Genomic DNA, 57,671 nt, shown 5'->3' with positions numbered 1-57,671 from the left:
CTATATGGGCACCGAGCTCTATCCGCTCTTTAAAAGACTCGGTTAAAGGCGCTATATACTCGCGGGAACCCCCTGGGATCACGTACCACTGCGGTCGGTTGGTGATATCCAACAAGCCATGGTGGTAGAAAAAGCGCACGAAGAAGTCGATGGCAAAATCATTCATCTGCTTCAGTGAAGTGGACCAAATTGCCGCCCCCATGGGCAAAATATAGTGCTGGCGGAAGAAGTCATTGAAACGGTGGCGGTCCAAAAACTGCCCTAGAGTATCCCCCTGCTGAAAATTGCCCGACTTATACATGTCCTTACAAATGCGATTAAAGCGCACTATTTGCCATAACAAATGCCAGAACTTGGGGCGCAACAGATTGCGGCGCTGGGCAAACAAGGTACTTAGGGTATGACCATTGTATTCAAAGCCACTCTCGCAATGATGCACGCTAAAGCTCATTTGTGTCGGCTGCCGGCCGATGCCTATCTCTTCCAGCAGCTTTTCAAATTTTGGGTAGGTGCGGTCGTTAAAGACAATAAACCCGGTATCCACGGCCAGGGTTTGGCCGTCAATAGTTACATCCACCGTAGCCGTATGTCCCCCTATGTAGTTATTTTTTTCGAACACCTTTACCTGGTGTTTTTTGGCCAACAAGTGGGCACTGGTTAATCCGGCAATACCACTGCCGATGATGGCGATATTTTTCACCGTACCATTCCTTTTGCTATTCGTAACCAAAGCGATGTGGGCAAGGCCCGTAGCGCTTTCAAAATTAGGGTAAAACGTTTGGGGAAATGAATTTCCGCCTGGCGCTTGTGCAGGCCGCGAACAATGCGCTTAGCCGCATCCTCGGAGCTGATGGCCATGGGCATGGCGAAGTCGTTTTTAGCCGTCAAGGGCGTATGCACAAACCCTGGGTGGACCACACTTACATCAATATCTGGTAAATCAACGGCCAAAGTGCGAGCCAGATAAGTGGCCCCGGCCTTGGCGGCGCCGTAGGCCTCGGAGCGGGTAATGGGTAAGTAGGTCACACTGGAAGAAACGATGGCCAGCTGACCACCGGATTTAATCTTGCTCAGCAGCGCCTCCAAACAATAACCCAGGCTCAGCAAGTTGCCGCGGATCACCCGCTCAAATAGGGCGCTGTCAAAATGTCGGGCGTCGTCTATGTATTCGCATACCCCGGCATTGAGCACCACTAAATCCAGGTCATCTATCTCTGCCGTGGCCGCGGTGATTTGCGCCAAATCCGTAACGTCGAAGCACAGCGGCGTAATCGATTCATGCTCGCCCAAACGTTGCAGTGCCTCTGCGTTGCGACCACAGGCATAAACCTGATGCTCCTTGGCATATAACAGCGCTAGGCTTTCGCCAATTCCCGAGGTAGCGCCGGTGATCAATATCTTCATACGCCGCTCGCTCGCTTTTCAATAAACTTAATCAAACCGCCTATCACCGGCAGGTTGCGATAAAGCAACTGGCCGACATCAAAGTAGTCGCGATGCATAATCACTTGCTCACCTTCAAAACGCAGCAGGCTATGACCATTTACCAACACCTCGCGCCCACCGTTGATACGGGGATGGCTAAAGGCCATGGTCCAATACAAAAAAGCCTGCTCTTCGCATTCAAAACTGTCGCTGATGGTAAAGCTACAGTCCTTGATATTGGCGTACAGATTGGCGAAGTATTGATGTAATTGGTTGCGGCCATGCAGCTCATGGAGCGGGTCGATAAAATGAATATCCTGGTGATAAATCGTATCGAGTAACGCCAGGTTATCTTTATCTAGACGCTGGTACATGGCGATAAAATCGGCAATGCGCTTACTCATGCTCAACCTTAAACCTTGCTAGCGCACGCGCACGTGCACTTTGGTGATCGACGATTGCCGGCCAGTAATCAATCCCTCCCACTTTTGCCATATACTGGTGCGGGAAATGGATCTCTTTAGTCGGCACCTTTTCTAGCTCTGGTAGATAGTTACGAATAAACTCGCCGTCCGGATCAAAACGTTTGCTCTGGGTTATGGGGTTAAAAATACGAAAGTAAGGCTGCGCATCGCATCCTGTGCTTGCCGCCCATTGCCAGCCGCCGTTGTTGGACGCCAGATCGCCATCGATCAGATGTCGCATAAAAAATGCCTCACCACGACGCCAGTCGACTAACAAATGCTTGGTTAAAAAGCTTGCCACCACCATGCGCAAGCGATTGTGCATCCAGCCGGTACGCAGTAACTGGCGCATCGCCGCATCGACCAGGGGATAACCTGTTCGGCCCTCACACCAGGCCTTAAATCCGGCGTCATCATCCTGCCACTGCAGTGCGTCATACTTGGTATTGAAATTGTTATGTTTACAGAGCTGTGGGAAGGCGACCAGTAAATGGCGGTAAAACTCACGCCAAATCAGCTCGTTCACCCAGCTAAACAAATTACTTTTAGCGCTTTGCAGAATATCCGGATGTCGTGATTGCAATTGCACCAACAATTGCTTCATTCCCACTATGCCCAGGGCTAAATAGGGGCTAAGTCCGGAGGTGCCTTTGATGGCGGGGAAATCCCTGTCCTCGCTATAGTGCGGTAACTTCTCAGCGATAAAACGTTCGACGACTCCGGCAAGCGCCTCATCGTCCACCGGCCACTTGTGCGAGCTGCCATCCCCGGTTAAGCACTCGGGTCGCTGCCATTGGCCTTGAGTCTTAGTGCGAGGCCAAGCGAGTAAGCTAAACTGAGTGCATTCGTACTGCCGTAACCACTGGCGTTTAAAGGGCGTGAACACCTTAAACATCTCATTATTTTGCGTCGTGACCGTGCCCGGCGGGGCAATCACATCACCATCAAACAAGTGAAATGCCACATCCATCTGCGCCGCGACTTCAACGCAAGCCTGATCTCTTGCGCGCTCATTCACTTCATACTCGCGATTGGCATATACACTGCTACAAGACAAGGTTTGGCATAGGTCCATTAACGCCGATGGCACCTCGGCAAACGCGGGGACGGCCAATACATGCAGTTGCACGCCATAGTCACTCAGTTGCTGACCCAGGTAATCAACCCGACGCAACAATAAGTCACGCTGTATGGGTGCCATATCATGTGCTTGCCATTGCTGTTCGGTGACAAAAAAAACCGCATGCTCGGCACCTTGTTCGAGAGCGGCTATCAGTGCTTCATTACTAAATAGGCGCAGATCGCGCCGAAACCAAAAAAGAGGTGTCATTAGATCCCGTATCTTAGTTTTAAATCATTGGGGTGAGGATTGAAGTACACCTGCTGTGCCAAATAGGGGTTGGGATGCACGTTAAGCTGGTGTTTCAATAACGTCAGTGGCACATACAAGGGAACCAAGCCTTGGCGATAATCCTCGATGGCAGCACGCAACTCTTCTTTTTCGCCCTTACTGAGGTGACGCTTAAAGTAACCCTGCAAATGCATCAGGGTGTTGGTGTGCGCCTTGCGACTGGCCGGCTTTTTCAACGCCGCCATCAGACCACTGATGTATTGATCGGCGATGGACTCCAGCCCTTCACCTTGATGATGCCCAAGCAGTCGACCCAAATCCCGATAGGCCTGGTAATTGTGACTCATCAACAAATACTTGTGCATGCCGTGAAAGCGCGTCAGCCGGTGCACGCTCAAGGGCTCGCGGCACAATTGACGCCAGCTGTGATACACATAAACGCGCATAACGAAATTTTCACGCAGGTGCATATCATTGAGGCGGCCATTTTCCTCACAGGGCAGTAAGGGGTTTGCTGCCATTATTTGGGCAGCAAAAAAGCCCACGCCCTCGGCGGTGTTGCCGGTTCCCTCTTCGTTAAACACCTTAATACGCTCCATGCCGCAGCTCGGACTTTTGGCACAAAAGATAAAACCGTCGAGCTCAGAGCCATATTTGGCGCCGATACGCTGACCGTACTCGGTCAGTTTATCGCCCACATCACCCGTACCATCGGGACGACACACTGTGATGACGTCTCCTTTACGCACCTGCCTGATCGTGGGTCTGGGTATGGGCAGACCAATGGCAACCTCGGGACAAAAAGGCACGTATTGAACATGCCTGGCCAGCTCATCCATACAAAAGTTAGACCGTTTATGGCCGCTATCGAAGCGTACCTTTTCGCCGCTTAAACAGGCACTGATGCCAATTTTAATGTCTTGGTTCATTAGTAGATCAGCTCACCAATAGGATTCAATAATTTGCTCAGGCCCTTATTGAAGTGCAGCGCACTGTTCACCACCGCCAGACACAAACAACCGTGCTCTGTGTACGGAGTATGCTGATGTCGGTGATCAAGCCACATAAAATCGCCAGGCTCATAAGTCCCCTGCTCATCGCTAAAATTGCCATCGAGCAACAAGGTCAGCTCGAACCCAGTGTGGGTATGTTCAGGAATAGTGCCGCCTGGAGCGATGTACAACAGGCTGGTGCGCATACTGCCCTCGTCCAGTTCCAGGCGAGAGCGCGCCAGTTTGCCCGCTTGCATAAAGCGACCCATGCCGATATGGCTCAAGGCCCGCGGCAAGGTGATGGTTTTATCGCCAAAGCGTAGCTCCTTGGAGCTGGCGATACTAAAATCATCGCGCAGATCGTCGGCGGTGATGTCTGCAAGCATGGCCGCGTACTCGTCGCCCAGCTCATCCTGGAGTTGGCTTTGCTCACACGCGTGCTCCAAAGCCGACGCTTCAATTTGTTCATCTGCAAATGCACTGTGAGCACATTGCCCTTCAAGAGTCTCTGTGTGTTCGGCGCAGTGAGCACATAACTCCAGGTGCGCGGCTATAGCAACACTGATGGAGGCAGGTAACGCCCCTTGCACATATTGCAAGAGTAATTCTGAGTTGGGGTGATACTTAATCATGCTCTGCTCCGAGGTAATTTCTAAGCTTAGCCAAAGCCAATCGCAACCGCGATTTCACGGTGCCCACGGGGACGCCTAATTGTTGTGCCAACTGCTCTTGTGAGAGCTCTTGAAAATAGACGCCTTTGACCACCTCGCGCTGGGCGTGTGGCAGTTTGTCCAGGTGCTTGAGTAACAACTGAGTTTCCAGGTGGTCGTCAAATTGTTCCGGCTCGGGGCTTTGCAAGGTCGGCCAAATATCCTCACTCAGGTTGTCTTCCTTGTTACTGCGCATCTTGCGAAGCGCATCAAACGACGCGTTGCGCATGACGGTATAGACCCAGGTGGTTGCTGCTCCTTTGTCCGGATGGTACAAGTGCGCCTTGCGCCAAACCGCAGTCATGGTGTCCTGCACCAATTCCATGGCCGCCGCTTCATTATTAAACTGCTTAAAGCCGAAGCGCTTAATTTTTGGCGCAAAATACCGAAACAAGCTGGCAAACGCGGTTTTATCGCGATCAACGGCTACCTTGACCAAGGCATCACTTAGATGCTCGGTTGACGACATCATGTTCTGTCCTTCACCTTGGCTTTCTTCCACCTTGTGGGAAAGCAGTGAGTATTGCCGCCGATTCGGGGCGTTGGACGCTATTTGCAAGGCCATCTGCTATCTCATTAAAAGACTTGATAGCGACCAATACGTCCGCTGACGAGCAATGGATCACTTAATTTTTAGATACTTATCAGTATGGGGGAGAAGCGCAGATTGAGCAAAGGCTATAGACAAAAATGTCCATGTTTATTGTTAATAATCAATAAGTAGAGAGGTTACTAAGGGAAGTGAGTAAGGCTTGACGAAAGCGCTGTATAAAGCCGCAAGCAGTCACCATAAAAATCGCCCGGGGGCGTCTAAAACCTAAAACGGGTTTGCGTAAAAAGACTCGGTGGTAGGTACTACTTAGCCCACCAACCGAGTTGACGACAGAAGCTTAAGCCCAGGTAAGTGCCGAATAAGCTGGCAACGGGCAATAACATCAAGCCTAGCAGTGCCAAATTAAGCGTCATTGTCATCACCTTGTTTTTGCGCTTTAGGTTGCGCTTGTGATTTATTTTCACCCTGACTTTGCTGCTCTTGTACACTGCTCTCAAACAAGGCCTGAGTGGCTTCACGCAGTGACGCTTTTTGCGTACTGATTAATGTTGCAAAGGCCTCGTTTGCAGCGTCTTTAACCGCTCGTTCAATATCATCGGTTAGGCTGTTGGCATGGGCGCCCATACTAAGGGTTAACGTTGCTGCTACAATTGCAGCTTTAGTAAAAGTATTCATAATGGTTGTCCTGTGGTGTTCCTGTTAACGTGTCATTAAGTTAGTCGCAATATCTATTTCAAAGGTTGTGCCAGGATAAAAATATTTTTTATCTAATTGTTTTTTAAGGGTTTAAACGAACACCCTGAATGGCGATTAAAAACCAATCAAATAAAAATGACTAATAAATAGCGCTTTTAACAGCATGTTTTGTTTTTTTGACCACAGTAAATTACCGGATAATTTCGGTGTACATGTGTACGCTCAATCGTTATAGTCAGGTTTGTACCCATTGAGCCATTGCAAAGTGAATCCTATGCAAATAAGCACCTACTCTGCCGCAGAAGAAAAAATAAATTGGCTTAGCCACGGACTCGGCGCCCTGTTAGCCCTGGGCGCGCTTGTGGCCATGTTAGTGATCAGCAAAAGCACCACGGCGACCATCTCCTCGGTCATTTACGGTGCCAGTTTAATATTGATGTTTGTCAGCTCTACCTGCTATCACGCCATCAGTCGCAGCAGTATTAAGGCCATTTTAAAGAAACTCGATCACAGTGCCATTTACCTACTGATTGCCGGAACCTACACGCCCTTTTTGCTGGTAGCACTGGGCGGCTATTGGGCCTGGGCGGGTATGTTTTGTATTTGGGGCTTAGCATTATTCGGGGTGATATTTAAACTCTGCGCCAAGGTGCCACGCCCACGAGTGTCACTGGCCACCTATTTGATCATGGGCTGGATAGCACTGGCTTTTGTCTACCCCTTGTATCTGGCACTGCCTGGACCGGCGCTCTGGCTTCTGGTACTGGGTGGGGTCATATTTAGTGTTGGCACTGTGTTCTACAGCGCTAAGCACCGCCAGTACAGCCATGCCGTTTGGCATATCTTCGTGCTGGCCGCTTGTCTGTGCCACTTTCTCGCCATCTACTTGTATGTGATCTAGGGATTATAGCTTCCAGGCAAAGGTGGCCATACTGACCTTGCCATTGCTCACCAGCACGCCTTCGGCCAACAGCGCCTGCTGCTGGCGCATAAAGCCATCACTCCCCGGGGGGAAAGAAATCTTACCCTGGCTGTTGAGTACTCGGTACCAGGGCAGGCGCGAACCAGGGGGCAGTGTTTTCAAGGTATGGCCAACAAACCGGGCATAACCGGGTAAGCCCGCCCTTTTTGCCACTTCCCCATAACTGCACACACGGCCCTTGGGAATGGCCGCCACCACCTGATAGATCATGGCTTTTTTATCCATTGGCGAGCTCCTCTAAACGTTGCCAGAGACTACGCGCCACCGGGCCGTGGTGCGCCGAATGACGACGAAAGGCGCGAATTTGCGCCCTAAAGGAGTGCTCTCTGTCGGTCAGTTCCAACACCTGTAATTGTCCGGAGTCGATTTCCTGCTGGCACAAATCCAAGCACATTAAGGCCCAGCCGGCGCCATTGAGCAAGAGTGAGCGCAGCGCAAAGGTGTCATCTATTTTCAGCTTGGCCACCTGATTTAAAAACGGCATGCGCCCGTGTTCAAAAGGCATATCGCTTTCATACATGGCCACACAGGGATATTGCTGCAAACGCTTGTAGCTCAGCCTTGGTTCACTAATAAGCCGAGGCGAGGCCACCAGCCCCACTTGGATCTCTCCCACCGGAATACTTTCTAAATCGCCGGTGGCATGGAAAATATCAAACCAAGGGCCTATGCCTAAATCCGACTTGCCACTGTTCACCTGCTCCAAGGCGCTGAAGCGCTTACCGCTGTCGATGGCAAAGTCGGTATGAGGGAATTCGTGATAACAAGATTTGAGTATGGCACTGAGCTCTTCGCCGACACACACCTGCTCGTAACTCAAACGAAACAAGGGCTCGTTGCCATTGGCTAGTTCGCTGCTAAATTCGCTGAGTTCCTGTAAATCGCGCAGCAGGTACTGGGCACGGCGACAATAGGCCTGCCCCTGCTCGGTCAGAGAAAAACGGTACCCGCCGCGGTCGACCACCGCAAAGCCTACCGCTTCTTCAATTTTCTTTACCGTCATGGTCAATGCCGGTTGGGTCTTGTGCAAACGCTCAGCCGCTTCGCTTAATGAGCGACTGCGTGAAAGCACGTCTAAAACCTGGAGCCACGCCAACTTCATAAGTAAAACTAATCTTGTTTAAAGATATTTATAATTTTAATTTTATCTTATCCTACAGTAATCTGTGTAGCAATAATGGCCACAATCTCAACCACTAACAGGGAGTCTAGAATTTATGCGGCGTATTCTTTCTATCACCACGCTGGCCCTTTGCACAGCCCTCTTCGGCTGCAGCGAACCAGCCGAGCAAACTGAGCAGAGCGCGCCTATCCGCCCGGTTAAACTGCTCACCGTAGGTAAAAGCGATGAAAGCATGATGCGCAGTTTTCCCGCGGAAGTGGTGGCCCACCAAGGCTCTTATCTTGCATTTCGCGTTAACGGCGAACTCCTTGAGTTTCCCGTGTTGGCTGGCCAGCAAGTAGAAAAAGGTGAGTTACTGGCGAAACTCGATCCCGAAGACTTCCAACTGCAATATGACGAACGCAAGGCTCGCTACGACTTGGCAACCTCACAATTGCAGCGCGTGCAGGCCTTATTCGACAAAAACATTGCCAGCCGCGCCGAGCTCGATCAGGCCGTGGCTAACGCTCGGGTAGCCGAGTCGGCCTTTAATATCGCCAAAACCAATCTTGAGAATTCCGAATTGCGGGCGCCCTTTGCCGGCACCGTCGCCAAGGTGTTCGTAAAGAACTTTGAAAACATTCAGGCCAAGCAAAATATTTTACGTCTGGAAACCCGTGATTTAATGGATGTGGAAATTCAGGTGCCGGAGAAACTGGTCGCCCGAGTCAATAAAGACACCCTGTATCAACCCACGGTGATCTTCGACGGTTTTCCCGATAAGTCCTACAAGCTCACCATCAAGGAATACGACACCCAGGCCGATCCCGCTACCCTGACCTACAAGGTGGTCTTTTCGCTACCGGTGCCCAAAGACTTTAACCTGCTCGCGGGTATGACCGGGCATGTGTATATTGATGTCAGCAAAATCACCAAGGATGTGAAAGCCTGGCATAAACTGCCCGCCGAGGCGGTGTTCTCAGATCCAAAACAAGACACCGAAGGCAATAGCTATGTCTGGGTATACAATAAGGACACCAAACAGGTGCATAAACGCGCCGTGGTGGTCGGCCAATTACACCGCGACGGCATTGAAATTCGTTCCGGCATTGAGTCTGGTGAGCAAGTGGTTGCCGCCGGTGTGCATTATCTGCAAGAAGGCATGCAGGTCCGTCCTTGGCACAAAGAGCGAGGACTGTAAATGAACTTGGTTGCACTGGCCATCGAGCGCAAGGTCATCAGCTGGATGTTTGCGCTGTTTCTGTTGCTCGGCGGTGTCTTTTCCTATTTGTCTCTGGGGCAGTTGGAAGACCCGGAATTTACCCTGAAAAAAGCCATGGTGATCACCGCCTATCCCGGCGCTTCGCCCCGCCAGGTGGAAGAAGAGGTGACCTACCCCATAGAAAATGCGATTCAAGAGCTGCCCTATGTGGATTACGTGACCTCCATCTCCTCCAATGGCAAAAGCCAGATCACCGTGGAGATGAAAAGCACCTATCGCAAGGAAGATCTCAAGCAAATTTGGGATGAACTGCGACGCAAAATCAACGATTTATCCTCATCCATGCCACCTGGAGTCTATCCCAGCAAGGTGATCGATGATTTTGGCGATGTCTACGGCGTAACCCTGGCCTTAACCGGCGATGGCTACTCTTACGACGAGCTAAAAGACTATGTCGACTTTTTAAAACGTGAACTGGTGTTGGTGGAAGGCGTGGGCAAGGTAACGGTTGCCGGCGAGCAGCAAAGCCAGGTTATTGTTGAGATCTCCACTCACAAGCTGGCTCAGCTCGGGCTCAGCCCCAACCATATTTTCTCGCTGCTACAGGCGCAAAATACCGTGTCGAATGCTGGACGGGTTATGGTCGATGGCGAGTCTATTCGTCTGCACCCCACCGGTGAATTCGACGATGTCGCCGAGCTTGAGCATTTGCTGATCTCCAGCCCAGGCGCCAGCGAGCTGATTTATCTTGGCGATGTCGCCCGGGTGTATCGTGAATATGCCGAAGTGCCGAGCCACATAGTGCGTTACAACGAGAAACAGGCCTTGTTACTGGGTTTATCCTTTGCCAGTGGCGTTAACGTGGTGGACGTCGGAGCGCGTATCGACCGTCATCTTCAGACCCTGGAATATCAGCGCCCCCATGGCATGGAAATCGATGCCATCTACAATCAACCGGCGGAAGTCGAAAGCTCGGTGTCGAGCTTTATCCTCAGCCTGTTTGAAGCGGTGGCCATCGTCATCGTGGTGCTGCTGGTGTTTATGGGTGTAAAAAGTGGCCTGTTGATCGGCGGCATCTTGCTACTGACCGTGCTCGGCACCTTTATTTTTATGGCCCTGTTCGACATTAACTTACAACGTATTTCCCTCGGCGCCTTGATCATTGCCCTGGGGATGCTGGTCGACAACGCCATAGTGATCACCGAAGGCATTCTTATCAACCTGAAGCGCGGGCAAAGCAAGTTGCAGGCGGCGGTTAACATAGTCGGCCAAACCAAATGGCCCCTGCTCGGCGCCACCATTATCGCCATCACCGCTTTTGCGCCCATCGGCCTGAGCTCGGACGCCAGCGGCGAGTTTGCAGGCAGTTTGTTTTGGGTCTTGTTTATCTCCTTGCTGCTTAGTTGGGTGACGGCCATCACGCTGACGCCCTTTTTTGCCGATATGATGTTTAAGCAAAAACAAGACGACGATACCAGTGCCGATGACCCTTATCAGGGCGTACTTTTTAATTCCTATAAGTTTGTTCTGAGCCGTGCCATGCACTACGGTAAAACCACCCTAGTGCTGATGATACTGCTGCTCGTAGCGGCGCTGGTGGGTTTTAAGTCCGTTAAACAATCCTTCTTCCCGGCCTCGAATACGCCCATGTTCTATATCGACTATTGGCACTACCAGGGCGCCGATATTCGCACCACCAGAGAAGGGGTGGCCAAGCTTGAACACTTCCTGCGCAGCGATGAGCTGGTCAGCGAAGTCACCAGCACCATAGGTCAGGGCGCGCCGCGCTTTATGCTCACCTATGCGCCGGAAAAACAATACCCGGCATTTGCCCAGTTGATCGTGCGCGTACGTGACCGCGACGCAGTGCTGACCATGATAGACAGGGTACGAGCCTACGAGCAGGACCATATTACCGATGCCAAGCTTAAACTTAAGCGCATGGAAATCGGCCCCTCCACCGATGCCAAAATCGAGGCACGCTTTTCCGGGCCCGATCCCGTGGTGCTGCGTCAACTTGGCGAGCAGGCCAAAAGTATCCTGACGGCGGACGGCGGCGCCTTCCATATTCGTGATGACTGGCGTCAGCGCTCCAAGCTGATCCGCCCTATTCTGAACGAACAAAAGGCGCGTCGCCTGGGCATTAGCAAAAGCGATCTAGACCAATTACTGCTGACCAGCGTCAGTGGTAAAACCGTGGGCCTGTATCGCGATGGCACCCAGTTGTTGCCCATTATTGCCCGCAGTCCGGCGGAAGAGCGCCTCAATGTGGAAAGCCTGCGCGATTTGCAAATATACAGCCCAGTACTAAGGGTGTTTGTGCCCGTCACCCAGGTGGTGGACGACTTCGTAGTGCACTGGGAAGACCCCTTGATCATGCGTCGCGACCGCAAACGCACCCTGACGGTGATGGCCGACCACGACCTCCTTGGCGATGAAACACCGGCCAAACTCTTTGCCCGTATTCGCGCCGATATCGAAGGCATCCCCCTACCTCGAGGCTATGAACTGCAATGGGGCGGTGAGTTTGAGTCTGCCAGCAAGGCCCGCAGCGCCATATTTGGCTCCCTGCCCCTGGGTTATCTGGCGATGTTTGTGATCACCGTTTTATTATTTAATTCGGTGCGCAAGCCCCTGGTGATTTGGGCCACCGTGCCACTTGCTATCGTCGGGGTCAGTGCTGGATTGCTGAGCATGAATGCCTCTTTCGGCTTTATGTCCTTGCTCGGGTTATTGAGCCTATCCGGTATGCTGATTAAAAACGGGATCGTACTGCTCGATCAGATAAATATAGAGCTGGCGTCGGGCAAAGACCCCTACCAGGCGGTCTTTGACTCGGGCGTCTCCAGGGTACGTCCGGTGGCCATGGCGGCGATCACCACCATATTGGGCATGATCCCCTTGCTCTTTGATGTGTTCTTCAAATCCATGGCGGTGACCATCATGTTTGGTCTCGGCTTTGCGACCATACTCACGCTGATCGTGATCCCCGTGTTGTATTGCAAATTCTTTGGCATTCATAGCCACCGCCGCTAGACACAAAAAAGCCAGCAATTAAGCTGGCTTTTTCATCTCACCAATATCGCATTAGTTAACGTTAAAGTGATAGTCCGTGGTTACATAAACCGGAGTCAGTTCGGTGTTATCGCTGCTTGGCACATACTTCAGATGTTTGAGCGAACGCAATGCATGGGTATCCCAAAGCCCTTCTGGCTGAGACTCGATGATCGCGACATCAAAAATCTCCCCGTTAGAGTCGATTAGATAACGCATCTTTATATAGCCATTTTCCGTTGGCGGCTTTTTAAAAGTTCGGGTGCTAAAGGTAAATTCCGAGCGCTCCTGACGCCAGTATTTATGTAATTGCTCGGAGCTGATCTCCAACGGCTCTGCACTTAGATGCTGTTCTTGTGTCGCCATGCAACCACCGAGTAATACGGCAATTAGTATAGAGGGTAGTAACAATCTCATTATGCTCTCCTTGTCTTTATTATCATCTTAAGTACTTAAACCCTGTATAAGGTACATTAATTTACGGACTACCGCAATTACTTGCCTCAGTTGATACCAACCAGTCAATGTGATTGAGCAACTCAGGTTTACTGGGTGCGGCACGGGAAATTCACTATGCTCGCCATGGCGAGAACTTGGTGTTTAGGGTAGTGGAGTTTGTCCTTATTGTGTTGCAACCACTTTACGGTTAGCTCTGCAGTATCGCTCAGAGACAAACCCTCGGGGATGCAAAACATTCTCTTTCCTTTGTGCTGTAACGGCGATAGCGCATGAGCACCGCCAAAGCCGGACAAATAGGATATACAACTTGCTGAGCGTATCATCCCGGCCTGATCTAGTGTCATGCCATTTTTAGCGTCTGTAACTGCTTGGCAATCGGCTAACAAATCATTGCCGTCTTTTGCCTGCACTGAGACCGAGAAAACCAGAATAAAAATTATTAATAACTTTTCCAATCGAGACTCCTTTCTATATCAGCTAACACCGGCCTAGCCCACCGGTGAATACGGTTGTTTTATGCCTTATACAAATACGGCGGCACGTCAATCCGTTTTAATACATTTCCCTACTTATTTATTCATCTATTGATAACAAATAGTTCAAACTTTTACCAGTATTGAATGTTACCCTGCTGCTGCCCTATTCACTCTATGCAAGGGAATAGTTGCTCTTAGGCTCACACTTTTTCCCAGTGTGGCAAGCCAGGTTAACTCAAAGCCATCACCGAGGGAGTCGTCATATGACCAGGAAGAAGTAGTTGTTAGGTACAATTTGCCTTTTCACATTTACCAACTACTTTTTGTATGCGCCTAAGTTAAAAGCAAAATTTTGACTTGCCATAAGCCAAGGCTGGGTAGATGCTCGCCCTTAAACAACTAGACTTTTCAACCCACCTGTCCACTGTGCAAAGACCCAAAAGACGCTTTAATGAAATAGGTGCTCTTATTGAACAAGAGTTATATAATCCAAAGATAAAACCAATTAATTGACCAAGGATGATTTGTTTAATTGAAGTTAAAAACTTTAAGCACAATTAAATGAATTTATTTTATTTATATGAAAAAAATTAAGTTGTTAGCAGTTACAAATCATAATCGGAACAATATAAACCCGATTCGCCCCGAGGCCTCACAAATAATCGGTCTTCATCACAGTGGTGCTGTTGACGTGACCGTTATGTGCAATCCAGGGTCGACCTTGATCCCCTTCTTAGAAAAGCAAGGCATAAAGGTCATAACCAACCCGTTAAATAAGAAACTCTCCTTAGAAACTATGGGTGTGATCAGGAAGTACATTAAGGCTAATGACATAGACATTTTGCACTTGTTCAATAACATCGCCTGTAGCAATGGGGCAACGGCGGCAATTGGCACTAAGGCCAAGGTGATTGCCTACCGAGGCCAAACGGGCAATGTGTCCCGCTGGGACCCGTCAATCTATCTCACCATGCTGCACCCCAGGCTGAATAAAATTATCTGTGTCGCCAATGCGGTGACCGAAGATTTACAGCTACATGTCTGGGGAGATAAAAATAAGGCCATTACGGTTTACAAGGGACATGATCAATCCTGGTATCAAAACGCGCCGGCAGATCTCAGTGATGTGCCCATGCATGCCGACAGTTTTAAGATATCGCTGGTCGCCAATTTAAGGCCAAGAAAAGGATTGCATATTTTAATGGATGCGGTGCAGTTACTCCCTGAGGACTGTAATATCGATGTCTTGCTGGTGGGCGCCGACCCTGAATCGGAAGCGATTCAAGAGATGATCAAAAGAAGTGGTAAGCCTCAGAGAGTGCACGCCTTAGGGTATCGCGAAGACGCACCAGAGGTCGCAGCGGCCTGTGACGCGGTGGTGTTGCCAACCACGAAGCGAGAAGGTTTGTGTCGCGCCGTATTAGAAGCCAATTCCTATGGCGTGCCAGCGATAGTTTCAGACACCGGCGGCAATGCCGAACTCGTTGCAGACGGCGTTACCGGCATCGTCGTACCGCCGTCAGAGCCCCAAGCCCTGGCCGATGCGATTATGACCCTCTATCAAGATCGCAATCTGTGTAACAAATTTGGTGTAGCAGCGAAAAAGCGCGTCATTGAAAAATTTAATGTGCAGCAAGGTGTCGATAAGACGCTAGAGATTTATCAAAGCCTACTGACAAATTAGGTGGGCGACAGCCTAATTAACGACTTTGATTTGCTCGGCAACGGCCTCGGCCAACAGTCGATACCCTTTATCATTAAGGTGAATTTGGTCCGACTTATACTGGCTGTCACCGAGTAAGTCACTGAGGGTATCGGCAACCAGGGCTACCTGGTACTGCTCGGCCAATTCCTGATACAAGGGGGCATCACTCAGAAAGAGTGACTTTTGCGGCACCGCCACCAAGATCACTTCAACGCCCTGCCCATGTGCCAATTCAATCATGGCCGCCAGGTTACTCTTCACAGAATGTGACTGTTTATTACGCAAAAAATCATTACCACCTTCAAGCAAGACCAGAACACCGGGCTGATGTTCCGTCAGGGTTTCTCTCAGGCGGGCCAGGCCCTGATGGGTCTGCTCACCGGAAACACCGCTGGCAATCACTTCCAGACCGGTTAGCTGTGCCAACTCTTTCGGGTAGCTGCTGTGCTTGGCTCCCACAGACACGGTGAGGCTGTCGCCAAAGGCCAACACCTTGGCATCCCTGTTCAGCTCGATGTGCGCCGGCTCGGAGCAGGCGCTGAGAATAAATACCAGTATGGGCACAAGCCAAAGTTTCATGCCTACTTCCTTATTTTTTTAAACTGAGCGTGCCGCTCACACGGCTTTTTTTCGGTGCAGAGCCCGCTCCAGTTTTATTGGGTTTGGTGCCATTCGTTTGCTTAGCTTTGGGCTTATCGCTTGGCTTGCCAGAAGGCCTGCCAAACGGTTTACCATCTGACTTAGTAGCAGGCTTAGCATACGGCTTGCCCTGAGACCTTTGCTTAGCGCCGGGCTTGGTATTATGAGCGGGATTGGTACGCGAACCCTGATTATCTTCTTTCTTGCGTCCCGGATTTTTAGCACGCGGCTCTTGTGCTGGCGTTCGTGCGCTCTGCTGGCTTACATCCTGTTTTGGCTGTTGTCGGGTGCTGGGGGCATCCTGAGAATGCTCTTCGGTTTTACCCGAGTCGGCAATCAAGGCATTGATGGTGGCCATTTCAGTTTCGCTTAAGTGACGCCACTGACCGGGCTTAAGACCGCTGAGGGTCACATTCATAATACGGGTGCGCTTAAGCTTGGTGACCTCATAACCCAGGTACTCACACATGCGGCGAATTTGGCGGTTGAGGCCTTGGGTCAAAATAATACGAAAACTCTGAGTACCGGTTTGCTCCACCTTACACTTCTTGGTCACCGTGCCAAGGATAGGGATCCCCTGAGCCATACGCTCGACAAAGCGTTTATTCAGCGGTTTGTCGACCACCACCTCGTATTCTTTTTCATGATTATTGCCCGAGCGCAAAATCTTGTTGACGATATCGCCCTCGTTGGTCAAAAAAATCAGCCCTTCTGACGGTCTGTCTAAGCGGCCGATAGGAAAAATGCGCTCGGGGTAATTAATGGCACTGACGATATTGCTTTTTATCTTGCGTTCCGTCGTGCAGGTCACCCCTACCGGCTTATGATAGGCAATATAAACCCGCTTAGGTTTAGCTTTCAGTGCCTTACCGTCCACTAAGATGTCATCGGCGTCGCTGACCTTATCGCCCATTTGCGGTAACCGGCCATTGACGGTCACGCGAGCTGCGGCGATCAGCGCATCGGCCTCACGGCGCGAGCAAAAACCGGTTTCACTAATGTATTTATTCAGGCGGGTAGCTTGGCTCATATTTACTTCAATCTAGCTGGTGTTGGCCCTATTGTAATCGACTCGGCGGGAAAAATCCGTTTAAAAGTCTCGCAATGCTGGGTTTGTGGGGCCGCAGTTGTTCTATCACTCTGAGCACCTGGCTTGGACGGTTTCAAAGCCTGGGCCAGCTCCTAAGTGGGCGTTCGTTATTTGGCCTTATACCAGCGCCGCCATAACCACTCTGCAGGCCCTTGTTTAAAAACACGCAGATAGAAGGGGCAAACCACCAGAAACACCAGGCTAACCAGGATGGATAACTGCATATAATCCAGCAATCGAAACTCGGTGGCCATCTCGGCGCCCATAAAATGGATAAGCGTCACCATAAAGAGTGACTGACTCAGATAACAGCTCAAAGACAGCTTACCGACGCTGGCCAAGGCACGGGTCAGTATGTTGTCGGCAAACGACCAGCGATACAAGAGATGCACTGCAATCAGCGCCGTACAAAAACCGCTGAAAGAATTGACAACCATGGCCAGGACTTCGTTAAAGCCGCCGCTATCTTGCCATTGCCAGGTGCTTAAATAAGCACAAGCCAGCACGACGCCGAGCAGCGCTAGTGATTGGGCCAATGGCCAGGGCCTTACCAGCCAGCCACTGCGCCAGGCGGCGACGGCTAACAACACCATGCCCAGCTGCTGCCAGAGTACTGCCAGTATCAAGGCTAACAACATCAGCGCCCCATTGCTGGCATTGGCCCCGCGAGTGTGCCAAAAGTTCCCGTCAAACTGCGCTAAATAGGCCTGATAGTTAGGGTCGCTAAACTGGGTTGGCGGCTCATTGGCCAGTACAGCCAGAAGCAATAACATGGCACTGCCAAAGGCGAGAAATGCCACCCCCTGCATAGTCAATTTGCGCCCAGGGTTCGCCAGCATGGGTAAGGCCAGTAAACCGGCCAGCGCATAACCGACAAGAATATCGCCCGCCCAAATAATGAGGCTGTGCACAAGACCTATGGCCAACAACACCATTAAACGGCGTTGTAATTTAGGGATAGGGTCTTCATGTTCATAACAACGCTGCCACTGGATCACTAAGCCCAATGCAAACAGCACCAAAAACAGACCGCGAAAGCGCCCTTCCAGGGCAAGATCGGACAGTCGTGTCAGTATCGCATCGGCGCTGGACAGTGGAATGGGCGGCACATACCCATTGGCAAAATCGATAAAATACGGGGCATTAAGGAAGAAGATCCCCAAGATGGCAATGCCCCTGAGAATATCAAGATCCGGGCGGCGCTGCTCACCGACCAGAGCCTGATAGGGCCCGGAAGATTGAAATAAACTCGATGCAAACACGCGAAACTCCGACGCCATTCTCTATAAACAAAAATTAAACTAAGGCTAACATAGGGTTATGCCTATTCAGTAGCTAAATTTAGCGACCGTGCGAAGGCACTCCTTGTGATGCATAAAACCACCCATGTTCTCCCTCATTATGAGTGAGCTAGTCACAAAGCTGTGATGCAAGGGGCAAATAAATGACGCACAAATGGCTTATTTTCGACAAAATGCCCGTAAATAAGGGTCAAGTTACTTGTTGTTCGGCGTTATCCACAGTAATGTGGTAGTTTTGGTACACGGGTGTCAGCGCGTCACACTAGGTTCCCCACTAGGAGGTTACCCTAAAGGTCGCTGACATCAGCATGATCGGGCATCCATAATGCTTTATCGCCTCCCGGCATGCATTGCTATACCAGCGCACCATAACAACCACACAACCTTAACAACATTTGGAGTAAACGATGCGTTTATCCGTTATTGCTGCCGCCCTTAGCGCCACAACTTTATTGGCCGCCTGTAGTGAGCAACCAAGCAACAACCAAACTCAAGCCGCGGCTAAGGCACCGGCGACACAACAAGTAGCCCAGGAAAATCTGTTTCTAAGCAAAAGCCCTTTGCCCTACATGGCGCCAGAATTTGATAAAATCGGCACCGAGTTATACGAGCCGGCTTTCGATGCTGGTATTAAAGAGCAACGCATTGAAATCGATGCTATTGCCAACAACCCAGATGCACCAACATTTGAGAACACGCTAGTCGCGATGGAGCTGTCGGGTACTATTTTAAAGCGCACCCGTGCCGCATTCTCTAACCTATCGGGTTTGATCTCTGATGACGAATATCAGCGTATCAACACCAAGATGGCGCCTATCTTTGCCGAGCACCGCGACAACATCTTCCTTAATAAGGCACTATTCGAGCGCGTTGCCGCCGTATACGATGCGAAAGATGCACTTTCTAAAGAAGATCAGCGCCTGGTTGATTACTACTACAAGCAATTTGTGCGCGCCGGTGCCAAGCTTAACGAAGAACAAAAGCAGCGCATGCGTGAAATCAACGGTGAGCTTTCTAAACTAAGCACACAGTTCTCACAAAACGTCATGAAGTCATTCAAAGAAGATACCATTTTGGTGAGCGACAAGGCTGAACTTGCGGGTCTGAGCGACGATGATATTGCCAGCCTTAAGGCGGCTGCGGAAAAAGCGGGTAAAGAAGGCTACATGATCACCTTAGTGAACACCACGCGTCAGCCTATCCTTACCAGCCTTGAAAACCGTGAACTACGTGAAAAAGTATGGCGTACTTCATCTGAGCGCGCGCAAAAAACCAATGGTCCTATCGCCATTAAAGAAGCGCAACTGCGCGCCGAAAAAGCTCAACTATTAGGCTTTGAATCCTGGGCTCACTACCAGCTTGACGACCGCATGGCGAAAACACCTGAAGCCGTGTTCACCATGCTTGATGACCTGGCACCAAAAGCCGTGGCTAAAGCCAAGCAAGAAGCCGAGCTTATTCAAGCAGCGATTAAAAAAGACGGTAAAGATTTCGAACTCCAACCGTGGGACTGGGCTTACTATGGTGCCAAGGTACGTGCAGAGCTTTACAACATCGACGCCAGCCTAGTTAAGCCTTATTTTGAAATGAACACAGTGATCAACGATGGTCTGTTCTTCGCGATGAACAAGCTATACGGCATCACCATGAAAGAGCGCAACGATCTGCCGACCTATCATGAAGACGTGTTCGTGTGGGAAGTATTTAACGAAGATGGCAGCTCTATCGGCCTATTCTACCTCGACCCATACGCCCGTGAAGGTAAGCGTGGCGGTGCCTGGATGAGTGCTTACGTAGGTCAAAACCACCTGCAAGGCACCAAGCCGGTTATTTACAATGCGCAGAATATTCCTAAACCGGCAGAAGGCCAGCCTACGCTGATGACCTTCTCGGAAGTGACCACCATGTTCCATGAATTCGGCCATGCCATTCACGGCCTGTTCTCCGACGTGAAATACCCGTCACTGGCCGGTACAGCTACCGCGCGTGACTTCGTTGAGTTCCCATCACAGGCGAACGAAGACTGGAATATCGAGCCGAGCGTGTTGGCCAACTACGCCAAACACTATCAAACCGGTGAGCCAATTCCTCAGGAGCTGTTAGATAAGCTATTGGATTCACACACCTTTAACCAAGGTTTCGATACCACAGAATATCTTGCAGCAGCGCTACTAGATATGGAATGGCACTCGATCGCCCCAGGTACGCAAATTGATGATGTGGCCGCCTTTGAGAAAAATGCCCTGGCTCGTCACGGTATTGACTACTACCCGGCACCAGCACGTTATAAAAGCTGTTACTTCAGCCATATCTTTGCCGGTGGCTACAGCGCGGGTTACTACGCCTACCTATGGACAGAAGTATTTGCGGCCGACTCGTTCGCCCATATGCAAAACGAAGGTGGTCTAAGCCGTAAAAACGGTGACCACTACCGTAAAGAAGTGCTATCTCGTGGTAATAGCCGCGACCTGATGCAAAGCTACATCGAGTTCCGTGGTCAACAACCAACTACAGAGGCACTTCTTAAGCGCCGTGGTCTGGTAGACGGCAACGCCGAGTAAGCGTTATCTAGCCTTTCGGCTTGACTAACCAGCCAAGCCAGATTTACAAAACGCGGTCATCTGGCCGCGTTTTTTACATTTCTGCACAAGCATATCCATTCCCCTGTTGTTATACTATAGGGCGTTGATTCTTCTGGTGTTGTTATGCTTAAAAAGTCGTTCGTTTTTATCAGCGCTGTCTCCATTTTAGTACTGGGGGCCATCGCCTCTTACCTGATCTATCATCTTTATCAGCACAAATTTGTCACCCTGGATCCGCAATTAAAAGAAGTCTCCGGTATTGAGTTCGATAAACGTGGGCGTTTATGGGCCATTAATGACGGTGGCGACGGCCCCTATCTATATCAGGTCGACGAACAGGGCAAAATACAGCAGCGCATCGAAGTCACCAATGCTAAAAATATCGACTGGGAAGACATGACCCAAAACGAGTTTGGCCATTTCTTTTTAGGTGATTTTGGCAACAATAAACACGAACGCCGCTGGCTGACCATTTATAAGATAGAAAACCCCATCGATATTAAATCCGGCAAGGCCTTTGCCGAGATCATTAAGTTCACCTATAAAGAATTGTGGGAGGAGCCGCTGACGCCGGAGCGGAAAAACTTCGATTTAGAGGCCTTTGTCGAATACAAGCATAAGCTGTACTTATTTACCAAAAACCGTACCCAGCCTTTCGATGGTAAAACCAATCTCTACCGCATCGGCAACCATGCCGACAACTACGAGGCAGAGTTTATCGGCTCCTTTAAAACCTGTACCACGGCGGAGAAACTTTGCTGGGTCACCTCGGCGGCCATGAGCCCGGACCGCAGCACCCTGGCCCTGCTCGACTCCACCGATCTCTGGTTGTTTAAAAACTGGCAGGGGGATAACTTTTTCTCCGGCGAGGTGCAAAAAGTCAACCTCGGCATAGTCACACAAAAAGAAGCGGTGACCTTTTATGACAACAACACGGTGGTTATCGCCGACGAAGAGTTTAAGGGCATAGGCCGCAATATCTATGTCTTTAAACTGGATGAGCAGCAACTGGAAGTAATGGATAAGAAAGAATAAATCGATTCGGTTCTTGTTGACCTATAATAAGAAAATAAAAAGGATACGACTTTGTTAAATAGCCCTTTTCTAGAAAAACTCACGCAAGCGCTACAGACCGTGGTGTTCAGTTACGGCGGCTCGGAATTCACCGTTGCCAAGCTGATCCAAATTCCATTGATTATATTAGTGGTGTGGGTTTTGGTGCGCTATGTTGGCAAGCTGATCCACAACAAAATAATCAGCAAACGCATAGGCCCGGACGCCGCACTGCTGTTTAAGCGCATCTACCTGGTGCTGTGCGTTGTTATCATCGTCTTCACCACCTTAGAAGTACTCAATATTCCTCTCACCGCCTTTGCCTTTGTCTCGGGTGCGGTGGCCATAGGCGTAGGCTTTGGCGCGCAGAATATTATTAATAACTTTATCAGCGGCTGGATCCTAATTTGGGAGCGCCCCATACGCATCGGTGACTTTTTAGAGGTCGGTGATGCCAAAGGCGTGGTGGAAACCATCAATACCCGCTCCACCCGTATTCGCCGCAGCGACGGTGTACATATGCTGGTGCCCAACAGTCAACTGCTTGAAAATACGGTTACTAACTGGACACTGATCGACACCATGGCCAGAACCAATGTGCGCGTTGGTGTCGCCTATGGCAGCGATGTTAACCTGGTCGCCAAATTGATCAATGAGGTGTTAAACGAAAACCAGGCGGTACTGAAAACCCCAGTGCCCACGGTTATCTTTGCGGACTTTGGTGATAATGCCCTGGTATTTGATGCGGTATTTTGGGTTAACGCCGAGGCCGAAGCCAGCGTACGCAAGGTAAAGAGTGATATTCGCTTTGCTATCTGTGCAAAATTTGCCGCCCAGGACGTGGTGATTGCCTTCCCACAACGGGATGTGCATATGGATGGCGAGCTTATTATCAGCCATAAAAAAAGCCCCGATTAACGGGGCTTGACTCACAAAAAAGGATTAGAAAGCTTCTACGCGCTTGCCTAAGATCTCCAACTTACTGGCCTTCACCAAAGGCGAAGACTTAAGCGCCTTATTTAGCTCGGTTAACTCAACCGCCTGCAACGGCGCCACCAAGGCGGTGCCGTTAGCAAACTCTTTAAGTAACTTCAGTTGGTGCTGAGCCAAAACCGTCTCTAGGTGCTCACCAGCGATAATGATCAGATTACCCGATACACTGGCATAGTCACCTTGTAAGGCATGACGTACCACATCACCGGCCCACAGGCCCGGCTGAGATTGCTCGATGGTCGTTCTTGGTGCCTGCACAAAAGCGGTATCGCCCTGCACACTGATGGTATTAGCCGGATCGGCCAGATACACAGGCACGCTGCGCATATTGTCGACTTTTTCGAACAGACCGATGCTGGTTTTGGTGCCCAAATCCGCAGCACGAATGCTGGGTACATCGGCCGTGATGGTTGGCGTTTGCTTTACAGGCTTCTTAAAATCAGCCTGCGGGCCCGCGGCCTGGGCAGGAGCCAGGGTCATGACGCCTAACGCCATAGCTAGAGTAGTTAGTTTCATCATCATAGTGCTCCTTATTTATGACCAGTTACACGCAAGCCCCAGCCCTCTAGGACAGACTCGGCGGTGTTCGGGAAGACCACGCTTAATGCGCCTCCCGCACTAAAGGCAACTTGTTGTGGTGCCGCGGTATCCACGACTTTTAATGTCCAGGTGCCCTTGGCATTTTCACCATAAAAAGCATTTGAACGGAAGTGTACCGAAGGCAAATGAACATAGCCTTGCGCGAAGGTGTAATCAGACTGCAATGCCGGGTAGAGCTGGGCATGGTGCGAAGCAAGCACTACGCTGCGTGTACCACTGGGTGAGGTCACCTCGATGGCCATATCGCTGCCGGCCGAGCTTTGGATAAAGCCAGGAATGTCCGGGTGGGAGTAATCCGAGCGCATTTCCGCATTCGCTATGGTAAAGCTAAATTGCATGGCTTCGATGGTCATGTCATCGGCTACGTCGATGCTGTGGGTGGCCCCCTCGGCATTGTTATCCGCAATGGTCAGATTCAAAGAATCCTGCTCTGCCTGTACGCCGGCACCGATCCAAGGCGTTTGCTCACGCTCGCCTAAATTAACGTCATAGTTTAAGGCCATTTTCACCGCCGCACCGGCATCAACACGACCAAAGCCATAGAAGTTATTGAAGTGATAACCGGCGGCATTTTCCACCCATCCATCGTGGGCAACAAAGTCGCCATTAGCCGTGCTTAGCACGACCTTTTCATTCTCTGGGTCGTTTTTGGTCGCCGTGGTAGCCAGGATATGCTCGATATCACGGGCGGTAAGATCTGGGTTTGCGTCCATGATCAGAGCAACCACACCCGAGGTGTTAGGCGCCGCCGATGAGGTACCGTTCATTGAGTTGTGTAATGACAGTTCGGGTTCATAGGGTGACCCGGGAAGTCGAAGTTGAAGTAGCCGCTAAGGAAAGACGCAGGTACACCCCAATAACGCTCATACATGTCCATGCTCGCCAGGCTTGAGCCACCTTCTAAACAGGTCATCTCATCCGTGGTCACCATGGCCGGCTCCCAGTTACCACCTTCACCACCTGGGGCGGAAATAAACATGGCACTACCGGCAATGGAATAGCTAGAACGTTGACCATTGGCCTGCAACGCCGCAACCGAGACATTGTGCAGGCTACGGTTAGCCTGAGCCACGTTGAGGTCGATACAGCTTAAGCCAAGATCGTTAACACCCGAAGCGGCGCAGTAATTACCGTTGTGACGGCCTTCTTCAAAGTCGTTACCGGCGGCATTGATGCTCAATGCTCCTTTACCATCACGCAGTACCTGAGTGGCATAGGCCATGTTGGCCTCGTCAATCGGGTCTTCCGGCAAGAAGGCCGGCGGGTTATAGCCGTAACTGCGGTTAAACACCACGTTCTCATGAGCCTGAATACCGCTGGCCGGCAAACCGCTGATCAAGCTACTGATGTGAGCCGCACCTTGATCTTGAACGTCCAGATAGTTGATGGAGATAAGGCCCGCGTCCGGTGCCACACCACGGCCACCGATACCATTATGCGCTTTGGCGGCAATCAGGCCGGCCACCGCCGTACCATGACTGGCTGTTTTACTGTGAGTAATGGTTGGGTTGGTTGGATCCAATGCGCCTTCGCGCAGGTTTAAAGAACGAAACGCCAGCACGTTATCGCGCAGGTCTTCGTGACCAATTTCAACACCCTGGTCGACCACAACGGCAATGGTGCCCTTACCGGTGACACCTAGTTTATAGGCTTCAAGCACATTCATGTCTTCACCGGCGGTGCGAGTGGTTTCAAAGTAACCGTCCAGGCGGGCGAAGTAATCCGTTTTTTGTTCTTCGTCTTGATAGCCGTTCAGCCAAGCTAATTGCTCTTTAAAGGCGTCGCTTTGTGAAAAGGCCTTTTGCGCTCGGTTGTGCAGGTGCCACTGCTCGCTTGCCAGGGGATCGCCCTGAACACCGCTTATGGTGATGCTGCCGGAGGAGGTTTTGCCATTGGCGGTCACATCATAGTTAATCACCGCGTCGGCACCGCTTAAAGAGGTGTAAGCCATGGCTTTATCATCGCCCAGCTCTAAAATACCATGAGAGAAATTATAAACGCCGTTGTCGCCGCTGACCGCTTCACCGTCTTCATAAAAAGTTAAAGATATCGCATCACCATCCTGATCGTGAGCGATAAGTACCGCATCCATCGGCTGCCATTGCTTAGCACCTTCGATGCTAACCTGGCCCGCTTTAGGCGCCGTATCTACTGCTTTTTTGTCCTTGTTACTGTCACTTCCACAGCCGCTAACAGCTAGCAAAATGGCGCTAGCTAGTGCGCTGATTTTAATATTATTATTCATTTATGTACCTTCATTGGAAAATGAAGTTCAGAAATCTACAATACAGGTACACAAAGACTCAATATGGTATTTACACCTATTTACAAATTTTACTACTTTGGTACGAATTACGACCAAATACGGCGCCAAACGGACAAAAATCATTCACTTTCGTTGTTAGCGCTTAAACTTGGTCTCCAAAATCACCGATGAGGTGGTGCGCTCTACCCCATCTAGGTTACCTATATCATCAAGCAGATGGCTGAGCTTTTCCAAACTTTGCGCCTGCACCACAGCGATTAGATCGTATTCACCACTGATGGCATAGAGTTCGGTAATGGCATCAATATGCTTAAGTTCGACATTCGTTTTGGTGGTGAGTTTTTGCTTCACCTTAATAGACACATGGGCGGACACCATGGCGGATAAATACGCATCACCATATTCGACGCTGTACCCTTTAATCACCCCGCTTTCCTCAAGCTTCTGCATACGGCTTTGCACCGTAGAACGCGACAAGTCTAACGCGCGGGCGAGATCCGAGATGCTGGCACGGGCATTGGTTCTGAGCATGGCCAGGAGCTTTTCGTCTTGTGAATTTATCATTATGGTCACCATTTTCGTCATTTTGATAGAGATTATACGCAAATTAATCAATATGACACTGCAAATTTAATGCTTAAGCGGTCAATATAATGACTATAACAATCGACTCTTATAAGCGGCCCCTAAATTCGAGCCGCTCTCTCATTTTGAAGGTGTGTCATGCAAGTAAACCGCGAACTATTTAATGAAGTAATGGTACCTAACTACAACCCGTCAGAGGTTATCCCGGTTAAGGGCGAAGGCTCTCGCGTATGGGATCAGCAAGGTAACGAGTTTATCGACTTTGCAGGTGGTATCGCCGTTAACTGTTTAGGCCATTGTCACCCGGCTCTGGTTGGCGCTTTGAAAGAGCAAGGCGAGAAAATCTGGCACCTTGCTAATGTGATGACCAACGAGCCGGCGCTGCGTCTAGCTAAAAAGCTAACCGATGCCACCTTTGCCGATAAGGTGTACTACGCCAACTCGGGTGCCGAAGCCAACGAAGCGGCGCTAAAGCTGGCACGTCGCTGGGCACTGGATAAGTTCGGTGCACAAAAATCTAAGATCATAGCCTTTAACAAGGGCTTCCACGGTCGTACCTTCTTCACCGTGACCGTGGGTGGTCAAGCCGCTTACTCTGATGGTTTCGGTCCTAAGCCGGGCGATATCGTACACTGTGATTACAATGACCTGGAAACATTCAAGTCGCTAATCGACGACAACACCTGCGCCGTGATGATGGAGCCACTGCAGGGTGAAGGCGGCATCATCGCCCCAGAAGCGGATTTCGTAAAAGGCGTGCGCGAGTTATGTGATAAGCACAATGCCCTGCTTATCTTTGATGAAGTGCAAACCGGCGTTGGCCGCTTAGGTCACCTATACGCTTACCAAGGTCTGGGTGTAACACCAGATATCCTGAGCACGGCCAAGGCCCTAGGCGGTGGCTTCCCTATCGGTGCCATGCTAACCACTACCGAGATCGCCGAGCACCTAAAGCCAGGTACTCACGGCTCAACCTACGGCGGTAACCCGCTGGCCTGTGCCGTTGCCGAAGCCGCCTTCGATACGGTTAATACTCCTGAGGTTCTTGAGGGTGTAAAGGTACGTGAGCAGATGTTCCGCGACGGCCTGGCTGCCATCAACGACAAATACAAGGTGTTCAGCGAAGTTCGCGGTCAGGGCCTACTACTGGGTGCGGTATTGAACGAAGACTACAAGGGCCGTGCCCGTGATTTCCTTAATGCCTCAATGGACAACGGCCTAATGAGCCTAGTTGCGGGCATGGATGTAGTACGCTTTACTCCTTCTCTTGTGATCCCAGAAGCGGATATCAAAGAAGGTTTGGCTCGCTTTGAAAAGGCGGTTGCTCAGGTTGTTGCTGCTAAGTAACAGCCGCTAGCGACAAATTATCTTATGCTAGTTTTACGACCTATACGCGGCGATGATTTCGCCGCTTTAAAACAAATAGCCACCGAGTCAGGGCACGGCTTTACTTCTTTGCCCGTCGATGATGACCTGTTGCAGGCCAAAATCGCCCGTGCCGAGGCCAGCTTCAATAAGCAGGTCAATGGTCCTGGCGATGAAGGCTATTTGTTTGTGTTAGAAGACACAGACAACGGCGAAATCGTCGGTACCACAGGCATTGAAGCGGCGGTGGGCATGTCGGTGCCCTTGTATCACTACCGCGTTTCGACCTCGGTGCATCACAGCCCCAGCCTGGGCGTTTACAACAGCGTTGACACCCTGTCCATGTGCAACGATTACACCGGCTGTTCGGAAATATGTACGCTGTTTTTACGTGAAAATTACCGCCGTGGATTAACCGGTCGCTTTTTATCACGCATTCGCTTTTTATTTATGGCCGAGCACAGTGACCGCTTTAGCGACACCATTATCGCCGAGATGCGTGGGGTGAGCGATGAACAAGGGCATTCGCCGTTTTGGCACTGGTTACAGCAGCACTTTTTCTCCATCGAATTCCCACAGGCGGATCACCTGGTGGGCTTAGGGGATAAAACCTTTATCAGTGAGCTGATGCCAAAATACCCGATTTACGTCAGCCTATTGAGCCCGCAAGCACAAGCCGTGATTGGTGAAGTGCATGAAAACACCGCCCCTGCCCTGCGTTTATTGCAACGCGAAGGCTTTGAGCACCGCGGTTACGTTGATCTGTTCGACGCGGGTCCCACGGTGGAAGCCAAGCTGGGTAATATCAACACGGTACGCCAATCCAAGGTATGCCCTGTGCTGATCAAAGAGGATTTGCGTCCTCAGGGCACCACCTGGGCCATATGTAATGACAAGGTTGGCGATTTCAGGGCTATATTTAGCGATGCCGTACAATACTGTGATATTAAGCATCAACTTTATTTAAATGCGCAAACCGCACAGACCCTTGGGGTATCCCAGGGTGATTCAGTGCGCTTTTTCGCGCTATCTAGTCGTTAAGGAATGGCTATGCAAGTGCAATTAATTAATAACGAATGGGTTGCGGGCCAAGGCCCTGCGTTTTCATCAATTAACCCAAGTAAAAACACTGAAATCTGGCACGGCCAAGGCGCCAGTGCCGAGCAGGTAAACGCGGCGGTAAAGAGTGCGCGTAAGGCGCAATTCGCCTGGGCACAAACCGATCTCGAAGAGCGTATCGCGCTATTGGAGCGTTTTGTTGAACAGCTCAAAGAAAACAGCGAAGCGCTGGCGGTCACGATCGCCGAAGAAACCGGTAAGCCACTGTGGGAAACCCGCACCGAAGTGGGCGCCATGACCGGCAAGATTGCTATCTCAATCAAGGCCTACCATGAGCGTACCGGCACGGTTGAAAACCCTATGCCCGGCGCTCAGGCCTTTATTCGCCACAAGCCTCATGGCGTGGTTGCGGTATTCGGCCCCTATAACTTCCCGGGCCACCTGCCCAACGGTCATATTGTACCCGCTATTCTTGCCGGTAATACCGTGGTGTTTAAACCTTCTGACCTAACGCCCAAAGTAGCGCAGCACACGCTTGAATTGTGGCTGAAGGCCGGCTTGCCTGCGGGTGTGATTAACCTGGTACAAGGTGAAGTAGACACAGGTAAGGCGTTGGCGTCACATCAGGATATCGACGGCCTGTTTTTCACCGGCAGCTCGCAGACCGGTCATTTACTGCATCAGCAGTTTGGCGGTCATCCGGGCAAGATTTTAGCACTGGAGATGGGCGGCAATAACCCGCTGATCATTAAAGGCGTAAGCGATATCGACGCTACGGTGCATGATATTGTGCAATCGGCCTTTATTACTTCAGGCCAGCGTTGTACCTGTGCGCGTCGCTTGTTTATCGAGCAAGGTGCGCAAGGCGATGCCATTATCGAGCGCTTGATTGCCGTCACTAAAAACATCCAAATTGGTGACAGCTTTGCCGACGAGCAGCCATTTATGGGCGCCATGATCAGTAAAAAAGCGGCGGCGGGCATGCGCTCGGCCTACGAGCAATTGATCGCCCAAGGCGCAACCTCGTTACTGGAGATGAAGCACCTTGATGAGAGCACCGGCTTTGTCAGCCCGGGTATCGTCGATGTATCAAATATCACCATTGCCGATGAAGAGCACTTTGGTCCACTGTTAAAAGTATATCGCTACAGCGATTTCGACAGTGCGATTAATGAGGCCAACAACACCTCATTCGGTCTGTCTGCGGGTCTGCTTGGCGACTCACAAGACGATTATGATTATTTCTTAAAGCGCATTCGCGCCGGTATTGTTAACTGGAACCGTCCAATCACTGGAGCCTCAAGTGCCGCTCCATTTGGTGGTATCGGCGCCAGTGGTAACCACCGTGCGAGTGCCTACTATGCAGCAGATTACTGTGCTTATCCTGTGGCTTCTGTGGAAGCGCCGAAAAGCACCTTACCAGAAAAATTAGCGCCGGGCTTAATGCTTTAATAGAGAATAATTCACGCGCACATGCGTTAAGGAAAAAACATGCATAACGATGTAAATACATTATTTGAAAAGCTGTGGGACAACTACCTTGAAGTAACACCTTCAGCGGTAAAAGTTCATGAGCTATTAGGTTCAACGCAGCAAGACGATGTGATCAACGATCATATTGCCCTGCGTACCTTCAACCTGCCCAAAGTAGGTTTAGAGAAACTAGCCGCCCATTTTTTAGCCGTGGGTTACAAAGAGTGCGGTGAGTATCACTTCGAAGCTAAAAAGCTGTACGCTAAGCACTTCGAACATGAAGACCCGACTCAACCTAAGGTGTTTATCTCAGAGCTATTAGTTGAACAGTGCTCTGAAGAGCTACAAAAAGTCGTTCATGAGATGGTCGACCAAATCGATGAAGCCGCCGTGACCGGTGATAACTTCTTGTACTCGGGTACACATTGGCAGGTGAGCCATGAAACCTACAAGGCACTGCTTGCCGAGAGTGAGTATGCGGCCTGGATGGCGGCCTGGGGCTACCGTGCTAACCACTTCACCGTTAGCATTAACCACCTGGCTCAGTTCGACACCATAGAGCAGGTAAACCAGAAGCTTAAGGATGCAGGCTTTGCGCTTAACACCTCAGGTGGCGAGATCAAAGGCTCACCGGAAGTGCTCCTTGAGCAATCTTCGACCCTTGCCGATGATGCCAAGGTGCAGTTCAGCGATGGTGAATTTGCGGTACCAAGCTGCTTCTATGAGTTTGCATTGCGCTATTTGCAGCCAAACGGTGAAATCTACACGGGTTTTGTGGCCGCTTCTGCGGACAAAATCTTTGAGAGCACCAACGCTCGCTAATTAATCTGATTATAGTTAGCATGCTAAAAAAGCCCCATCTGGGGCTTTTTTAATGATCTACATCAATATTTGTTACACCTTATTACAGCTCTTCGGTTATTTTTTTAATATCAAATATTGCTTAACTAGTGTGCACGTCAGTATAAATGCAGCATAAGGCGAAAGTACCAACTCCAATGTCCAATATAGGGCCACTGTCAAGCGCTAACTCCCGTCATTACTTGCTTGCGAATAGTCCCAGCTCTTCTAGACTTTAAGCTAACAACCTCGCAATAACATTGCCTCATAGCTAAGGGTTTAGTGTGAGTAAGCGCAATACAACAACGACCCACATGGAGCGTGATGTATTGGTATTAAATTTTACCGATGAAACATGCTTAAATGATTCACGGACGAACCTACCCAACTGGCATTTTGTCCATGCCAACAGCCTTGATTGTGCCTATAAGATTCTCGAAAAACACAGCTGTTACGTCGCCATTGCCTTAGTTGGACAAAGCCAACAACAAGCGGTACTCAAAGCAGTAAAACAGCTTTCGGCACGACAAGAATCATTGTTATGGCTGGCCCTGTTTCGCGACGGCGACAGCCTGCTGGACAACATCAGCTATTGCTTTACCGATTACTTTTTAGATTATCATCACCTCCCCGTCGACTGGTCAAGGCTTGATCATACCCTGGGACATATCTACGGCATGGCGCAGCTCAAACTGCGCTCCAAACAAGGAGCCACCTCAACCAAGGCCAACAGCATTTGTTTTGGTGAGTCGAAAGAAATGCAGCAACTTAAGGACACCCTGGACAAGGTCGCCGGCACCGATGAAACCGTGCTTATAGGTGGGGAAACCGGCACAGGTAAGGGACTGTGCGCGCAATATATTCATTCGCTGTCGCCGCGACGTAATGGCCCCTTTATCACGGTAAACTGTGGGGCGCTGCCACCAACCTTGATTCATTCAGAGCTCTTTGGTCATGAAAAGGGCGCCTTTACCGGCGCAAATAAACAATATATAGGCCGCATCGAGCGTGCCCATAAAGGCACTTTATTTCTCGATGAAATTGGCGATTTATCCTTGGAACTGCAGATTAATTTGCTGCATTTTCTTGAAGAAAACTATATTGAGCGCTTAGGCGGTAACACATCGACCGAGGTGGATTGCCGCATTATTTTTGCGACTCATGTAAATTTAGAAAATGCGGTCGAGGAAGGGTTATTTAGGGAAGACCTATACTACCGCATCAATATTATACAATTGGAAATTCCCAGCTTAAGAAACCACATAAGCGATATCCCCTTGCTCGCCAATGATTGCTTAACAAAGCTGACTCCTCCAAATCACCAATTCAGCTTTAGCGACCGGGCCTTACAGGCAATGGAACAATACTCATGGCCGGGTAATGTACGCGAGCTAAAAAATCGTATACAGCGGGCCATCATCATGAGTGAAAATGACATTATCACCGAAGCCGACTTGGGTATAGCCTTGCCAAAATCATCGCAATCCAATTCTGAGGTGATCGATTTAGTAAAACATCGCACTGAAATTGATACCGAATTAATACTCGCAGCGATAAGAAGGAATAACTACAACATATCGGCGGCGGCTAGAGAGCTGAATATTTCGCGAACGACTTTTTATCGCTTAATTAAGAAGTGCAAGATAAAGCTGTAACTAAACCCAAGTTGCAATCTAGAGGACCACCCCATGTCAACATTTATACCCAAGTATATCGTCTTATTAATTGCCTTATTCTTACTCAATGGCTGTGACGCAGAGGCAAAAAATACCGAGCAGAGTAAGGTAGAGCAGGAATTAAGCGCATTAAAACAAGAAGTGAGTGAGTTAAAAAAACAACTCGCGACCATAGGCAGTCAGGTTAAAGACATTCATAACATCGCTACCGCCTCCCAACAGCCAAAACACAAGACCCTGACCACACAAGAAAACTTTGATAATAACGATGCGTTAGCAAAACTTGGTGAGGCGAGTGCCGGCCTAGCCATCGTCGAGTTTTCCGACTACCAATGCCCCTACTGCAAACGTTATGTCGACACCACATTTACCAAGCTCAAAGCCAACTTTATTGACAAGGGCAAGTTGAAATATGTCGCTCGCGATTTCCCGCTTGGGTTCCATAAACAAGCCAAGGGCGCGGCGGTAGCGGCCAACTGTAGTTTACAACAAGGCGCCTACTGGCCGATGCGTGAACAGTTGTTTAACAACATGCGTCAACTGGGCGATGAGTTGTATCAAAGCAGCGCCGAGCAGTTGGAGCTAGACATGGACCAGTTTGCCAAATGCCTTGAGGATGAAGCGGTTCTGGCCAAGGTAGAGCAGGACATGAGCTATGGCTCGTCACTGGGCATTCGCGGTACGCCAAGCTTTTTAATCGGTAAGGTGGAAGACGGTCACCTAATTAATCCGACCCTGCTGGTCGGCGCCCAAAGTTATGAAACCTTTGCCGCCGTACTGAATGAGCTGGCTGCAGCTCCAGCCCAGGAGGCCGGTGAATAACCTCATTTTTTGATAGCGCGAACTGGCTGCCCTAAGCCATCGACGCGCTATCTCTGCTTTGCCATCAAAAAGCACGAAGTCTGTCTCCGCACAACTCCCACAATTTTATTTTTAAACTAGTCCCTTAGCGTCTTTACACTGCCCCTTAGATCTCCGAGAACAATCGGTCTACTTTGTCTCAAAGTGTTCGTAACTGTTCACCTCCTGTTGAACAGCACCAAAATATAATTAACTGATTGATATTATTTAAATTAATCTATCACCTCCAAGATTTTAACTGCTGCTTTTTTGCGCACAGTGTTACATCTGTGAAACACCCACCTCCAGAAAAAAGCGAAAAATACAACAAAATCGTTTAAAAACATACATATAAAACATTGGCGCAATGCTTGCTCATATCGCTACCAGATAAGGTTCTGCGCTATGGACACCACTTAAATATGGACTGCCATAGACAGTAGCTAAACACGGCAAAAACGCCGAAATCTGTAGTAAAGGAAAGTACTCACTTTTATCGAAATGATGTCTTATTCCGCAGTTAAAAGTGATGGACTTACATGAGGTTTAATCAAAATTAACGATTGACTGAGGTCATGATTATGAAACGATTTAACTGTAAGCAGCTTGTCAGAGCCCTGGGTGTCGCCCTGATAAGCAGCGCCAGCCTATATGGCATTAGCACCACACCCGCACACGCATCCTTCTTCCCGCAAAAAGTTGACCAAGCCTGTATGGCCGAGCAAGCGGGGTTTGATCTTAACTGTACCGCCAATGATGTTAGGGTCAGTGAGGTAATTGTTGACGACTCTGGCGGAACTGTTGAATGTGTACTCGGCCAGGAATTCGAATTTACAGCCGATGTAATCATTACCACCACCGCCAATGAGCGATATGACTATTCCGTTTATTTACCCGAAGGCAATTGGAGTGCGCAGGATTCGGATCCCAACAACGAGTGCTCTATCCTTCTCGGTCGACATACTGACGGGCCAGGGGTCGATCTTGAAGAAGGTCAGGATGTCTGTGCCGACATCAGTAAGGCCAGAGGTTTCGATGCAACTCATGTGTATGAAGATGAAACCATTACCATGTTTTGTCGCGACGACGACAATTCGGGCAAGGCTGAGTTTAACTATTGTATGGCTTGGCATAACAAAGATGGTGCCGATTGTTCCGAAGCAGACCCAGCCGCGCCTGGTACCCCATCCAAGTGTCGCTGCGATACCTTCGACATCGATGTCTTTATTAAACCGGATCCCGTAGCAATCGAAAAAGAGTTGCTTAGCTCCAATACGCACACCGAGCCGGGAGGCGAATATACTTTTAAGGTTAGCTTCACCAACACTAACGCCAACGCCTCAATCTATATCCAGTCGCTTGAAGACCTAGTCGATGAAGGCGCTAACGGCAGTTATGAAACCACACTAGACCTTTGGGGTGCAACGGGTCCTGCAGGTGCAGCCGATGGTGTCTACCTCACCGACAGCAACTGTGAGCAACCGGCCGATGGCGGTAAAATTGCTCCTAGCGGATCTTATAGCTGTCAATTTACCGTGGAAATCGTTGATAGCAATCTGCCCGATGACCAAAGCCCAGAGTTCTATAATGATGTTATTAGAGTGCTGCTTTGGGATGAAAAAGACGATCCGGTCACCGACGATCAATGTCCAGCCACAATAAGCGACTCAGATGGCCAAGACTGTAGTGATGTTGAACAGGTGAATGTCACCAACCTTCCTCCGAGTATTACGGTTAGCAAAACAGCCAACCCGGATCAAGTACCTGAGTCTGGAGCAGATGTGACCTACACAGTAGTGATCACCAACACCTCTGATGACTGGGATTCACCGGTTACCCTAACCTACCTCAATGACGATATGTTCGGAAACCTGGATGGTAATGGCAGTTGCGCACTAGGCGTGGAGATTACCAATACCCTTGCTTATGAATGTAGCTTTACCGAGTTTATAGATGAGTCCTCTGACAATTCAGCGGAAGGCATGCCTGCCTCACACACCAACGTGGTTACCGCCAAGGCGGTAGACAATGAAAACGATGAAGCACAGCACGCGAATGACGCCACCGTGGTTATCAATGATATTCCTTCAGATATCTATTTAGTGAAAACCGCCAACCCTAATGAAGTTTTAGAAACGGGCGACGACCCAGCCGCATTCCGTGATGTTGATTACACCTTTGAGTTCGGTGTTGATCCTGCTGGCGTTGATTACGTTGAATTTATGAGCCTAATGGATACTAAGTTCGGCAATATCACCGGTGAATGTTTGGTGGATAGATTCAATGACGGCATTGATGGTAACAACGGTGACATGGAGCACCCTGACACCGACGCCGAAGGCTTTGACCCTGTAAATCCGGCATTAGCATTAAACGGCTTTATTCTCGACCCCGGCCAAAGCGCCAGTTGTACCATCACCAAGGGAATTCAAGGTACCCCTAGTACACCGCATACTAATATAGCAACCATTGCCGGTACGGATGAAGACGGTCAGCCTGTAGAGGCAATGGATAGTGAAACCGTTAACTTCACGCCCGCTGATGCAAGTGCGAGTATGAGGTTTGCCACCAGTTCGTTAATTGTAATTGAAGTTAATAACGGCGGTATTCGTAATGCCGAACTTACTGCTCTATCAATCTGGAATGGTATAGATCCATTAACCAAACTATCAGTCTTTAGCGCGCCTGTTGAAACGGGTGAATTGACTTTGCGTAACAACGGCGGCTCACACCTTGGTACCGACTATCTTCCTTGCATGACAGATGCTGCACTAGGGTACTCTGGCTCTGGAACTGAGAAATACACCTGTGCTTTCACGATCGAATGGGAACCTGATCTTGAGAATGCCGCTTCTATCAACAGATTGAAAGCTATCGAGGCTGTACTTACCGACTCAGCTGGTACAACGGACGAAGCACAAGTTAGCATTCAAGTGATCACACTTCAATAGGAGCATTAATCGCTGTATCTTTATAAAAATATAAAAACAGCCGAGGTTAATTTCTCGGCTGTTTTTTATGTTTACTCCTGAGTACTATTTAAGTAGAACAGGGATTAGTTCTTACCCTTACCCTTATTTCCACCACCGCCGTTACCAGCATCGCCGCTTAGTGTGACGTTCACCGTCGCGGACGACTGTAATTGACCATCACTAATGGTATAGCTAAAGCTATCACCGTTTTTAAAGTTCTTCGCCGGCGTATATTTAATACGGCCATCACTTAGAACCTGCACACTGCCTTTGGCACCTTGAGTCGCACTCTTAACCACTAGGGTATCGCCGTCGATATCCTTGTCGTTGCCAAGCACATTGATGTAAATGGCCGTTTTCGACGTCAGCGTTGCTGAGTCACTGTTGGCTACCGGGGCATTGTTTTGCTGCTGCGCCACACGGTAAACCAAGGTACTGGTGCTGCTGTAGGCGGTATTTGCTACGTCCTTAGCCGTCAAGGTCAAATTATAGCTGCCCGCATTGGCGCTAGTCGGTGACATTACGCTCACACTGACCGTCGTAGTCGTGCCACTAGCCAGGGTCACCGAGCTGTTGCTGGCACTCCAGCCGCTTGGCGTCGCAACGCTCAAGTTATAGGTCGCATCGGCACAATCCTGATTCTGGTTTGTGATTTCTACGTTATAGCGTTGCACAGTACCCGCATCAACTTCAGCGCCTAATGCATCTGTCACATTCAGTTTTGGTGCCGCTAATTGACAACTAGCTACCGGTGCTGCCACCTGATACGTTGCACCGGCCGAGCTCTGATAGCCACCGTTATCGCGGTTTAGCGCAACCAGGCTAAAGTTATATACACCGGCATTGGCATCCGCAGCCGATGTCACGCTGACGTTCAAAGTTTGTGATTGGCCAGGAGCCAAGCTCACACTTGGGCTAGTGGCTTTCCAACCCGCAGGCAGGCTTGCCTTTACATCAAAGGTTGAAGCTGCGCAGTTCGCATCGTCCTTGTTGGTTAATGTACCCTGATAGGTAACCGCAGTGCCCGCCACTACCTCGGTAGCGCTGCTGTTGAGCAAGGTCCATTGCGGGTTTGCCGATACACAGGCGGCCACAGGCGCTTCCACCACATAAGAAGCAGTGGTGCTAGCTTGATAACGGCTATCGCTGGTATTCACGCCATTGATAGCGACATCATAGAAACCATCTGTGGCGCTTGTGCTTGAAGTTACACTGACATTGACCGTCGTACTTTGACCCGGCGCCAAGCTCACCGATTGCTGCGTTGCATTCCAACCCGACGGTACTTGCGCAGAAACGCTGTAATTGCTGTTGCCACACTCGGCGCTGTCGTTATTGGTTAAGGTCGCGCTATAAGAAACGGTTTCACCCGGCGCAGCCCAAACACTGCTGTTAGACGCCAGCGCGATGCTTGGCTGCGCAGCAATACAGCTTTGCTGTGCTGAATAGCTGATATTTACACCCACGCCTGAGCTATTAGCCCACTCGGTGGTGATGGTGACACCAGCCTCGGCATCACTATAGCTTTTACCACTGATCAGAGCGGCATCGTCTAGATCATAAATAGAGCTACCTGGGGTCATATCCATCAAAATACTGCTGTTAAGATCTGATTTAGATTCGTTGTAATGCATCAAGACGCCTTCGGTGACCGGCTTGCCGGCTAGAAAACTATCGAAGCCTGTGCCTTGACGATATTCCAGGTAGTAGTAAAGCGGCTCACCCGTGCTGGCATCGGTACCACGACGCACCTTTAAGCCCTTGGCGTGACCTTGTGAGGCTTGCTCATAAGGCTCCAGCTGATAGCTTCCATCCACATCGGCGGTAATGATTTCACCGCGCCCTGCCTTTAACCAGCCCAATCGCTCCTTATTGAACACATTAAAGTGCCCCTCGGATTTACCCATAATATCCAGGGTATCGCCATAGGTAAGAGTACTACATAAGTCATTATTCACATCGTCGCCGCAATTGAGTCTTTTAGCGTGCTTAAGACCCAGATTATGGCCAAGCTCATGACCGATAATCGTGAGGTTAAGTTCGCCATTGACCCAAGCTCGTGATGGCGAACCACCCACAGTGCCTTGGCCTTCCCAACTACAACTGCGGTTCTTCGGCAACATATAGACCAAGCGTTGATACTGGCTCAAATCGATACCATTGTCTTCGGCGACCTGTTGAGCATACTTATCCATGCCAAAATAATCACAGGTCGTATCGATTGGCATGGTGTAATAACCACGCACATCACCCGTGAGCCAGGTTTGGCCATAGGAGGCTTCCTTGTAATAGTCGTTTACACGACCAAACACCATGTCTTCGACTTCCTGCGCCGTCCAAGGGCGGGCACTTGCGTTGTCCTGGAAGTTCAGCATCAGTACCAGTACTTTTTGCTCCCCCGTGGTGCCGGTCAGTGCGGCCTGAGTAGAAGCTGTGGTGCTTTCAATGTCGCCACCGGCGGCAAGCACCTCTAAGTTATTTTGTTCTTCGCCAAGTACTAATGACGTTTGCGTATTGTCTTGCTCGCCATTATTAAATTGCCAGCCCTTAACGCGCACCTTGGCACCCGACTGCAATAAATGGGTATCGATATTGTTCGGTACAAATAGCTGTACCTTTTTGTTTGCCGTGCTTAGGTAGTAGCTTAGGCGAGTTTGGCCCGGTTGCTCTGAATCTTCATAAACCAATTCCAGTTCACCCACTAATTCGGCTTGTTGAGCAAGTTTGGCTTCGATATGAGCGGGCATGCCGGTACGCTTGGCTTTTGGCATTACGGTGCGCAATGCAGCATTGGCATCAAGTTGCAACAAAGCGTATTGGCTTGCCTGGCGTTCTAAAACGAGCTCTTGAAGCTGTTGTTCAAAGGCGGCGTCAGTGCCTTTTACGCCCTTGGTGGCGCCCTTGTTGGCACGACGAAGCTCACCCATGGTAACGGCAAGATCTAAGGTTTGTTGCTCTAATAGCGCTTTGTTTGCTTGAGTGCTGGCCTGATTGTCGGCCTGCGCTTGTTTGAATATCTGGCCGTGTTGCATCGCCTGGGCGTTTGCAGCGAAAAGATTATTTGAGGTAAAGCCCAAAGTAGTTGCCAAAAGTCCTAGGCCACAGGCTTTTAAAACAGAAGAAGAAAGTTTATTAGGCGTTACGACGCCTTTCGTTATAGTCACTACTAGAACCTCTCAAAGTTTGTACATCACTTCGAAAGCTCCCAGTTCAGTGACTAAGTCAATGACCGAGCTCTATCAACGCGCCTCTTTCGGTAACCCAGCTGCCCACCGCCTAAATCAGTTAGGGCCTGTGATTTTGCGTACATTAATTTCGTAATGTTTGCCGTTTCGAGAGTGCTTTCGAATCTTACTTCATGGACCATTGGGGTCCAAGCGAAGGCGCATTCTAACAAGGTGATTTGAAGATTCTCAATGGTGAATTTGATCTTTTTTTAGACGATTTTTGAAACTTTTTATAAATCAATGGACAAGAAACGAACAAAATTGTAACTGAACAAGCCGTTCAGGATAAAAATGCGTAAAAAAGACCTTTTTTAGATAAAAATCTCGATTAACATCAACTGAACAGGGGATTTAGCTGGATTTTGTTCTTAATACGGGTGCATGCCTAACCATACATCATTCTTTAAGCACACCACAGAGCCGACATAAAAGTGAAAATCAATACGCTATAACCAACTGTATTTACTTGGATTATTGTTTTTATTGTGTGATTTTTAAACAATTGCAGTGTAACTATTATAAGAGCCCCAAAAACTCTGCTAACTGCCTAATGAGGCAAGGCTTTTTTGAATCAATAGAAGCGTAAATGACCATCCGCATCCATGCATTAAAAATGCAGATAGTTTGACCATACCTTACCCCTTAAGAATTCAGCCTATTATTCTTTACTGAACCCTGCTTGCACCACTACCACCTCGGCGTTTTTCTCCACCGCGACTATCATGCCATCGGTGGCCAAAAAAAGCCGACCTGAATATTCGGTCTTGGCCTCAACGAACAGTGGCTTCATGCCCTCTCCCGGAGCATAACGCGCACTAAAGTGGGTAAGCAGTAAGGCTGGCAGTTTGTGTTCTTGTGCATAGGCGCTGACACGCTGTACATCGCTGTGGCCTGTGTGAACGCCAACCTTTCGTAAGTCCGTAGCCAAAAAGGTGGCTTCATGAACCAACAGGTGCACACCGGCAATCACAGGGTCTAAACAAGTGGGCGCTTCATTATCACCACAGATAATGATCACCCTGGGCTGCCAGGCTAAATAGGTGTAGTCACCGGCAGATAAAAGCCTGCCTTGGTAGCTAACGTCCTCACCTCGCTGCAGCAGGTTATAATGGGGTCCACTGGCTATGTGCTGCGCTTGAAGTCGGTCAATAGCCAACTTGCGTGGGATCTGAGTTTCCGTAAATTTAAAGCCGTAACTTGGCACCCTGTGTTGCAATGGGCAACTTTGAACCTCAACCCAACTAAAGGTTTGCCTATTAAGTGCCTCAAAATCTACAAGCTCAAGATTAAAGGGCAAGGTCCATTCACTCATCGCCATAGCGGCACGGACAAACTCCAGCACTTCTACAGGCGCCACGATGCGCAGTGTCTGGGTACGTCCCGATAAACCTGCCGAGGCGATTAAACCGGGTAAGCCGTAGCAGTGGTCGCCGTGCTTATGGGTAATAAACACCGCCTCAAGATGATAAAGCGACAGCTTACTTCTTAATATCTGGTGCTGAGTCGCCTCGCCACAATCGACCAGATACCAGGGCTTTTGATCGTCACGAAATACGGCATAAGCGGAAACATTTCGGCTTCTTGTTGGTGTTCCCGAGCTGCTGCCCAATACCTGTACCTGCACACGCTGACTCCTATTTTTCAATTAAACTCTTTACTTTTACGTCACTTGCCCAAAGATTATAACTAACCCTAGGCCACAAAGAAGCCGGATATCCGTTATGAAAAATGAAATAGACAGTAAAATCCTGCTACGCGCTTACGAGCATATTCAACAATATGGTGAACAAACCGAGCAAGGCAAGTTTTATCAGGGACTATACGCTTATTCCGATGTCGATGGTTACACCCTGTATCTGCAAGGCAGTGGTGTGCTCTTGCGTTTTGGCTTTCATAACACCTATCACCTCGACTATCAAAGCGACAAGAACAAATCGGATTTTATGAAAAAGCTGTTGAGTATTGGCAAAGAGCCCTAACTTCGCCATGCTCATTTTCCCCGTATTTCACCGCTTATAGGCGCGGATTTGCCGAAACACCATGATCCCAATGGCCATTAATGGTATCTTTGCTCCCATTTGTGACTCCAAGGGATAAATAAGGTATGACCAAGGCAGTATCCTCCGCCGTACCGGAACAACAAGAACAACAAAAGGGCTGGTTTAATCGCTTTCTCGCGACCGTCGAGTTTCTCGGCAACCTGCTCCCTCACCCCATTACATTATTTGCACTTTTCTGTGTTGCCATCGTGGTTATCAGCGGCATCGCCGACTGGGCAGGGCTGAGTGCCATCGACCCGCGCCCCGAGGGTGCCAAAGGCCGCGATCCCGATGGCGTTATCGAGGTTGTGAGCCTGATGAGTGCCGAGGGCCTAAGACGCATTTTCGAAGGCCTGGTTACTAACTTTACCGGCTTTGCGCCTTTAGGTACCGTGCTGGTTGCGCTGTTAGGCGTTAGCGTGGCCGAGCACTCGGGTATGCTTTCTGCAGCCATGCGTGGCATGGTCATGGGCGCCTCTAAACGCCTGGTGACCTTTATGGTGGTGTTTGCGGCCATTCTCTCTAATACCGCCTCCGAGCTTGGCTACGTAGTACTTATTCCGCTGGCGGCGATGATTTTCCATAGTCTAGGGCGCCATCCACTGGCCGGTCTGGCAGCCGCCTTCGCTGGTGTATCTGGCGGTTACAGCGCCAACCTGTTACTGGGTACCATAGACCCCTTGTTGGCCGGTATTACTACCCCGGCGGCGCAAATGATCGACCCGGAATATCAGGTCGGCGCCGAAGCTAACTACTACTTTATGTTTGTCTCGGTATTCCTTATCGCCATCCTGGGTACCTGGGTGACCGAGAAGATTGTTGAGCCGCGCCTGGGCAAATACGACCCAAGTGAAGCCAGTATCGATTTAGGCGAAAACAAAATTGAGCACCTCAGCCAACGCGAAAAAAGCGGTCTAAAATGGGCCGGTCTTACCTTCTTAGCCCTGGGTGTACTCTTGGCCTTTACCGTTATTCCGGATGACGGCATTTTGCGTCACCAAGCCACCGGCGAAATTAAGGGCTCACCCTTCTTAAAGGGCATAGTGGTGATTATCTTTATTACCTTCGCAATCCCTGGTTTTGTGTATGGCCGCGTTGTTGGCACCATGAAAAATGACCGCGATGTCATTGATGCCATGAGTAAGAGCATGGGCTCCATGGGCATGTATATTGTGCTGGTGTTTTTCGCCGCCCAGTTTGTTGCCTTCTTTAAATGGACCAACCTGGGCACCATCTTAGCCGTTAACGGCGCAGCGTTATTGCAGGCCCTGAACCTGACCGGTCCGGAAGTGTTTGTATTCTTTATCCTCATGTGTGCGCTGGTTAACCTTAGCCTGGGCTCTTCATCGGCACAATGGGCGGTTACCGCGCCTATTTTCGTGCCCATGCTGATGCTGATTGGTTACGCGCCGGAGACCATTCAGGCGGCCTATCGTATCGGTGACTCGGTAACCAACCTGATCACCCCCATGATGAGTTACTTCGGCCTGATACTCGCGGTGGCCTGTAAATACAAGAAGGACATGGGCATAGGCACCCTGGTCGCGACCATGCTGCCGTACAGCATGATCTTCTTCGTTGGTTGGGTGTGTTTGTTCTACCTTTGGGTATTCGTACTCGGTATGCCGGTGGGCCCGGGCTCACCAATCTATTACCAACCTTAATGATAAGAGCCGGCCATGTTGCCGGCTTTTTGTTAGCTGCTATAGTGTTTATTATTCAATTAGTTATTAATGACTCTTGTGCGTATTTTCTTCCTTATCACCCTGGTTTGCCTGCCTTGTTACAGCATCGCTGGCGCAGCAAAGCTACTGGAGCAAAACTTTGCCACGGCCATGGTGCTCACCAATGGCGAGTCGGTGAGCCTAGGTTATGGTCATTTCAGCAGTCCGGCGGCACTGTTTGATGACGACTCGCAAAGCGGCAATGAATTACGCCAGGACCTCAATGTGTTTAACGTCCCGTTTGGCATCAAGACCACCAGCCCGGAAATATTCAAAGAATATAACAGTGAGTTGCATCTGCAAGGCAGCTACATAGATCAAAAAAACAGCCTAAATCTTTTTAACCAAGAGAGCGCCGATAGCTTCGAAGAAAGCATCTATGGGTTTGGCGCCAACTGGATATTTGAGCGGCCAATCAGCTCCAAATGGTGGTTCGGTTTTGGCGCTCGCCTGCAGGGTTTTCGTTATTACAACGACTACGACTATAACTCTCAGCTCAGCAGGCAGGTATTGGCGCCCGCCCTTGATGGCAGCGTGGTTAACATCAGCGCCAACGCCCTTGTCGCCAGCCCGCATGTAGAGATGATGTACCGCCTACCTCGCCATTGGGGCTACTATGAATATAAAACCAGTTATAGTTATTACTACGGCACCACGCTGGTGGAGCCTTCGGCCTTGGGTAAAATCAGGCCTGAGGGCTGGCGTTACCAAAATGGCATTAAGGCGCGCTTCGACACCGCGCATATAGGCGAGTTTACTCAGGCCATCTATATTAAGGCTCATCGCGTCGATCTAGGTGGTGACAGCGCCAGCTCGTTTGCTACGAATCATTTTTATGAATATGGCGTGGGTGTCTTACTCGATACCAGTACCTGGTCTTCGTGGCTGGAAAACATAGGTATTGGCCTAAACTATCATCATGGCAGCGCCCTCGAAGGGGGCAGTATTGTGCTCTATTTTAACGAGTAGCTCGCTGACAACAACATAGAATAATGAGGTATTCATGCGCACACCCCGAAAAATAGCAGATCAATACCGCGCTATTGTCAGCAGCATTGGCTTCTACCCAGCGATTATTATTACCCTCTTTATGTTGTTCGCCATGGTACTGGCCAATATAGAATACCAAAGCTGGGTAATGCGCATAAAGCAGGCCTGGCCGGTGCTCTTTGTCACCGATGTCGATACCGCCAAAACCCTGCTCAGCATACTCGCCGGCGGCTTGATCTCGCTCACCGTGTTTAGCTTTTCCATGGTCATGGTGGTGTTAAACAATGCCGCCGCCACCCTGTCGCCGCGGGTGTTGCCAGGGCTAATCAGTAATAAGGCGCACCAATATGTGCTCGGTATGTATCTGGGCAGCATCGTCTTTACCCTGCTTACCCTGATGAATATCCACACCAAGGGGGAGACCTTGCAAACTCCGGCTCTGGGCACCTTTTTCGCTTTGGCCATTGGCATTTACAATCTGGTGCTCTTTGTATTCTTTATCCATTCCATCTCTCGCTCCATCCAGGTCGACAGCGTGTTGAATACCTTGTTTGCGCAAACCAATAAGCAGTTGCAAAACCTGATCGCCTATCAAGACCCGAGAATTGCTGCGGCCGTGCCAGATTACAGCGATTGGTATCGCCTCAAAAGTCCGAGGGCTGGCTATTTTAAGGGCGTGCATACTCATCAACTGTGCAAGCTGTTGGCCCAACACGAACTGCGTATGGTAGCGGAAGTGGAGCCCGGCTTTTTCTGTGTCGAAGGTTTTCCCTACTTGGCGCTGGATAGAGACATTAGCGCCGATGAAGAGCTCTGCGAACAAATTCATAAATGCAGCGTGTTTTATATTGAGGAGTATATTGGCGATCATTACAGCTATGGTCTGCGGCAAATCGCCGAAATTGCCATTAAGGCACTGAGCCCGGGCATTAACGACCCCGGCACTGCGGTCAAGGCCATAGATATGCTCAGCATCCTTACTATCGCTCGCCTACATGTCGCGGATCACAACTACACCCTGCTCAACACCGAACAGCAACAATCACCGCTGTTATGGTTTTATGAGCCCAGTCTGGCGTCATTGTTGGAAGAAAACTTCGACCCTATCCGCCACTATGGCTGCAATGACACCACGGTACTGGTTAACCTGATTGAGGCGTTGAAGAATATTCTTTTTGTCTGTGATTACAACAAGGAATATACCCAGGCGTTATACCGCTATGTGCAAGCCACCGTTTATGACGCCGAGCACTGTATTGACAACCCCTACGAGCGGGCCCGCATTAATCGCATGCTTACCCGTATGAATGAGGTCGCCAATAAGCGCGGCGACGACATTCATTTTAGTCTAGACGATAAAGAGGCTGGGCCTACAATTGCCATGCATAACTGATCTTGGTAAAGAAGGTACGCTCATTGCGAGTAAGGCTGTCGAGATCATCATTTTGATAACCGCTGTCGGAATAGCCAAGGTAAAACACCGACTGCGGGTTGATGGTATAGGAGTACACCAGTTGCGAGCCAAAATTACGGTTACGTTGATGCACCTGACGGTATAAATAGGCTTGCTGATTACGATCAACGTCTTCGTGTTGCCAGATCAGTTTCAGCATGCTGCGAATATTAAACTTATAATAAAGACGCACATCCCACTGATCGGCAGTGAACACCCGCTCGTTGTCCACCTCTAAAGTGCTGTAGTTATAACTTAACTGCAGTTGTAAATGCTGATTGGCGTCCCAGGTAAGGGTGTTTTCAATGTCGCTGCCCTCGCCTAGACGCGCGTTACTGTAGTCGATGCGCGAGCCATAGTCGCCATAGAACTGATAGGTTAAGTCCTGCAAGGGGCGCACGGAAAGCACCACATATCCGTTGTTTTGTATAAAGTACTCGCCGTAATACAACTCGTCACTGTGCCACATGCCCAGCTCAAAACTCGACATCCAGGGCCCTTCGCCATAGACATAACCCTGGTATTGCTGCTCCAGTAATTCACCATCGAGATCGTAGGCCTTCTGCCACTCAAGGTCATAACTCCACTTACTCAGCCAGTCCTGTTCCTGGCCATACCAAATTTGGCCGCCACCGAGTTCCACCTCGCGATAGTCGGCCTTAGGCTGATAGCCCATATCGGCGCGGAAATCTTCGCTAATTTGCTCGTACTGGGCTCGCAACTGATAGTCTCGCTTGAGCCGTTGCACGGCCAGACTGACGGCGGTGCCGGATTGCTGCTCATCCAGTTGCCAGTCATTGGCGAACTGGGCACTGTTTTCGGTGTCCGCATACGCAATGGCGTAATTAATGGAGTCGCTGGCATTGAGTCCGTAGGTGCCGTCGAGCGCCCCCACGGTATTGTGATAGTCACCACCCTGGCGGTGAGTCAACATCACCCCGAGGCCACTGCGCTGACCCAAATCATAACGATAACGGGCGACGGTATTGGTCACATCGTCCTCTAACTGTGCCAACGAAGAGCCCTGATTACCCGGCAAAAGCACCGAGGCATTATTGTCATCGGTCACCAGTCCAGCATAGGTATGGGCGCCATTTTTACCACTTAACTTAATGCCGAAGTCCGGTTCGGCTATGGTGCGGCTATACAAAAGCTCCAGCTGATTGGTGCGAAAAAACGAGGAGCCATCGAGGAAAAACGGTCGTTTTTCCGCATAGTACAAGGAATAATTGGTGTTAACGTCCAGTTGTACCGCATCGGCTTCCACTTGTGAGAAGTCTGGGTTGATGGTGGCGTTAAGCAAGGTCTCATCATTGACGCGCCAGCGTAAATCGGCACCGACTTCGACCTCGGTATCACCCTGTTGCCAAGGACCCGGCACCGGATCCTTGCTATCGCTGCGTTTAGCACTGACATAAGGGGCAACGGATAGATCTCGCTGCTCATGGCGCTCGGACAGACCGGTCAGCTTATCAAACTGGCAAAAACTACACTTGATATCCAAGTCAAAGCCCACGTTGGAGATACGGTACATCACATCGCGAGGGTAGTTGCGGGCGATGGAAATGCCCCAGGTGATCTCTTCGTCCGTTTCTGGAAGGTTTAATACGGTCAGCGGGATCTTCATCTCCACACTGTAACCGCCTTCATAGATGTGTGCGCCGCTATACCAGGTGGCATCCCAGCTAGGATCTGTTATCCAGGTATCGAAATCGGTAGAGAGTATGGCTCCCTGAGCGCCATAGGCATTTACAAAAAACTCAAAGGCATTGCGCTCATCATTAAGGCTGTCGATGACAATCCCAACATTGTCATCCTGCCATAATTCATCCCTATCGCGCAGGGCGCCACGAATGGCCCTTGGGTTTGGGTCTTTGGCATCGATGCCGAGATAGAGAAAACGACCGTCTTCAAACAGGTAAGCGGTGGTTTGCACCGGAGAAGGCGCCCGCTCGAGTGGTTCGTTTTGGGTATTAACGTCAATTTGCGTGGCGCGCTGCCACACCTCTTCGTTTAACTGGCCATCAAGCTGGATTTCATCCTGAGCCTGAACCAAGGCATAGTGTTGTGCTGGGGGATACGCATGCGCCGCTGCACTGCTGAGAGTTGCGGCCGCACATGCAAAAAATGAAAAACGAGCATAACGCGCCATAAACGTCCTTATTGGTACTACTTTCATTTGCCTTAGCAAAAATTTACCTAATGTTAACAAAGGCAAACGAAAAAGCTACCTTTTTCAGGGGCAATAGTGCAACACGGATACGTATTACAAGCGCTTAGCGTTTAACTAGGGTGCCTTTTAGGGCAACACCGGCGATCAGAAAGCCGGCACCACATTCAAATTCGGTTTCACTGACAAATTCGCGCTTTTTGTAGTACGACTGAATATTCACCACCGCATTCATGCCCTCGCGCTTGGCACGCTCCTGCAAGGCCTTAAGGGCACTCAGCATCACCCATTGACAGGCTTCCTTGTCAGACTTGTTAAAGGCATTGGTTTTTTGGTTGGTGGTCACCTCACCATAGGTTTCCTGCACCTCGCCGTATGCCTGATTGCCAAAATACAGCGGCACATCCAGAAGCGCATTTTTGGCCTTAGTGGTTCCCAGTAGCTCGGCAATATTGTAGTGACCGATATCGTCACGAGCCAGGGCCGTATTCGCCGTCAGCGCCAATCCCAGCGCTAAAAACAGTGATTTTTTCATCCTTAATTTCCCTCTACGTTATAAAACTTCCATGCCAGGCCGATGCCAAAGGCAAGATTATGGTGTCGCTCAACCAGGGGGCTGTCGCGCCAGACCGCGTCCTTGATGCGGTAATATTTTACAAAGCCACCGACCCACCAGCGCTTGCTATTGTAGTTAACCCCAAGGGACAGCTCGCTGCCACTGTAACCGGATTGCGGGTCGTATTCACCGCGTCCAGCCGTTGCCTGCTGCGCGCCTACGCCGTAAAAATAATCGACATACTGACTGGTGGCAAAGTTAACGGCGCCCCGAGCGGTAAAACTTATCGTCTGCTCTGCCTTTTGCCAAACTAACTGCTGCCATTGCATATAAGGGCCCATACGAAAGCCGATATCATCAATGGAAGAGAAGTCGGTGGCCAAGGCCTTACGCACAAACAAACCGCTTTTAAGATAGTTATTACTGCGCGGCTGCCCGGCGAAATAATAATCTAAGGCTGGACCCAATTCAAATACCCAGTCCAGGTCGTCCATGCCTGAGCGAGCCTGGTTGTCCTTGCTGTCCACCGCCAAGCTGGCCGTGGCCGACACATCCAGGTGCCAATTGTCATTTTGCCAAAGGTAGCCCACCGCACTGTTGCGGTCGACACTCATGCGCTCGCTGCGATAGCGCACATAGGGCAAAGGCAAGGTGTAGTTGTTATGCTCACTGGAGCCAAGATAATGGGGTAAGGAGGTAGTAAAAATGCCCGCCCCCAACTCAAGCTCGCTGGCGGCCTTCACCGCCGGACACAGTAAGAGTAACACGCATAACACCATTGCCTTGTTCATTACTTAGGCCCGTTTAAAGATCAAAGAGGTGTTAATACCGCCGAAAGCAAAGTTATTGCTCATCACATAATCACAATGTATTTCTTTGCCTTCTGTCAGGTAATGCAGTGGCGCACACTGTTCATCTACCGTGTCGAGATTAATGGTGGGCGCAAACCAGCCATCACGCATCATTTCTATGCAGGCCCAGGCCTCTATCGCCCCACAGGCGCCGAGGGTATGGCCAAGGTAGCTTTTTAATGAGCTGATCGGCTTGGCACCCAAGGCATTAAAGGTGGCGTGAGACTCGGCGATATCGCCGCGATCCGTGGAAGTACCATGGGCGTTTACATAGCCAATGTCATCGGCACTGAGTTCGGCGTCTTGCAGTGCCATTTCAATGGCAACCTGCATGGTGTCGCTGGTGGGCTGAGTAACATGCTGACCGTCAGAGTTACAACCGAAACCCACGATTTCCGCCAAGATGGTGGCCCCGCGCGCTTTGGCGTGCTCGTATTCCTCGAGGATTAAGGTTCCGGCTCCCTCACCTATGACCAAACCGTCGCGTTTGCTGTCGAAAGGGCGCGGCGTTGCTTTGGGATTGTCATTATTGCAACTGGTGGCATACAGGGTGTCGAATACCGCCGCCTCGGTGACACACAGTTCTTCGGCACCGCCGGCCACCATCACCTTCTGACGACCGTATTTGATCGCTTCATAAGCATAACCTATACCCTGAGAGCCGGAGGTGCAGGCGGAGCTGGTGGTGATCACCCGACCCTTAAGACCAAAAAACACGCCGATATTCACCGGCGCCGTGTGTGCCATCATCTGAATATAGCTGGTAGCGGTTACACCATTCATTTGCCCCGACTTCATCATATCGGCAAAGGCAATGAGCGGCGGCGTCGAGCCAGTGGATGAACCATAGGCTATGCCGGTATCGCCATTGGTAAGCGCCGGGTGTTCCAGTAACTGAGCCTGCTGCAAGGCGCGCTCGGTGGCTACGGTTGCCATTAGGGCCACGCGGCCCATGGAGCGCACCATTTTCCGCTTATAATGGCTGGGGCGCTCAAAATGGGTGACCGGCGCCGCCAGCTTGGTATTGAGGTCGCTGATATCACCCCATTGCTCCATCGTCTGCACGGCATTTTCGCCACGCTCCAGCGCACCACGAAAGCTTTGCCAATCATCGCCCAATGCCGTAATACACGACATGCCCGTAATCACCACGCGTTTCATTATACTAATCCACCATTAACGGAAATAACCTGACGGGTAATGTAACCCGCCTGATCAGAAGCTAAAAAGGCCACCGTCGCGGCAACTTCATCAACACTGCCCATGCGTCGCATCGGCACGTGCTCAAGCAACATCTTGGTATCGAGCTCGGCGGTCATCTCGGTTTCGATTAACCCGGGAGCCACGCAGTTCACCGTGATTTTACGCTTCGCCAATTCCAGCGATAACGCCTTGGTGGCACCTATAATACCTGCCTTGGCGGCACTGTAATTGACCTGACCACGATTTCCGGCGATGCCAGACACAGAGGCCAGAGTAATGATACGCCCTCCCTTGCGCGCACTAACCATGGGCATAACCAGAGGGCGTACCACGTTATAGAAACCATCAAGACCCGTGCTTATGACGGTGTCCCATTCCTCGTCCGTCATCGCCGGGAATGCGGTATCTCTCGTCACGCCGGCATTACACACTACGCCGTAATAGGCGCCGTTGGCGGCGATATCCTCTTCAATCGCTTGCTTGGCCTCGGCTCTGTCGGTCACATCGAAAACCAGAATATTGACCGTTCTGCCCAAGGCCTTAATTTGCTCGGCCACCTGCTCGGCCAGAGCCACCTGCGAGCGGCAATGCAAAGTAATATCAAACCCTTGCTCTGCTAGTTGCAACGCAACGGCCTTGCCGATCCCACGGCTTGAGCCTGTGACTAAAATACGTCTATTCATTGATTTTCCTTTATAAATTTCATTGGGTCGGCGGGTTGAAACACATTAATTTTGGCTTCGACCAAGCAGTCGCCCTGGTGCTCAATGCGGCAAGCGAACACGCTTAATCCGGACTCGTCTTGAATCACCTTTTCGACCAAAATATCCAACAGCATACCATGGTCAAAGCGCGGTTTATGACAGCGAATTTTGCGACTACCGAGGAGAAAGCCGATTTTAATATCTCGACTCTGATCTAGGTCATGAGCCCCGGCGTAGGCGGCGATGGCCTGCGCCATGTACTCACTGCCAATATAACTTGGCACCGCGCCCTGCTCGGCGTCATAGAAGGGGCTATTTTCGCGAATGCGTACCTGACAGTGGGCACTGTCATCGTCAAACGATACCAGGGAGTCGATCAGCACCATGGGTGGACGGTGAGCGATAAGCTCGGTCATGGCAATATCAGGCATCGACTTCTCCGATAATTAAACTGGCATTATTGCCACCAAAGGCAAAGGAATTACTCATACAGATTTTTGGGGTTTTCGTTATGGGTTGTTGTAATACTTGGATGGGTGCCAAGTTGGCGTCAAGCTCATAGCCCTGGTGCCAGGGTAAAGGCAGTCCCGCCTGCGTTGCCGACGGCAATACTTCTGCACCTAAACGCTGCTGTTCAATAAGCAACCAGCAAAGGCCCGCCTCGATGGCGCCGGCGGCGCCCAGGGTGTGTCCGGTTAAATGCTTAGTCGAGCTTACCGGCACGGGGTCGGCAAACAGCTCGGCGATGGCCTTGGCTTCCATTTCATCATTTTTCGGCGTCGCCGTGCCATGGGCGTTAAGATAGTCTATCTGATTTGGACTCAGCTTAGCGTTCGCTAAAGCCTGGCGCATAGCTTCAATGGCGCCATGACCATTGGGCTCGGGCGCCGACATATGGTGTGCATCCGAGCTGGCACCGCTCCCCAACAGAGCACAGTGACTCTCACCCAGGTCGCGCTCGCGACTCATCACAAAGAGCGCTGCCCCCTCGCCTATATTGATGCCATCGCGCTCGGCTCCAAAGGGCTGGCACAATCCATGACTGGTCGAGGCCAAGGCACTAAAGCCATTGATGGTCAACTGACATAGACTGTCGGCCCCCCCGCAAATCACCGCATCGGCTAAACCGGCAGCCAACAGTCCTTTGGCACTGTTCAAGGCCTTAGCGCTGGAGCTACACGCGGTGGAGATACTGTAGGCAATCCCTTCTAAGCCCAGTTTTTCCTTGATATAAACGGCGGGAGCATCGAGGGCTTGCTGGTTATAATGATAACCCTCGGGCCAGCAGCCGGTTTGCGCTTTATGTTCGCGGGCCCGCTCGCCGTCGTAAATATCCGCGGTGCTGGTGCCTACCACCACGGCGATACGCGCCGGGCTATAACGGGCGCGCATGCGCGTCAAAGTCGGTGCCAATTGCTGCAAGGCAAGGTCTATAAGGCGATTGTTGCGCTGCTTGGCAGTTAAAGGAATTGCCTGCACCAGGCCCACATAAGGGTCTTGCTGGATAGCAGGCTCACCATGCTGATCGCTCTCTTGCACACCATAATGTAGACCACTGCCCTGAGTTAACGGCGTTTGTTCAAGGCCACAAAAGGCCTGTAAGTGCTCCGCCTTATCTACGCCCAAGGCACTGACTATGCCTAAATCATTTAACCATGCCCTCATGGCTTCACCTCTTCAAAGCGGATCTCGTAGTGATGAATTTTATTGTTCAAGATGATGACCTCACCGCCATAACGTATATCCAGCAAGGTCGAATCATTTTGGCGCAGCTCGCGGATCAGCTCGCCGCCTTGGCGATACTGGTGCAATTGCGCCCCTTGTAACTGATTGTTTAACTGCGCTATAGGCCAATGTACCAATTGAATATCGGCCAGAATATAACTTGGATCCAGATCTTCGACGGCGATAAAACGCTGGGCCACCACACCTTGATCGGCGGTGTAGCTCAGGGTAAATACGGGTAAACCGGCGGCACTCATTAACGCTAGGCGCAGCTCGCCGTCGTTATCAATGGCCAATTGACTCAGCAGTGCCTGCTGGGTTTGCACCTTGGTCACATACATACGTTTTTGCCAATGGCTATTAAACAACTCAGCGGGCGGTGCGCTCAGTGCCAAGCCCACGTCGGCAGTTAACATTACCGCACCGTGACCTGCATCCTGCTCGATTTTTGTGTGGTTAGCACAACCACTAAGCACAAAGATCAAAAGCAAACACAACCAACGCATTAACAAGGCTCCATTTGGCACAATTGCGCCAACACATTTAATCGACGCTCGCTTTGCACTACGTAGGGGTTGTTCGCATCCCAGGCATATCCCGCGAGGATGGCACTGATCATGCGGCGCACTTCATCGCTTTGCTCGGGATAAAAAATCACGTCCTGAAAACGGGTGTCATACCAGGCATTAACGAAGGTTTTAAAACATTCCACCCCCTGCTTTAAGGGTGTTGCAAACTGGCCCTCAAAGTCTGCCCGCTCACCACGCAGGTGTGCATCAACCACGGGGGCCACGAGGGAGGCGGATTTCAGGGCTATGGTCACCCCGGATGAAAATACCGGGTCTAAAAACTCTCCGGCATTGCCCAGCAAGGCATAGTGTTTACCGTATAGGCTGGATACATCGGCGGAATAGCCGCCTAGGGTTTGCACCGGGTTAACGGCTTCGGCATCAGCCAGCAGGTCGGCCAGATTCGGCTCTGCCTTCACCTTAGCCCAGAGATTCTCCTCATTGCTGATAGAGGTATCAAAATGATGAGGCTCACCCACCACCCCCAAACTTGCGGTGCCATCGGCAAAAGGGATCAACCAATACCAGATATCCCTGTGCTCGGGGTGCACGCTAATAAGGATTTTATTACGGTCAAAACGCGATGCCTTAATGCCGTCTTTAACATGACAAAAGTAGGCACTGCGCGGCGGTAAACTTGAGGGCTTATCTAAATCCAATAAGCGTGGCAATACCCGACCAAAACCACTGGCATCGAGGACAAAGCGACTATGCAGCTGGTATTGCTCCTCGCCCTGAGTTACCGTCAGTAGCATGCCATCATCTTGCTCTGTGATCGCCTGCACTCTATGGCCGTAACAGATATCCACGCCCTTGGCGGCGGCCGCATCGGCAAGCAGCTTATCGAAATTAGCGCGCTTTACCTGATAGGTGGTGCCGCGACCAGGGCTGAATTTATCGGTAAAGTCGATTTCGGTGTCGATACCACGATAATGAAAGGCGGCGCCATTTTTATATTGAAATGCCAGCTTCTCGGCGTGCTCGTCCACTAGCTTATCCATGCCGGCCTCACTAAGGAACTGCATACACTGGGGTAACAGGCTCTCACCAATGGAAAAACGCGGGAAATGCTGTCCTTCCAAAACCCTGACCTGCCAACCCAATTGCTGCAACAAGGCGCTGGCCAAGGCGCCCGATGGGCCCGCACCGATCACCACTACATCCACTGTATAATCATTGTTTGTCATTATTATTCTCGATACTTAAAGGTGCCAAAAAGTAAACCACCAGCAGCCCCAGTAAGACGGCACCACCAAATTGGCTTATTGCAGGCGTTTTGGAAAAAATCAGCATGGCAAAAACCGCCAGCGACGACAGCGCCGACAAACTGATGGCCACCAGGGTATGAGCGCTATGGCCACCCTGGCGATAGAAAATAAAGTAATCCACCGCCAGTGCCAGCACCAAAATCAACCCTAAGGTATGAAACACCGATATGGCACTGAACTGAGCTATGAGACTGACAATCAGCGCCGTGGCTAAGGCCAACCAGGCCGCCATTTTAAGGCCATGACGCCAGCCGAAGCTAAATACGAAAATCAGCACAATGGCCACTGCCGCCAAGAATAAGGCAAGGTGAATTCCACGATGAAAATGCGCCAACATGGCACTGAGCTGCCCCGGCACATCGACAATCGCCACATAATCGTGTTCGGCGCCTAGGGCTTGCAGTTGCGCCGCGCTGACGCCGCTGACGTTGAGCAGTGAATAGACCTCGCCATCAAGGTGCACAAGCTCGGCAAAAGCAGCACTCAGAGGGCTCATCGCGAAAGCATCATAATCCAGCAAATCAATCGTCGTCGGTGCTATGACCTTACCGCTAAAGGCTTGCAGCGGTGCAAATACCCCGGCTGATACAGCTCGGTTATAGGCCTGAGCATTTTCTTGCTGACGCGCCAAACTAGGCAAAGCACTGCTGAGGCCTTGAGTGTGGGCGCCTAGCTGCCGCAGCCAAGCGCTTACCTGCTCTTCACGCCGAAGCAGTTGCTGCACGTCCTGGCCCTTTAGCAGCAAACGCTGCACTGGCTCAGAGCCTTGTAAGTATATCTGGTGCTGAGCTTGGGCAGCCATCAGTTCGGCGCTGCTGGCATTAAAGCTGGCAATGGAATCATTAGTCTCAGGCATACGCCACCCACTTAGCAGCACACAAAGCACCGCCAGGCCCAGGTAGACCTTGCCACTGTGGCGACGAGCTTGACCTTGCCATTGCAGAGCACGCTCGGCGCTCGATACCACCGGGGCCCGAAAACTTAGGGTCATGGCCACCGGAGCCAGGCAGAAACGGGTAAACACCCAGGCACCTATCAAGCCGGCAACGACAAAGATGGCCACATCTTGCAACAACACCAAGGGGGCGCTGAGAAAACACAAATAGCCAATGGCGGTTGAACACAGTGCCAACAGCAAGCCACGTTTAAGAGCGCGAGAATATCGCCCCTTGTGCGCCGCTTTATCAACCAGGGCATGAAACGCGTAGTCTATGGCGACCCCAATCAAGGTGGTGGCAAAAACCAGAGTCAGGAGATGTATTTCAGGACGCAGCAATAACAAAGCCAAGAGACCACTGAGTATGGCAGTACTGACCGTCAGCATACTTACCCACAAGGGCCAGACGCCACGTAAAGACAGAAAAACAAACATGGATAACAAGACTATGCTGGCAAGGCCAAAGCGGTTCATCTCCCATTTGGCCTGAGTGGCATTTTCAGCGTTGTGGAACAGTAAACCGGAATGGCTGATTTGCACCTGAGGGTGATCCTGTCGCAACTGATTCAGTAGCGCATCAATGGCCGAGACGGTACGCTCGGTGGCAGCGATGCTACTGACGCTTTCATGCGTTTGCGCCAGCAGGATCCACACCGGCTCACCTTGCTCATCGCGACCTTGTAACTTTCCATCCACCAGGGTGAGGGCTTGCTCGTTACTAAGCGTACTCACAAAGCTATAGGTCGCCAAGGACATGTCTTGGCTTAGACTCTGGCTTAACCAGGGCGAGGCAGTTTGCGCCAACTGGCGCTGAAAATACTGATTAAACTTGGCCGGTTCGCCAATGGCCTGGGCATATTCCTGGCTCATCAGGGCGCCGCGATACGGCGCGTAGAAGTCGATGATTTGCGTTAGCTGCGGCTGTTGCCCTTGTACCTTAAGGCCTGCCTGCGCCAAACCTTGAGCCAAGTCCCGATAGGCCTGCTCACTGTTGGCGCCTTGCAGCGAAAACACCAGGCGCTTTTGCTGCTCACCGAGCAATGTTGTTGGGCAAGATAAAAGTTCTGGGCCTTATCTAGCGCGTCCTTATCGCCGCTTTGCGCATCGGCAATGGGTGTAAGCAAGGCCAGCATATCGCTTTTTATGGCGATGGGTTTAAGTTGCCACAGCACGGCGAGGCTGCCCACCAATAACAGGGGCATTAACGTCAGAATTAAGGCGCGTGTCAGCCAGTGTTTCATAACTACTCTGGGCTTACACCGGGCTCAAAGCTAAGGGTGATTTCTGTGGCCGTACCGCTGTGTTCATACAAGCCGATAAAGCGCACCCGTGTATCGCCATCAGCACAGCTAATAAAGCGGCTAAACAAGCTTTGCAGCTCTTGTGTGATAGGAGTAAGTTGCTGACATGAATAGTCCTTTTCTAACAGGGATGCCGGTAACTCGGCCTCGCTGCTGGTAAAGAATTGCGTCAGCTGCTGTTGATCTTGTGTCAACAGGGCTTGCAACAAGCGGCTATAGGGCCCGGCCTGGCCTTGCCGGCGAAATTGACCATCCGTTTGGCGCTCAAACACGCCATCACCATCAATTTTCAACAGCGAATCGATTGGCGTCAGGGTATGCCATAACAGCTGCTCGCTGCTTAGAGTAAATTCACCCTGACTGATAAAGGGCTGATTAAAACCGGCAAAGATTTTAGCCTGGCTAAAGCGACCTCGTTCCGGCTGCTTT

At 50.4% G+C, this 57,671-nt stretch carries 51 protein-coding genes and 1 riboswitch (2 of these 52 only partly in view); of the genes, 18 read left to right on the top strand and 33 right to left on the bottom strand.

Going from position 1 to position 57,671, the window contains the following annotated elements; genetic code table 11:
- The 8 genes from C2M36_RS09190 to C2M36_RS09155 all read right to left on the bottom strand — a co-directional run.
- Positions 1–700, bottom strand: partial view of an NAD(P)/FAD-dependent oxidoreductase gene (locus tag C2M36_RS09190; protein WP_105254648.1) — the 5' portion only. 557 nt of this gene lie to the left of the window's left edge; 700 of the gene's 1,257 nt are visible here — the first part of the coding sequence; its start codon is at positions 698–700; its stop codon lies beyond the left edge, outside the window.
- Entirely contained in the window at positions 697–1,404 is a 708-nt protein-coding gene (locus C2M36_RS09185) for an SDR family NAD(P)-dependent oxidoreductase (protein WP_105254647.1), read from the bottom strand. The genes C2M36_RS09190 and C2M36_RS09185 overlap by 4 nt, the downstream gene beginning before the upstream one ends.
- Positions 1,401–1,829, bottom strand: coding sequence for a nuclear transport factor 2 family protein (locus C2M36_RS09180; RefSeq protein WP_105254646.1), 429 nt, complete (start codon positions 1,827–1,829; stop codon positions 1,401–1,403). The genes C2M36_RS09185 and C2M36_RS09180 overlap by 4 nt, the downstream gene beginning before the upstream one ends.
- Entirely contained in the window at positions 1,822–3,219 is a 1,398-nt protein-coding gene (gene phrB, locus C2M36_RS09175; RefSeq protein ID WP_105254645.1) for a deoxyribodipyrimidine photo-lyase, read from the bottom strand. Before phrB ends, C2M36_RS09180 begins: the two co-directional genes overlap by 8 nt.
- Positions 3,219–4,169, bottom strand: a complete 951-nt coding sequence (locus tag C2M36_RS09170) for a YbgA family protein (RefSeq protein WP_105254644.1) — start codon at positions 4,167–4,169, stop codon at positions 3,219–3,221. The genes phrB and C2M36_RS09170 overlap by 1 nt, the downstream gene beginning before the upstream one ends.
- Positions 4,169–4,864 (bottom strand): ChrR family anti-sigma-E factor, encoded by a 696-nt coding sequence (locus C2M36_RS09165; protein WP_105254643.1) that lies wholly within the window; start codon positions 4,862–4,864, stop codon positions 4,169–4,171. Before C2M36_RS09165 ends, C2M36_RS09170 begins: the two co-directional genes overlap by 1 nt.
- Positions 4,857–5,414 carry a sigma-70 family RNA polymerase sigma factor gene (locus tag C2M36_RS09160; protein ID WP_234399144.1) on the bottom strand — a complete coding sequence of 186 codons (558 nt, stop codon included), beginning with the start codon at positions 5,412–5,414 and terminating at the stop codon, positions 4,857–4,859. The genes C2M36_RS09165 and C2M36_RS09160 overlap by 8 nt, the downstream gene beginning before the upstream one ends.
- Before the next feature lie 483 nt (positions 5,415–5,897).
- A complete protein-coding gene (locus C2M36_RS09155; protein ID WP_158678910.1) occupies positions 5,898–6,170 on the bottom strand; it encodes a hypothetical protein in 273 nt (90 codons plus the stop codon).
- A 295-nt stretch (positions 6,171–6,465) separates the two neighbouring features.
- Here C2M36_RS09155 and trhA point away from each other — a divergent pair, with 295 nt between their 5' ends.
- Complete coding sequence (trhA, locus tag C2M36_RS09150) at positions 6,466–7,092, top strand: PAQR family membrane homeostasis protein TrhA (protein ID WP_105254640.1); 627 nt, start codon at positions 6,466–6,468, stop codon at positions 7,090–7,092.
- A gap of 3 nt (positions 7,093–7,095) precedes the next feature.
- On the opposite strand, the gene C2M36_RS09145 is transcribed toward trhA, so the two are convergent.
- Together C2M36_RS09145 and C2M36_RS09140 are read right to left on the bottom strand one after the other, a co-directional pair.
- The gene (locus C2M36_RS09145) at positions 7,096–7,398 is read right to left on the bottom strand and encodes an MGMT family protein (RefSeq protein ID WP_199883031.1); all 303 of its coding nucleotides are present in this window, start codon (positions 7,396–7,398) and stop codon (positions 7,096–7,098) included.
- On the bottom strand, positions 7,391–8,275 hold the full coding sequence (locus C2M36_RS09140) for a LysR family transcriptional regulator (RefSeq protein WP_105254639.1): 885 nt from the start codon (positions 8,273–8,275) through the stop codon (positions 7,391–7,393). The genes C2M36_RS09145 and C2M36_RS09140 overlap by 8 nt, the downstream gene beginning before the upstream one ends.
- Before the next feature lie 115 nt (positions 8,276–8,390).
- Here C2M36_RS09140 and C2M36_RS09135 point away from each other — a divergent pair, with 115 nt between their 5' ends.
- The gene (locus C2M36_RS09135; protein ID WP_105254638.1) at positions 8,391–9,476 is read left to right on the top strand and encodes an efflux RND transporter periplasmic adaptor subunit; all 1,086 of its coding nucleotides are present in this window, start codon (positions 8,391–8,393) and stop codon (positions 9,474–9,476) included.
- Positions 9,477–12,533, top strand: a complete 3,057-nt coding sequence (locus C2M36_RS09130) for an efflux RND transporter permease subunit (protein WP_105254637.1) — start codon at positions 9,477–9,479, stop codon at positions 12,531–12,533.
- 51 nt (positions 12,534–12,584) lie between these two features.
- On the opposite strand, the gene C2M36_RS09125 is transcribed toward C2M36_RS09130, so the two are convergent.
- Together C2M36_RS09125 and C2M36_RS09120 are read right to left on the bottom strand one after the other, a co-directional pair.
- Complete coding sequence (locus C2M36_RS09125) at positions 12,585–12,968, bottom strand: energy transducer TonB (protein WP_105254636.1); 384 nt, start codon at positions 12,966–12,968, stop codon at positions 12,585–12,587.
- A 128-nt stretch (positions 12,969–13,096) separates the two neighbouring features.
- Complete coding sequence (locus tag C2M36_RS09120) at positions 13,097–13,465, bottom strand: Rap1a/Tai family immunity protein (protein ID WP_105254635.1); 369 nt, start codon at positions 13,463–13,465, stop codon at positions 13,097–13,099.
- Between the two features lie 721 nt (positions 13,466–14,186).
- On the opposite strand from C2M36_RS09120, the gene C2M36_RS09115 reads away from it, so the two are divergent.
- Entirely contained in the window at positions 14,187–15,170 is a 984-nt protein-coding gene (locus C2M36_RS09115) for a glycosyltransferase (protein ID WP_234399133.1), read from the top strand.
- A 12-nt stretch (positions 15,171–15,182) separates the two neighbouring features.
- On the opposite strand, the gene C2M36_RS09110 is transcribed toward C2M36_RS09115, so the two are convergent.
- The 3 genes from C2M36_RS09110 to C2M36_RS09100 form a co-directional block, all read right to left on the bottom strand.
- Positions 15,183–15,770, bottom strand: a complete 588-nt coding sequence (locus tag C2M36_RS09110) for a GDSL-type esterase/lipase family protein (RefSeq protein WP_105254633.1) — start codon at positions 15,768–15,770, stop codon at positions 15,183–15,185.
- A gap of 10 nt (positions 15,771–15,780) precedes the next feature.
- A complete protein-coding gene (gene rluF, locus C2M36_RS09105; RefSeq protein WP_105254632.1) occupies positions 15,781–16,860 on the bottom strand; it encodes a 23S rRNA pseudouridine(2604) synthase RluF in 1,080 nt (359 codons plus the stop codon).
- A 167-nt stretch (positions 16,861–17,027) separates the two neighbouring features.
- Complete coding sequence (locus tag C2M36_RS09100; protein ID WP_158678909.1) at positions 17,028–18,182, bottom strand: DUF418 domain-containing protein; 1,155 nt, start codon at positions 18,180–18,182, stop codon at positions 17,028–17,030.
- Between the two features lie 446 nt (positions 18,183–18,628).
- On the opposite strand from C2M36_RS09100, the gene C2M36_RS09095 reads away from it, so the two are divergent.
- The 3 genes from C2M36_RS09095 to C2M36_RS09085 all read left to right on the top strand — a co-directional run bounded on the left by C2M36_RS09095 (position 18,629) and on the right by C2M36_RS09085 (position 22,774).
- Positions 18,629–20,782, top strand: a complete 2,154-nt coding sequence (locus tag C2M36_RS09095; protein WP_105189010.1) for a M3 family metallopeptidase — start codon at positions 18,629–18,631, stop codon at positions 20,780–20,782.
- Positions 20,783–20,926: 144 nt separating this feature from the next.
- Positions 20,927–21,838: a hypothetical protein gene (locus tag C2M36_RS09090; RefSeq protein ID WP_105254630.1), complete on the top strand. Its 912-nt coding sequence runs from the start codon at positions 20,927–20,929 to the stop codon at positions 21,836–21,838.
- 51 nt (positions 21,839–21,889) lie between these two features.
- On the top strand, positions 21,890–22,774 hold the full coding sequence (locus tag C2M36_RS09085) for a mechanosensitive ion channel family protein (RefSeq protein WP_105254629.1): 885 nt from the start codon (positions 21,890–21,892) through the stop codon (positions 22,772–22,774).
- A 24-nt stretch (positions 22,775–22,798) separates the two neighbouring features.
- On the opposite strand, the gene C2M36_RS09080 is transcribed toward C2M36_RS09085, so the two are convergent.
- The 4 genes from C2M36_RS09080 to C2M36_RS09070 all read right to left on the bottom strand — a co-directional run bounded on the left by C2M36_RS09080 (position 22,799) and on the right by C2M36_RS09070 (position 26,279).
- Positions 22,799–23,368, bottom strand: coding sequence for a hypothetical protein (locus tag C2M36_RS09080; protein ID WP_234399132.1), 570 nt, complete (start codon positions 23,366–23,368; stop codon positions 22,799–22,801).
- Positions 23,369–23,379: 11 nt separating this feature from the next.
- Positions 23,380–24,216: a proprotein convertase P-domain-containing protein gene (locus C2M36_RS17070; protein ID WP_267894658.1), complete on the bottom strand. Its 837-nt coding sequence runs from the start codon at positions 24,214–24,216 to the stop codon at positions 23,380–23,382.
- Positions 24,213–25,694, bottom strand: a complete 1,482-nt coding sequence (locus C2M36_RS17065; protein WP_267894657.1) for a S8 family serine peptidase — start codon at positions 25,692–25,694, stop codon at positions 24,213–24,215. The genes C2M36_RS17070 and C2M36_RS17065 overlap by 4 nt, the downstream gene beginning before the upstream one ends.
- A gap of 156 nt (positions 25,695–25,850) precedes the next feature.
- Entirely contained in the window at positions 25,851–26,279 is a 429-nt protein-coding gene (locus tag C2M36_RS09070) for an Lrp/AsnC family transcriptional regulator (RefSeq protein ID WP_105254627.1), read from the bottom strand.
- Between the two features lie 159 nt (positions 26,280–26,438).
- On the opposite strand from C2M36_RS09070, the gene C2M36_RS09065 reads away from it, so the two are divergent.
- The 7 genes from C2M36_RS09065 (at position 26,439) to C2M36_RS09035 (ending at position 36,504) form a co-directional block, all read left to right on the top strand.
- Positions 26,439–27,647, top strand: a complete 1,209-nt coding sequence (locus C2M36_RS09065) for an aspartate aminotransferase family protein (RefSeq protein WP_105254626.1) — start codon at positions 26,439–26,441, stop codon at positions 27,645–27,647.
- Between the two features lie 24 nt (positions 27,648–27,671).
- Entirely contained in the window at positions 27,672–28,706 is a 1,035-nt protein-coding gene (gene astA / locus C2M36_RS09060; RefSeq protein ID WP_105254625.1) for an arginine N-succinyltransferase, read from the top strand.
- A 9-nt stretch (positions 28,707–28,715) separates the two neighbouring features.
- A complete protein-coding gene (astD, locus tag C2M36_RS09055; RefSeq protein ID WP_105254624.1) occupies positions 28,716–30,176 on the top strand; it encodes a succinylglutamate-semialdehyde dehydrogenase in 1,461 nt (486 codons plus the stop codon).
- 39 nt (positions 30,177–30,215) lie between these two features.
- The gene (locus tag C2M36_RS09050; RefSeq protein ID WP_105254623.1) at positions 30,216–31,019 is read left to right on the top strand and encodes a DUF1338 domain-containing protein; all 804 of its coding nucleotides are present in this window, start codon (positions 30,216–30,218) and stop codon (positions 31,017–31,019) included.
- A gap of 302 nt (positions 31,020–31,321) precedes the next feature.
- A complete protein-coding gene (locus C2M36_RS09045; RefSeq protein WP_234399131.1) occupies positions 31,322–32,692 on the top strand; it encodes a sigma-54 dependent transcriptional regulator in 1,371 nt (456 codons plus the stop codon).
- A gap of 33 nt (positions 32,693–32,725) precedes the next feature.
- Positions 32,726–33,535, top strand: coding sequence for a DsbA family protein (locus C2M36_RS09040; protein WP_105254621.1), 810 nt, complete (start codon positions 32,726–32,728; stop codon positions 33,533–33,535).
- A 599-nt stretch (positions 33,536–34,134) separates the two neighbouring features.
- A complete protein-coding gene (locus C2M36_RS09035; RefSeq protein ID WP_158678907.1) occupies positions 34,135–36,504 on the top strand; it encodes a hypothetical protein in 2,370 nt (789 codons plus the stop codon).
- Between the two features lie 104 nt (positions 36,505–36,608).
- Here the strand turns inward: C2M36_RS09035 and C2M36_RS09030 are convergent, their stop codons facing one another.
- Complete coding sequence (locus C2M36_RS09030) at positions 36,609–39,689, bottom strand: NEW3 domain-containing protein (protein WP_234399130.1); 3,081 nt, start codon at positions 39,687–39,689, stop codon at positions 36,609–36,611.
- 88 nt (positions 39,690–39,777) lie between these two features.
- Positions 39,778–39,864: riboswitch (cyclic di-GMP riboswitch) on the bottom strand.
- Between the two features lie 546 nt (positions 39,865–40,410).
- The gene (locus C2M36_RS09025) at positions 40,411–41,376 is read right to left on the bottom strand and encodes a ribonuclease Z (protein ID WP_105254619.1); all 966 of its coding nucleotides are present in this window, start codon (positions 41,374–41,376) and stop codon (positions 40,411–40,413) included.
- Positions 41,377–41,473: 97 nt separating this feature from the next.
- On the opposite strand from C2M36_RS09025, the gene C2M36_RS09020 reads away from it, so the two are divergent.
- The 4 genes from C2M36_RS09020 (at position 41,474) to C2M36_RS09005 (ending at position 45,898) form a co-directional block, all read left to right on the top strand.
- Entirely contained in the window at positions 41,474–41,731 is a 258-nt protein-coding gene (locus C2M36_RS09020) for a DUF3081 family protein (RefSeq protein WP_105189024.1), read from the top strand.
- 125 nt (positions 41,732–41,856) lie between these two features.
- Positions 41,857–43,455 carry an AbgT family transporter gene (locus tag C2M36_RS09015; RefSeq protein ID WP_105254618.1) on the top strand — a complete coding sequence of 533 codons (1,599 nt, stop codon included), beginning with the start codon at positions 41,857–41,859 and terminating at the stop codon, positions 43,453–43,455.
- Positions 43,456–43,524: 69 nt separating this feature from the next.
- Entirely contained in the window at positions 43,525–44,484 is a 960-nt protein-coding gene (locus C2M36_RS09010) for a Solitary outer membrane autotransporter beta-barrel domain (RefSeq protein WP_105254617.1), read from the top strand.
- A 34-nt stretch (positions 44,485–44,518) separates the two neighbouring features.
- On the top strand, positions 44,519–45,898 hold the full coding sequence (locus C2M36_RS09005; protein ID WP_105254616.1) for a DUF2254 domain-containing protein: 1,380 nt from the start codon (positions 44,519–44,521) through the stop codon (positions 45,896–45,898).
- Here C2M36_RS09005 and C2M36_RS09000 read toward each other — a convergent pair.
- The 12 genes from C2M36_RS09000 to C2M36_RS08950 all read right to left on the bottom strand — a co-directional run.
- Positions 45,876–48,110, bottom strand: a complete 2,235-nt coding sequence (locus tag C2M36_RS09000; protein ID WP_105254615.1) for a carbohydrate binding family 9 domain-containing protein — start codon at positions 48,108–48,110, stop codon at positions 45,876–45,878. The two genes, C2M36_RS09005 and C2M36_RS09000, sit on opposite strands and share 23 nt — an antisense overlap.
- Positions 48,111–48,234: 124 nt before the next feature.
- Positions 48,235–48,663, bottom strand: a complete 429-nt coding sequence (locus C2M36_RS08995) for an excinuclease ABC subunit A (RefSeq protein ID WP_105254614.1) — start codon at positions 48,661–48,663, stop codon at positions 48,235–48,237.
- Between the two features lie 2 nt (positions 48,664–48,665).
- Positions 48,666–49,475: a MipA/OmpV family protein gene (locus C2M36_RS08990; RefSeq protein ID WP_105254613.1), complete on the bottom strand. Its 810-nt coding sequence runs from the start codon at positions 49,473–49,475 to the stop codon at positions 48,666–48,668.
- A 3-nt stretch (positions 49,476–49,478) separates the two neighbouring features.
- Complete coding sequence (locus C2M36_RS08985; RefSeq protein WP_105189030.1) at positions 49,479–50,696, bottom strand: beta-ketoacyl-ACP synthase; 1,218 nt, start codon at positions 50,694–50,696, stop codon at positions 49,479–49,481.
- Positions 50,696–51,421 (bottom strand): 3-oxoacyl-ACP reductase FabG, encoded by a 726-nt coding sequence (gene fabG / locus C2M36_RS08980; RefSeq protein WP_105189031.1) that lies wholly within the window; start codon positions 51,419–51,421, stop codon positions 50,696–50,698. The genes C2M36_RS08985 and fabG overlap by 1 nt, the downstream gene beginning before the upstream one ends.
- The gene (locus C2M36_RS08975) at positions 51,418–51,873 is read right to left on the bottom strand and encodes a hotdog family protein (protein ID WP_105254612.1); all 456 of its coding nucleotides are present in this window, start codon (positions 51,871–51,873) and stop codon (positions 51,418–51,420) included. The genes fabG and C2M36_RS08975 overlap by 4 nt, the downstream gene beginning before the upstream one ends.
- Positions 51,866–53,107, bottom strand: a complete 1,242-nt coding sequence (locus C2M36_RS08970; protein ID WP_105254611.1) for a beta-ketoacyl-ACP synthase — start codon at positions 53,105–53,107, stop codon at positions 51,866–51,868. Before C2M36_RS08970 ends, C2M36_RS08975 begins: the two co-directional genes overlap by 8 nt.
- Positions 53,104–53,673 (bottom strand): DUF3261 domain-containing protein, encoded by a 570-nt coding sequence (locus C2M36_RS08965; protein ID WP_105254610.1) that lies wholly within the window; start codon positions 53,671–53,673, stop codon positions 53,104–53,106. The genes C2M36_RS08970 and C2M36_RS08965 overlap by 4 nt, the downstream gene beginning before the upstream one ends.
- Positions 53,673–54,923 (bottom strand): NAD(P)/FAD-dependent oxidoreductase, encoded by a 1,251-nt coding sequence (locus C2M36_RS08960; RefSeq protein WP_105254609.1) that lies wholly within the window; start codon positions 54,921–54,923, stop codon positions 53,673–53,675. The genes C2M36_RS08965 and C2M36_RS08960 overlap by 1 nt, the downstream gene beginning before the upstream one ends.
- Positions 54,910–56,955 (bottom strand): MMPL family transporter, encoded by a 2,046-nt coding sequence (locus tag C2M36_RS08955; RefSeq protein WP_158678906.1) that lies wholly within the window; start codon positions 56,953–56,955, stop codon positions 54,910–54,912. Before C2M36_RS08955 ends, C2M36_RS08960 begins: the two co-directional genes overlap by 14 nt.
- Complete coding sequence (locus tag C2M36_RS16805) at positions 56,853–57,182, bottom strand: hypothetical protein (protein WP_158678905.1); 330 nt, start codon at positions 57,180–57,182, stop codon at positions 56,853–56,855. The genes C2M36_RS08955 and C2M36_RS16805 overlap by 103 nt, the downstream gene beginning before the upstream one ends.
- Before the next feature lie 2 nt (positions 57,183–57,184).
- On the bottom strand, positions 57,185–57,671 hold the 3' portion of the coding sequence (locus tag C2M36_RS08950; RefSeq protein ID WP_105254607.1) for a LolA family protein. 104 nt of this gene lie beyond the right edge of the window; only the last 487 of its 591 coding nucleotides appear in the window; the start codon falls outside the window, past its right edge — the gene reads right to left on this strand; its stop codon occupies positions 57,185–57,187.

The sequence above is a fragment of the Pseudoalteromonas sp. T1lg75 genome, assembly GCF_002964705.1.
Classification (GTDB): domain Bacteria; phylum Pseudomonadota; class Gammaproteobacteria; order Enterobacterales; family Alteromonadaceae; genus Pseudoalteromonas.
Note: the sequence above shows the minus strand (reverse complement) of the source record. Positions and strands in the feature narration are given on the sequence as shown.

Coding starts and splice junctions, on each gene's coding strand:
- C2M36_RS09185 (WP_105254647.1), bottom strand. CDS start 1,404: ATGAAGATATTGATCACCGGCGCTACCTCGGGAATTGGCGAAAGCCTA.
- C2M36_RS09180 (WP_105254646.1), bottom strand. CDS start 1,829: ATGAGTAAGCGCATTGCCGATTTTATCGCCATGTACCAGCGTCTAGAT.
- phrB (WP_105254645.1), bottom strand. CDS start 3,219: ATGACACCTCTTTTTTGGTTTCGGCGCGATCTGCGCCTATTTAGTAAT.
- C2M36_RS09170 (WP_105254644.1), bottom strand. CDS start 4,169: ATGAACCAAGACATTAAAATTGGCATCAGTGCCTGTTTAAGCGGCGAA.
- C2M36_RS09165 (WP_105254643.1), bottom strand. CDS start 4,864: ATGATTAAGTATCACCCCAACTCAGAATTACTCTTGCAATATGTGCAA.
- C2M36_RS09160 (WP_234399144.1), bottom strand. CDS start 5,414: ATGATGTCGTCAACCGAGCATCTAAGTGATGCCTTGGTCAAGGTAGCC.
- C2M36_RS09155 (WP_158678910.1), bottom strand. CDS start 6,170: ATGAATACTTTTACTAAAGCTGCAATTGTAGCAGCAACGTTAACCCTT.
- trhA (WP_105254640.1), top strand. CDS start 6,466: ATGCAAATAAGCACCTACTCTGCCGCAGAAGAAAAAATAAATTGGCTT.
- C2M36_RS09145 (WP_199883031.1), bottom strand. CDS start 7,398: ATGGATAAAAAAGCCATGATCTATCAGGTGGTGGCGGCCATTCCCAAG.
- C2M36_RS09140 (WP_105254639.1), bottom strand. CDS start 8,275: ATGAAGTTGGCGTGGCTCCAGGTTTTAGACGTGCTTTCACGCAGTCGC.
- C2M36_RS09135 (WP_105254638.1), top strand. CDS start 8,391: ATGCGGCGTATTCTTTCTATCACCACGCTGGCCCTTTGCACAGCCCTC.
- C2M36_RS09130 (WP_105254637.1), top strand. CDS start 9,477: ATGAACTTGGTTGCACTGGCCATCGAGCGCAAGGTCATCAGCTGGATG.
- C2M36_RS09125 (WP_105254636.1), bottom strand. CDS start 12,968: ATGAGATTGTTACTACCCTCTATACTAATTGCCGTATTACTCGGTGGT.
- C2M36_RS09115 (WP_234399133.1), top strand. CDS start 14,187: ATGTGCAATCCAGGGTCGACCTTGATCCCCTTCTTAGAAAAGCAAGGC.
- C2M36_RS09110 (WP_105254633.1), bottom strand. CDS start 15,770: ATGAAACTTTGGCTTGTGCCCATACTGGTATTTATTCTCAGCGCCTGC.
- rluF (WP_105254632.1), bottom strand. CDS start 16,860: ATGAGCCAAGCTACCCGCCTGAATAAATACATTAGTGAAACCGGTTTT.
- C2M36_RS09095 (WP_105189010.1), top strand. CDS start 18,629: ATGCGTTTATCCGTTATTGCTGCCGCCCTTAGCGCCACAACTTTATTG.
- C2M36_RS09090 (WP_105254630.1), top strand. CDS start 20,927: ATGCTTAAAAAGTCGTTCGTTTTTATCAGCGCTGTCTCCATTTTAGTA.
- C2M36_RS09080 (WP_234399132.1), bottom strand. CDS start 23,368: ATGATGAAACTAACTACTCTAGCTATGGCGTTAGGCGTCATGACCCTG.
- C2M36_RS17070 (WP_267894658.1), bottom strand. CDS start 24,216: ATGAACGGTACCTCATCGGCGGCGCCTAACACCTCGGGTGTGGTTGCT.
- C2M36_RS17065 (WP_267894657.1), bottom strand. CDS start 25,694: ATGAATAATAATATTAAAATCAGCGCACTAGCTAGCGCCATTTTGCTA.
- C2M36_RS09070 (WP_105254627.1), bottom strand. CDS start 26,279: ATGATAAATTCACAAGACGAAAAGCTCCTGGCCATGCTCAGAACCAAT.
- C2M36_RS09065 (WP_105254626.1), top strand. CDS start 26,439: ATGCAAGTAAACCGCGAACTATTTAATGAAGTAATGGTACCTAACTAC.
- astA (WP_105254625.1), top strand. CDS start 27,672: ATGCTAGTTTTACGACCTATACGCGGCGATGATTTCGCCGCTTTAAAA.
- astD (WP_105254624.1), top strand. CDS start 28,716: ATGCAAGTGCAATTAATTAATAACGAATGGGTTGCGGGCCAAGGCCCT.
- C2M36_RS09050 (WP_105254623.1), top strand. CDS start 30,216: ATGCATAACGATGTAAATACATTATTTGAAAAGCTGTGGGACAACTAC.
- C2M36_RS09040 (WP_105254621.1), top strand. CDS start 32,726: ATGTCAACATTTATACCCAAGTATATCGTCTTATTAATTGCCTTATTC.
- C2M36_RS09035 (WP_158678907.1), top strand. CDS start 34,135: ATGAAACGATTTAACTGTAAGCAGCTTGTCAGAGCCCTGGGTGTCGCC.
- C2M36_RS09020 (WP_105189024.1), top strand. CDS start 41,474: ATGAAAAATGAAATAGACAGTAAAATCCTGCTACGCGCTTACGAGCAT.
- C2M36_RS09015 (WP_105254618.1), top strand. CDS start 41,857: ATGACCAAGGCAGTATCCTCCGCCGTACCGGAACAACAAGAACAACAA.
- C2M36_RS09010 (WP_105254617.1), top strand. CDS start 43,525: ATGACTCTTGTGCGTATTTTCTTCCTTATCACCCTGGTTTGCCTGCCT.
- C2M36_RS09005 (WP_105254616.1), top strand. CDS start 44,519: ATGCGCACACCCCGAAAAATAGCAGATCAATACCGCGCTATTGTCAGC.
- C2M36_RS09000 (WP_105254615.1), bottom strand. CDS start 48,110: ATGGCGCGTTATGCTCGTTTTTCATTTTTTGCATGTGCGGCCGCAACT.
- C2M36_RS08995 (WP_105254614.1), bottom strand. CDS start 48,663: ATGAAAAAATCACTGTTTTTAGCGCTGGGATTGGCGCTGACGGCGAAT.
- C2M36_RS08990 (WP_105254613.1), bottom strand. CDS start 49,475: ATGAACAAGGCAATGGTGTTATGCGTGTTACTCTTACTGTGTCCGGCG.
- C2M36_RS08985 (WP_105189030.1), bottom strand. CDS start 50,696: ATGAAACGCGTGGTGATTACGGGCATGTCGTGTATTACGGCATTGGGC.
- fabG (WP_105189031.1), bottom strand. CDS start 51,421: ATGAATAGACGTATTTTAGTCACAGGCTCAAGCCGTGGGATCGGCAAG.
- C2M36_RS08975 (WP_105254612.1), bottom strand. CDS start 51,873: ATGCCTGATATTGCCATGACCGAGCTTATCGCTCACCGTCCACCCATG.
- C2M36_RS08970 (WP_105254611.1), bottom strand. CDS start 53,107: ATGAGGGCATGGTTAAATGATTTAGGCATAGTCAGTGCCTTGGGCGTA.
- C2M36_RS08965 (WP_105254610.1), bottom strand. CDS start 53,673: ATGCGTTGGTTGTGTTTGCTTTTGATCTTTGTGCTTAGTGGTTGTGCT.
- C2M36_RS08960 (WP_105254609.1), bottom strand. CDS start 54,923: ATGACAAACAATGATTATACAGTGGATGTAGTGGTGATCGGTGCGGGC.
- C2M36_RS16805 (WP_158678905.1), bottom strand. CDS start 57,182: ATGAAACACTGGCTGACACGCGCCTTAATTCTGACGTTAATGCCCCTG.